The sequence below is a fragment of the Streptomyces sp. NPDC046308 genome, assembly GCF_055588065.1.
Genome location: NZ_JBVJFB010000001.1, coordinates 941,453 through 997,740 on the forward strand (window position 1 = coordinate 941,453; position 56,288 = coordinate 997,740).

49 protein-coding genes (2 of these 49 running past the window's edge) are annotated in these 56,288 nt (G+C 73.1%); 24 read left to right on the forward strand and 25 right to left on the reverse strand.

All coding sequences use genetic code 11. The annotated features are described in order from the left end of the window. The 3 genes from ACZ6JT_RS04220 to ACZ6JT_RS04230 form a co-directional block, all read right to left on the reverse strand. Positions 1-526, reverse strand: the 5' portion of a protein-coding gene (locus tag ACZ6JT_RS04220) for an aldehyde dehydrogenase family protein (RefSeq protein ID WP_469206983.1). 914 nt of this gene lie to the left of the window's left edge; 526 of the gene's 1,440 nt are visible here — the first part of the coding sequence; it begins with the start codon at positions 524-526; its stop codon lies off the left edge, out of view. A gap of 185 nt (positions 527-711) precedes the next feature. After that, positions 712-1,911: a thiolase family protein gene (locus ACZ6JT_RS04225; RefSeq protein ID WP_469206985.1), complete on the reverse strand. Its 1,200-nt coding sequence runs from the start codon at positions 1,909-1,911 to the stop codon at positions 712-714. A gap of 274 nt (positions 1,912-2,185) precedes the next feature. Then, positions 2,186-3,259: a LacI family DNA-binding transcriptional regulator gene (locus tag ACZ6JT_RS04230; RefSeq protein WP_469206987.1), complete on the reverse strand. Its 1,074-nt coding sequence runs from the start codon at positions 3,257-3,259 to the stop codon at positions 2,186-2,188. Between the two features lie 456 nt (positions 3,260-3,715). On the opposite strand from ACZ6JT_RS04230, the gene ACZ6JT_RS04235 reads away from it, so the two are divergent. The 3 genes from ACZ6JT_RS04235 to ACZ6JT_RS04245 all read left to right on the forward strand — a co-directional run bounded on the left by ACZ6JT_RS04235 (position 3,716) and on the right by ACZ6JT_RS04245 (position 6,212). Further along, positions 3,716-5,125 (forward strand): amidase, encoded by a 1,410-nt coding sequence (locus ACZ6JT_RS04235; protein WP_469206989.1) that lies wholly within the window; start codon positions 3,716-3,718, stop codon positions 5,123-5,125. A gap of 130 nt (positions 5,126-5,255) precedes the next feature. Further along, positions 5,256-5,693, forward strand: coding sequence for a DUF7144 family membrane protein (locus ACZ6JT_RS04240; RefSeq protein ID WP_469206991.1), 438 nt, complete (start codon positions 5,256-5,258; stop codon positions 5,691-5,693). 54 nt (positions 5,694-5,747) lie between these two features. Next, complete coding sequence (locus ACZ6JT_RS04245; protein WP_469206993.1) at positions 5,748-6,212, forward strand: type II toxin-antitoxin system PemK/MazF family toxin; 465 nt, start codon at positions 5,748-5,750, stop codon at positions 6,210-6,212. A 97-nt stretch (positions 6,213-6,309) separates the two neighbouring features. On the opposite strand, the gene ACZ6JT_RS04250 is transcribed toward ACZ6JT_RS04245, so the two are convergent. Then, complete coding sequence (locus tag ACZ6JT_RS04250; RefSeq protein ID WP_469206995.1) at positions 6,310-7,161, reverse strand: TIGR02452 family protein; 852 nt, start codon at positions 7,159-7,161, stop codon at positions 6,310-6,312. Positions 7,162-7,267: 106 nt separating this feature from the next. Between ACZ6JT_RS04250 and egtA the strand changes: the two genes are divergently transcribed. Genes egtA through egtD form a run of 4 tightly spaced genes read left to right on the forward strand, consistent with a single transcriptional unit; the run spans position 7,268 to position 11,647 of the window. Continuing rightward, positions 7,268-8,611 (forward strand): ergothioneine biosynthesis glutamate--cysteine ligase EgtA, encoded by a 1,344-nt coding sequence (gene egtA, locus ACZ6JT_RS04255; RefSeq protein WP_469206997.1) that lies wholly within the window; start codon positions 7,268-7,270, stop codon positions 8,609-8,611. Next, on the forward strand, positions 8,608-9,918 hold the full coding sequence (gene egtB, locus ACZ6JT_RS04260; RefSeq protein WP_469206999.1) for an ergothioneine biosynthesis protein EgtB: 1,311 nt from the start codon (positions 8,608-8,610) through the stop codon (positions 9,916-9,918). The genes egtA and egtB overlap by 4 nt, the downstream gene beginning before the upstream one ends. Further along, on the forward strand, positions 9,918-10,676 hold the full coding sequence (egtC, locus tag ACZ6JT_RS04265; RefSeq protein WP_469207002.1) for an ergothioneine biosynthesis protein EgtC: 759 nt from the start codon (positions 9,918-9,920) through the stop codon (positions 10,674-10,676). Before egtB ends, egtC begins: the two co-directional genes overlap by 1 nt. Then, positions 10,673-11,647 (forward strand): L-histidine N(alpha)-methyltransferase, encoded by a 975-nt coding sequence (egtD, locus tag ACZ6JT_RS04270; RefSeq protein ID WP_469207004.1) that lies wholly within the window; start codon positions 10,673-10,675, stop codon positions 11,645-11,647. The genes egtC and egtD overlap by 4 nt, the downstream gene beginning before the upstream one ends. Here egtD and ACZ6JT_RS04275 read toward each other — a convergent pair. The 3 genes from ACZ6JT_RS04275 to ACZ6JT_RS04285 all read right to left on the reverse strand — a co-directional run bounded on the left by ACZ6JT_RS04275 (position 11,530) and on the right by ACZ6JT_RS04285 (position 14,796). Continuing rightward, positions 11,530-12,468 carry a lysophospholipid acyltransferase family protein gene (locus ACZ6JT_RS04275; protein ID WP_469207006.1) on the reverse strand — a complete coding sequence of 313 codons (939 nt, stop codon included), beginning with the start codon at positions 12,466-12,468 and terminating at the stop codon, positions 11,530-11,532. The two genes, egtD and ACZ6JT_RS04275, sit on opposite strands and share 118 nt — an antisense overlap. Further along, positions 12,465-13,322 carry a GNAT family N-acetyltransferase gene (locus tag ACZ6JT_RS04280; RefSeq protein ID WP_469207008.1) on the reverse strand — a complete coding sequence of 286 codons (858 nt, stop codon included), beginning with the start codon at positions 13,320-13,322 and terminating at the stop codon, positions 12,465-12,467. The genes ACZ6JT_RS04275 and ACZ6JT_RS04280 overlap by 4 nt, the downstream gene beginning before the upstream one ends. Before the next feature lie 211 nt (positions 13,323-13,533). Continuing rightward, complete coding sequence (locus ACZ6JT_RS04285; protein ID WP_469207010.1) at positions 13,534-14,796, reverse strand: extracellular solute-binding protein; 1,263 nt, start codon at positions 14,794-14,796, stop codon at positions 13,534-13,536. Between the two features lie 165 nt (positions 14,797-14,961). On the opposite strand from ACZ6JT_RS04285, the gene ACZ6JT_RS04290 reads away from it, so the two are divergent. Continuing rightward, the gene (locus ACZ6JT_RS04290; RefSeq protein ID WP_030663252.1) at positions 14,962-15,177 is read left to right on the forward strand and encodes a dodecin; all 216 of its coding nucleotides are present in this window, start codon (positions 14,962-14,964) and stop codon (positions 15,175-15,177) included. 47 nt (positions 15,178-15,224) lie between these two features. Here ACZ6JT_RS04290 and ACZ6JT_RS04295 read toward each other — a convergent pair whose 3' ends face one another. Continuing rightward, a complete protein-coding gene (locus tag ACZ6JT_RS04295) occupies positions 15,225-15,719 on the reverse strand; it encodes a phosphatase domain-containing protein (protein ID WP_469207012.1) in 495 nt (164 codons plus the stop codon). Between the two features lie 93 nt (positions 15,720-15,812). Here ACZ6JT_RS04295 and ACZ6JT_RS04300 point away from each other — a divergent pair, with 93 nt between their 5' ends. From ACZ6JT_RS04300 to ACZ6JT_RS04315, 4 genes are read left to right on the forward strand one after another with little or no spacing between them, the layout of a single operon-like run. Next, positions 15,813-16,835 carry an MsnO8 family LLM class oxidoreductase gene (locus tag ACZ6JT_RS04300; protein WP_469207014.1) on the forward strand — a complete coding sequence of 341 codons (1,023 nt, stop codon included), beginning with the start codon at positions 15,813-15,815 and terminating at the stop codon, positions 16,833-16,835. A 5-nt stretch (positions 16,836-16,840) separates the two neighbouring features. After that, complete coding sequence (locus ACZ6JT_RS04305) at positions 16,841-20,851, forward strand: P-loop domain-containing protein (RefSeq protein WP_469207016.1); 4,011 nt, start codon at positions 16,841-16,843, stop codon at positions 20,849-20,851. Next, positions 20,848-21,651, forward strand: a complete 804-nt coding sequence (locus ACZ6JT_RS04310; RefSeq protein ID WP_469207018.1) for a hypothetical protein — start codon at positions 20,848-20,850, stop codon at positions 21,649-21,651. Before ACZ6JT_RS04305 ends, ACZ6JT_RS04310 begins: the two co-directional genes overlap by 4 nt. Before the next feature lie 38 nt (positions 21,652-21,689). Continuing rightward, a complete protein-coding gene (locus ACZ6JT_RS04315; protein ID WP_469207020.1) occupies positions 21,690-24,098 on the forward strand; it encodes an excinuclease ABC subunit UvrA in 2,409 nt (802 codons plus the stop codon). A gap of 26 nt (positions 24,099-24,124) precedes the next feature. Here the strand turns inward: ACZ6JT_RS04315 and ACZ6JT_RS04320 are convergent, their stop codons facing one another. The 5 genes from ACZ6JT_RS04320 to ACZ6JT_RS04340 form a co-directional block, all read right to left on the reverse strand. Next, complete coding sequence (locus ACZ6JT_RS04320) at positions 24,125-25,069, reverse strand: endonuclease/exonuclease/phosphatase family protein (RefSeq protein ID WP_469207022.1); 945 nt, start codon at positions 25,067-25,069, stop codon at positions 24,125-24,127. Between the two features lie 115 nt (positions 25,070-25,184). Next, positions 25,185-25,835, reverse strand: coding sequence for a hypothetical protein (locus ACZ6JT_RS04325; RefSeq protein WP_469207024.1), 651 nt, complete (start codon positions 25,833-25,835; stop codon positions 25,185-25,187). Positions 25,836-26,100: 265 nt separating this feature from the next. After that, entirely contained in the window at positions 26,101-26,847 is a 747-nt protein-coding gene (locus ACZ6JT_RS04330) for a succinate dehydrogenase/fumarate reductase iron-sulfur subunit (RefSeq protein WP_376618819.1), read from the reverse strand. Further along, a complete protein-coding gene (locus tag ACZ6JT_RS04335; RefSeq protein WP_469207026.1) occupies positions 26,844-28,796 on the reverse strand; it encodes a fumarate reductase/succinate dehydrogenase flavoprotein subunit in 1,953 nt (650 codons plus the stop codon). The genes ACZ6JT_RS04330 and ACZ6JT_RS04335 overlap by 4 nt, the downstream gene beginning before the upstream one ends. A gap of 2 nt (positions 28,797-28,798) precedes the next feature. Beyond that, a complete protein-coding gene (locus tag ACZ6JT_RS04340) occupies positions 28,799-29,503 on the reverse strand; it encodes a succinate dehydrogenase (RefSeq protein ID WP_469207028.1) in 705 nt (234 codons plus the stop codon). A 95-nt stretch (positions 29,504-29,598) separates the two neighbouring features. Between ACZ6JT_RS04340 and ACZ6JT_RS04345 the strand changes: the two genes are divergently transcribed. Then, the gene (locus ACZ6JT_RS04345) at positions 29,599-30,477 is read left to right on the forward strand and encodes a LysR family transcriptional regulator (protein ID WP_030723146.1); all 879 of its coding nucleotides are present in this window, start codon (positions 29,599-29,601) and stop codon (positions 30,475-30,477) included. A gap of 213 nt (positions 30,478-30,690) precedes the next feature. On the opposite strand, the gene ACZ6JT_RS04350 is transcribed toward ACZ6JT_RS04345, so the two are convergent. Next, entirely contained in the window at positions 30,691-31,335 is a 645-nt protein-coding gene (locus ACZ6JT_RS04350; RefSeq protein WP_469207030.1) for a TetR family transcriptional regulator, read from the reverse strand. A gap of 105 nt (positions 31,336-31,440) precedes the next feature. On the opposite strand from ACZ6JT_RS04350, the gene ACZ6JT_RS04355 reads away from it, so the two are divergent. Then, positions 31,441-32,532 (forward strand): FAD-dependent monooxygenase, encoded by a 1,092-nt coding sequence (locus ACZ6JT_RS04355; protein WP_469207032.1) that lies wholly within the window; start codon positions 31,441-31,443, stop codon positions 32,530-32,532. Between the two features lie 31 nt (positions 32,533-32,563). On the opposite strand, the gene ACZ6JT_RS04360 is transcribed toward ACZ6JT_RS04355, so the two are convergent. Both ACZ6JT_RS04360 and ACZ6JT_RS04365 read right to left on the reverse strand, forming a co-directional pair. After that, complete coding sequence (locus ACZ6JT_RS04360) at positions 32,564-34,783, reverse strand: putative bifunctional diguanylate cyclase/phosphodiesterase (protein WP_469208183.1); 2,220 nt, start codon at positions 34,781-34,783, stop codon at positions 32,564-32,566. 65 nt (positions 34,784-34,848) lie between these two features. Next, entirely contained in the window at positions 34,849-35,679 is an 831-nt protein-coding gene (locus ACZ6JT_RS04365; RefSeq protein ID WP_469208185.1) for an SAM-dependent methyltransferase, read from the reverse strand. Positions 35,680-36,588: 909 nt separating this feature from the next. Between ACZ6JT_RS04365 and ACZ6JT_RS04370 the strand changes: the two genes are divergently transcribed. The 3 genes from ACZ6JT_RS04370 to ACZ6JT_RS04380 all read left to right on the forward strand — a co-directional run bounded on the left by ACZ6JT_RS04370 (position 36,589) and on the right by ACZ6JT_RS04380 (position 38,301). Then, on the forward strand, positions 36,589-36,714 hold the full coding sequence (locus ACZ6JT_RS04370) for a hypothetical protein (protein WP_469207034.1): 126 nt from the start codon (positions 36,589-36,591) through the stop codon (positions 36,712-36,714). A 32-nt stretch (positions 36,715-36,746) separates the two neighbouring features. After that, on the forward strand, positions 36,747-37,517 hold the full coding sequence (locus tag ACZ6JT_RS04375; RefSeq protein ID WP_469207036.1) for a bestrophin-like domain: 771 nt from the start codon (positions 36,747-36,749) through the stop codon (positions 37,515-37,517). Positions 37,518-37,701: 184 nt separating this feature from the next. Next, the gene (locus ACZ6JT_RS04380; RefSeq protein ID WP_469207038.1) at positions 37,702-38,301 is read left to right on the forward strand and encodes a hypothetical protein; all 600 of its coding nucleotides are present in this window, start codon (positions 37,702-37,704) and stop codon (positions 38,299-38,301) included. A gap of 118 nt (positions 38,302-38,419) precedes the next feature. On the opposite strand, the gene ACZ6JT_RS04385 is transcribed toward ACZ6JT_RS04380, so the two are convergent. Further along, positions 38,420-38,932 (reverse strand): hypothetical protein, encoded by a 513-nt coding sequence (locus tag ACZ6JT_RS04385; RefSeq protein ID WP_469207040.1) that lies wholly within the window; start codon positions 38,930-38,932, stop codon positions 38,420-38,422. 366 nt (positions 38,933-39,298) lie between these two features. On the opposite strand from ACZ6JT_RS04385, the gene ACZ6JT_RS04390 reads away from it, so the two are divergent. Beyond that, on the forward strand, positions 39,299-39,961 hold the full coding sequence (locus ACZ6JT_RS04390; RefSeq protein ID WP_469207042.1) for a class F sortase: 663 nt from the start codon (positions 39,299-39,301) through the stop codon (positions 39,959-39,961). A gap of 159 nt (positions 39,962-40,120) precedes the next feature. Here the strand turns inward: ACZ6JT_RS04390 and ACZ6JT_RS04395 are convergent, their stop codons facing one another. After that, positions 40,121-41,041: a polysaccharide deacetylase family protein gene (locus tag ACZ6JT_RS04395; protein WP_469207044.1), complete on the reverse strand. Its 921-nt coding sequence runs from the start codon at positions 41,039-41,041 to the stop codon at positions 40,121-40,123. Positions 41,042-41,132: 91 nt separating this feature from the next. Then, on the reverse strand, positions 41,133-44,438 hold the full coding sequence (lysX, locus tag ACZ6JT_RS04400) for a bifunctional lysylphosphatidylglycerol synthetase/lysine--tRNA ligase LysX (protein WP_469207046.1): 3,306 nt from the start codon (positions 44,436-44,438) through the stop codon (positions 41,133-41,135). 72 nt (positions 44,439-44,510) lie between these two features. On the opposite strand from lysX, the gene ACZ6JT_RS04405 reads away from it, so the two are divergent. Beyond that, the gene (locus ACZ6JT_RS04405; protein WP_469207048.1) at positions 44,511-44,972 is read left to right on the forward strand and encodes a universal stress protein; all 462 of its coding nucleotides are present in this window, start codon (positions 44,511-44,513) and stop codon (positions 44,970-44,972) included. Positions 44,973-44,974: 2 nt separating this feature from the next. Here ACZ6JT_RS04405 and ACZ6JT_RS04410 read toward each other — a convergent pair whose 3' ends face one another. Next, complete coding sequence (locus ACZ6JT_RS04410) at positions 44,975-46,162, reverse strand: CapA family protein (protein ID WP_469207050.1); 1,188 nt, start codon at positions 46,160-46,162, stop codon at positions 44,975-44,977. A gap of 329 nt (positions 46,163-46,491) precedes the next feature. Between ACZ6JT_RS04410 and ACZ6JT_RS04415 the strand changes: the two genes are divergently transcribed. Both ACZ6JT_RS04415 and ACZ6JT_RS04420 read left to right on the forward strand, forming a co-directional pair. After that, positions 46,492-47,031: a sigma-70 family RNA polymerase sigma factor gene (locus ACZ6JT_RS04415; protein ID WP_030717505.1), complete on the forward strand. Its 540-nt coding sequence runs from the start codon at positions 46,492-46,494 to the stop codon at positions 47,029-47,031. Between the two features lie 243 nt (positions 47,032-47,274). After that, positions 47,275-47,739 carry a hypothetical protein gene (locus ACZ6JT_RS04420; protein WP_469208186.1) on the forward strand — a complete coding sequence of 155 codons (465 nt, stop codon included), beginning with the start codon at positions 47,275-47,277 and terminating at the stop codon, positions 47,737-47,739. Between the two features lie 5 nt (positions 47,740-47,744). Here ACZ6JT_RS04420 and ACZ6JT_RS04425 read toward each other — a convergent pair whose 3' ends face one another. The 5 genes from ACZ6JT_RS04425 to ACZ6JT_RS04445 form a co-directional block, all read right to left on the reverse strand. Next, positions 47,745-48,134 carry a DUF485 domain-containing protein gene (locus ACZ6JT_RS04425; protein ID WP_469207052.1) on the reverse strand — a complete coding sequence of 130 codons (390 nt, stop codon included), beginning with the start codon at positions 48,132-48,134 and terminating at the stop codon, positions 47,745-47,747. A 26-nt stretch (positions 48,135-48,160) separates the two neighbouring features. Beyond that, positions 48,161-49,021 carry an Fpg/Nei family DNA glycosylase gene (locus tag ACZ6JT_RS04430; protein ID WP_469207054.1) on the reverse strand — a complete coding sequence of 287 codons (861 nt, stop codon included), beginning with the start codon at positions 49,019-49,021 and terminating at the stop codon, positions 48,161-48,163. Positions 49,022-49,041: 20 nt separating this feature from the next. After that, positions 49,042-50,295: a hypothetical protein gene (locus ACZ6JT_RS04435; protein ID WP_469207056.1), complete on the reverse strand. Its 1,254-nt coding sequence runs from the start codon at positions 50,293-50,295 to the stop codon at positions 49,042-49,044. 80 nt (positions 50,296-50,375) lie between these two features. Beyond that, the gene (locus ACZ6JT_RS04440) at positions 50,376-52,439 is read right to left on the reverse strand and encodes a SpoIIE family protein phosphatase (protein ID WP_469207058.1); all 2,064 of its coding nucleotides are present in this window, start codon (positions 52,437-52,439) and stop codon (positions 50,376-50,378) included. A gap of 7 nt (positions 52,440-52,446) precedes the next feature. Then, positions 52,447-53,679: a DUF6777 domain-containing protein gene (locus ACZ6JT_RS04445; protein ID WP_469207060.1), complete on the reverse strand. Its 1,233-nt coding sequence runs from the start codon at positions 53,677-53,679 to the stop codon at positions 52,447-52,449. Positions 53,680-53,911: 232 nt separating this feature from the next. On the opposite strand from ACZ6JT_RS04445, the gene ACZ6JT_RS04450 reads away from it, so the two are divergent. The 3 genes in view from ACZ6JT_RS04450 to ACZ6JT_RS04460 are tightly spaced (at most 25 nt apart) and all read left to right on the forward strand, a layout consistent with a single transcriptional unit that may run on beyond the window. Beyond that, the gene (locus ACZ6JT_RS04450; protein ID WP_469207062.1) at positions 53,912-54,871 is read left to right on the forward strand and encodes a YndJ family protein; all 960 of its coding nucleotides are present in this window, start codon (positions 53,912-53,914) and stop codon (positions 54,869-54,871) included. Positions 54,872-54,896: 25 nt separating this feature from the next. After that, a complete protein-coding gene (locus ACZ6JT_RS04455; RefSeq protein WP_469207064.1) occupies positions 54,897-55,430 on the forward strand; it encodes a DUF1990 family protein in 534 nt (177 codons plus the stop codon). Between the two features lie 20 nt (positions 55,431-55,450). Next, a protein-coding gene (locus ACZ6JT_RS04460) for a lipase maturation factor family protein (RefSeq protein ID WP_469207066.1) crosses the window boundary here: on the forward strand, positions 55,451-56,288 show its 5' portion. 605 nt of this gene lie beyond the right edge of the window; the window shows 838 of its 1,443 coding nt (coding positions 1-838); the start codon lies at positions 55,451-55,453; the stop codon falls past the right edge of the window.

The window sequence follows — 56,288 nt, forward strand, 5'->3', positions numbered from 1 at the left end:
TCCGCCGGTCCGGCTTGAGCAGCACCGCGTTGCCGAGTGCCAGGGCCGGCGCGACCGAGCGGATCGCCAGGATCAGCGGGGCGTTGAACGGGGCCACCACCCCGACCACCCCGGCCGGGACCCGCCGGGTGAAGGACAGTCGCGGCGCCTCGCTCGGCAGCACCTGCCCGACCGGGCGCGAGGCCAGCGCGGCGGCCTCGTAGCACTCCTGCGCGGCGACGTGCAGCTCGAAGCCGGCCTTGCCGGGTATCGAGCCCGATTCGCGGACCAGCCACTCCCGCAGCTCGTCGGCGTGGGCGGCGAACAGGTCCCCGGCGCGGCGCAGCACTGCGGCCCGCTCCGGGTGGGGAACGCGCGCCCAGTCCTGCTGCGCGGCGCGGGCCCGTACGGCGGCCTCCGCCACGTCGGCGGGAGCGGCGAGGGCGAGGGTGGCGAGGGTGCGGCCGGTGGCGGGTTCGACGACCGGGGCGGCGCCGCCGGTGAGGGTGGGTCCGTCCTGCCAGAGCGTCGGGTCGAGGAGCGGCATGGCGCGGGGCCTCCGGGTGGGGATGGGCGGGGTGCCGGGCGGGGGGGGGCGGCAGCACGCGTCATCGTGCCAGACGGAAGGCTCCAGTTCTGTTCAGTTATTGGGCAGTTGACGGCGGGCTCTGACCGGAAACGGTCGGCGCCCTGGTGGGGCAGGTGCACCACCAGGGCCGTGCCGCGACGGGCTCAGCGCTCCAGCACGAGCGCGATGCCCTGCCCGACGCCGATGCACAGCGCCGCCATGCCGGTGCCGGAGCCCGCCGCCGCCAGCTGGTGGGCGACCGAACCGGCCAGGCGGGCGCCCGAGGCACCGAGCGGGTGGCCGATCGCGATGGCGCCGCCGCGCGGGTTGACCACGGCCGGGTCCAGCTCCGGCCAGGCCGCCAGGCAGCCCAACGCCTGCGCCGCGAAAGCCTCGTTGAGTTCGAGGACGGTGAGGTCGGACAGCCCGCGGCCGGCCTTGCCCAGGGCCTGCTGCACCGCGTCCACCGGGCCCAGCCCGAAGAGCTGGGGCTCGATCCCCGTCACGGCGGAGGCGCTGATCCGGGCGAGCGGCTCCCGGCCGGTGGCGGCCAGGCCCGCCTCGTCGGTCAACAGCAGGGCCGCGGCGCCGTCGTTGAGCGGGGAGGCGTTGCCGGCCGTGACCGTACCCCGCCCGTCCGTCCGGAAGGCCGGCTTCAGCCGGGCCAGCGCCTCGGGGGTGGAACCCTCGCGGATGCACTCGTCCCGTACGAGGTCCACGCCCTCGTAGGGCACGACCTCCCCGTCGTAGAGCCCGGCGGCCCAGGCGGCCGCGGCCTTGCGGTGGCTCTCCAGGGCGAAGGCGTCCTGTGCCTCGCGGGTGACGGCGTACTTGTCGGCGACGAGTTCGGCGCCCTCACCGAGCGAGCCGGTCCACTCCGCGGGCATCCGCGGGTTGGTCATCCGCCAGCCGAGGGTGGTGGACCACATCTGCTGGTGCCCGGCGGGGAAGGCCCGTTCGGGCTTCTGGACCACCCAGGGGGCGCGGCTCATCGACTCGACGCCGCCCGCGATGGCCACGGAGGCGTCACCCAGCGCGATGGCGCGGGCGGCCTGGATCACGGCTTCGAGGCCGGACCCGCACAGCCGGTTGACGGTGACCCCGGGGACGCTCACCGGGAGACCGGCCAGCAGGACGGCCATCCGTGCCACGTCGCGGTTGTCCTCGCCCGCGCCGTTGGCGTCGCCGAAGACGACGTCGTCGATGCGGGCCGGGTCGAGGTCGGGCGTACGGTCCACCAGCGCGCGCACCACGTGCGCGGCCAGGTCGTCCGGGCGGACCCCGGCGAGGGCCCCGCCGAACTTTCCGATCGGGGTGCGGACGGCGTCGACGACGTAGACGTCGCGGACGGTGCGGATGCTCATGGGGTCTCTCCTGGGCGGATCCGTACGGCGGTGGCGCACCGGCGCCGTGTGGGCACCGATGCCGGTGTGGGCACGACGCCGGTGTGGGCATCGCGACACGCCGCCGGGCACGCCCGGTGGGGCGCGCCCGCAGTCTCCGTCCGCACGTCACCGCCTGTCAACGGCCCGCCGGCGACCCATCGGCCCGGCCGGGACGGAACGGGCCACGGGAAGGGGGCGGCGGGCCGGGGCCACGGGCAGGGGCGGCGGGCCGGGGCGCCCGAGCAGCGCGCCGTCAGGTCGACGCGCGGTGCACGGCCTCGGCCGTCATCAGGTCGTGCCGCTCCGTGACCTCCGACGGCTCGCGCACCGCGTGGTCCACCAGCGAGGCCAGGTGGTCCCCGGTCGGCATCTCCAGGCGCACCGTGCTCAGCCGGGGCCGCAGCAGCCGCCCGATGAGCAGGTCGTCGGCGCCCATGACGGCGACGTCCTCGGGGATCCGCAGCCCCTCGTCCTGGAAGGCGCGCATCAGCAGCATCGCGTACTCGTCGTTGTAGGCGAAGACCGAGTCCAGCCCGAGCGTGCGCCAGCGGGCCGCGAGCGCCGCCGCCGAGTCCTCGGAGTACGCCATCGGCACGGGCTCGACCCGTACGTCCTCGGTACCCGCCGCGCCCGCCGCACCCGCCGCGGAGCGGGCGCCCGCCAGCCGGGGCGCGGAGAACAGCTCCAGCCCCTCCTCCTCCGGGACGACCACGCCGATCCGCCGCCGGCCCCGCTCGACGAGATGGGCCGCGGCGCGGGCGCCCACCTCCTGCTGGTCCATGACGAGTGCGTGCGCCCCGGGTACGCCGACCGGGCCCATGGTGATCACCGCGCGGGCCCCGGCCCGCTTGAGGGTGGCGACGTTGCGCGCCGAGAGGCTGATCTCGCCCAGGGATATCACCGCCACCGGACGCAGTTCCGCCCACGCCCGCACGGCCTCGTCCCCGCCGAGGCCGAGGCTGCCGTACTGCACCACGGTGTAGTCGAGCCGGCGCAGGGCCCACTGGAGTTCGTTGAGGAAGGCGCTGTACAGGGGGCCGATCGGCACGTTCGGGGTGGGGAGCAGCACGATCCGGGTGTGCCCGGCGCGCAGACTGCGGGCGGCCGCGTGCGGGACGTAACCGAGTTCCTCGGCGGCCTCGCGGACCTTGCGGCGGGTCGGCTCGCTGATGCGTACGGCTTCCGCGTTGTTCAGCACGTACGAGACCGTCGCGCGCGAGACCCCGGCGAGGCGGGCCACGTCGGCGCTGGTCGGAACGGCGGGTTGTGGCGTGGCCGATCCGGAAGCCGCGTTCGGCGGCTTCGGCGACTTCGATGACTGAGACATTGCCGTGGCATCCTTCCAGACCCATTGCGGCCCGGGGCCGGCGGATGGCCTGAAACGACCCTGAGCCTCGCCCCGCTGCTCGGCGCCGGCCTGATGCCGGGAGCGCCGGTGGTCCCCTCGCTGGTCCGGCTCGCCGATCCGGGCCGGCTGATCTCGCCGGAGCGGGCCCCTGGCGGGCTGGATCCAGGGCCGATGCCAGGGCCTGGCCACCTGGGCCGACGCTCCACGGTTCGAGCCCGCCCACGACTGCGCGGCTGTTACCGCCGGCCCCTCAGACCGCGCGCGGCATGCAGGCCAGCTGATCCCGCGCGTCCCACGACTCGGTGATGACGAAGCCGAGCCGTTCGTGCGGGGCGGTGGTCTCGGTCCGCCAACTCCCCACCGGCACGGGTAGTCGTGCCCGGCTGGTCCCCGTACCGTCTACCTACCGAACGGTAATAGGGGGAGTGGTTCGCGATGTCGGATGTCTCAGCCGGCCTGGTCGAGATGGCCGCGGCGCTCGCAGAAGGCAGTGTGTCCGCACGGCAGTTGACGGAGCAGGCGCTGCGTCGGATCGCGGCGGCGCAGCCGGAGCTGAACGCCTTCCGGACCGTACGCGCCGACGCCGCGCTCGTCGAGGCGGACGCGGCGGACCGGCGGCTGGCCGCGGGCGAGCGGCTGCCCCTGCTGGGCGTACCGCTCGCGGTCAAGGACGACATGGACCTGGCCGGGGAGCCGACCGCGTTCGGCTGCGCCGGGCCCTTCTCCCCCAAGACGGCCGACTGCGAGGCGGTACGGAGGCTGCGCGCGGCCGGTGCGGTCATCGTCGGCAAGACCCAGACGCCGGAGCTCGGGCAGTGGCCCTTCACCGAGGGCGACGCCTTCGGCGCGACCCGCAATCCGTGGAACCGGGCCTATTCGCCCGGCGGTTCCTCGGGCGGCTCGGCGGCGGCCGTGGCGGCGGGCCTGGTTCCGGCGGCGCTCGGTTCGGACGGTGCCGGTTCGGTCCGGATCCCCGCGGCCTGGACCCACCTGATCGGCGTGAAACCGCAGCGCGGGCGCATCTCCACCTGGCCGGAGCCGGAGTCCTTCCACGGGCTCACGGTCAACGGCGTACTGGCCCGTACCGTCGCCGACGCGGCGCTCCTGCTGGACGCCGCGAGCGGCCCGCACCCCGAGGACCTGCACCGCCCGGCCCGCATCTCGGCGGTCGAGGCGGCCCGGCGCACCCCGCGCCGGCTGCGGATCGCCCTCTCCTTCGGGATGCCCTTCACCGCGACGCCCAAATCACTGGACCCGCAGGTGCGTTCCGCGGTGGAGCGGCTGGCCGGGCGGCTGGAGGCACTGGGGCACGAGGTGGTCCCGGAGGACCCGCGGTACGGCCCGATCGGGCTGACCTTCGTGCCCCGCGCGACCAGCGGCGTACGGGACTGGGCGGCGCGGGTGCCGGATCCGGCGCTGCTGGACCCGCGTACGCACGAGGCGGTACGGACCGGCCGGATCCTGGGCGGGCTGGCCCTGCGGGTCTCCCGCCGGGCGGAGGCGGCCCTGGGGCGGCGGGTCGGTGAGATCTTCGGCCGTTTCGACGTGGTGCTGACCCCGACGACCGCCACTGCGCCGCTGCGGATCGGTGCGCTGGCCGGTCTCGGTGCCATGGCCACGGACCGGGCGATGATCGCCGCCTGCCCGTACGCCTGGACGTGGAACGTCCTCGGCTGGCCGGGGGTGAACGTCCCGGCGGGGTTCACTGCCGAGGGGCTGCCGATGGGAGCCCAGTTGCTGGGCCCGGCGGACTCGGAGCCGCTGCTGCTGGCGCTGGCCGCTCAGGTGGAGGCGGCGCACGACTGGGCGGCGCGGTGGCCGGATCCGGTACGGGCCGGCGTATGAGGCGGTGCGTGAGAGCCGGCGCCTGTCGGCCGCGTGGCCGGAGTGCCGAGAGTGATCCTCCGTGACAGGCTGAACGGGGGGATCTCGCCGGTCCGGCCACCGCGCCGGCCCCGCACCCGAGGAGACCGACATGGCCAGTGACGCCGGCAGGACCCAGGCAGGCCAAGGGCAACCGCGCCCCTGGCACGCGCCCACGTCCGGTACCACCCTCCTGGCGGGAGTGCTGATGGTCTTCGGCGGGGCGATGGCGTTCCTCGAAGGGATCGCTGCCGTCGCCAGCGACGACCTGTTCGTCGTGACGCGCCACTACGTGTTCGAGTTCAGCCTGACCGGCTGGGGCTGGATCCACCTCATCCTGGGCATCGCCCTCGTCGTCGCCGGGTGCGCCGTACTCGCCGGAGCCCTGTGGGGGCGCTACTTCGGCATCGTGGTCGCCGGACTGGGCGCGATCGCCAACTTCCTGTGGATCCCGTACTACCCCTGGTGGGCGCTGACCCTGGTCGTCGTCAACCTCTTCATCGTCTGGGCCCTGTGCACGGGCTCGCACCGGGAAGCGGACATGACCTGACCGCCCGACGCGGCCGCGCGGGGGCACGGGCGCGCACCCGGTAACCTCGGCGGGATGACGGCACTTTCGCATCACGGCGGCGGCTACACCGACCAGCCCGGCCGCGACGGGGACACGGCGACCACCGAGGCCGACCCGCGCGCCATCGGCCCCGTACGCACCGAGTACGCTCCCGACCCCGACGGCGACCCCGATCCCGGCGAGATCGTGTGGACCTGGGTCCCGTACGAGGAGAACGACGGCCGCGGCAAGGACCGGCCGGTGCTGGTCGTCGCGCGGGAGGCGGGCGGGCGGACGCTGCTCGCCGTACAGCTGTCCAGCAAGCGGCACGACCACGACCGGGAGTGGGTGCCGATCGGGACCGGACCCTGGGACAGCGCGGGCCGCGAGTCCTGGGTGGACGTCGACCGGGTGCTGCGGGTGCACGAGTCAGGGATGCGGCGCGAGGCCTGTGCGCTGGACCGGGGACGCTTCCGGCTGGTCGTCGACCGGCTGCGCGAGCGCTACGGCTGGACGTAGGGGCCGACCCGAACCGACGCGGGACGGGGTGGGACGGCGCGACCGGGCCCTTGCTCATCCCAGCCCATACCGACCTGTCCCGGCCCCCGTCCCGCCTTCAGGCCCCGAAATCCGCGAAGGCGCGCTCGAAGGCCTGCCGCGTCTCGGGCTTGCGGTCCAGCACCCCGAACACCACTTGTTCGAACACTCCCGCGAACCGGCCGGCCAGGAGTCCCCGGAAGGCCTCCGCCACCTGCGCCGGGTCGTTCTGGAACACCCCGCAGCCCCACGCCCCCAGTACCAGTCGCCGGTAGCCGTGCAGCGCGGCCACTTCCAGCACGAGCTCCGCCCGCCGGGCCAGCGCCGCCGGGATCTCCGCCACCCGCTGCGGCTCCTGCCGCCGGATCGTGCCCGCGTTCGGGGCGGGAGAGGTCAGGAAACCGACCCGGAACGGGGTCTCCAGCAGTTCGCCCCGGTCATCGCGGAAAACGGGCACCCCGGGCGAGTGAATCACCCGGTCGGTGTAGAAGGTGCTGCGCTCCGCCCGGTGGACCTCGTAGTACTCCGGGGCCTCGAGCAGGGTCTCGTAGAGGGCCGAGGCGCGGCACAGCGCCTCCTCCTGGGCCTTGGCCCCGCGGACGTAACCGCCCCCGGGATTGCGGGCCGAGGCGAAGTTCAGGGCCGCCACCGGGGCGGCGTCCGGGCCGGGCGGGCCGGCCTGGCCGCCCGTCGCGAGCCTGCGGGCCGCGACCGTGGTGCTCTCGTCCGTGACCTGGACGGCCGTCGGTTCGCTCCCACGAACGCCCTCTCCGTCTGGAGCGACCCGGTTTGGTCCATATATCCTGGTTCCTGCCTTGGCCTCCGCCAGGGCGGCGGCCAGGGAGACCTGCCGCCCCGACCGCGTCCGGTAGCCACCGGCCGCCAGGATCTCCGCGTTCTCCCGCGCGATCTCGCGCAATCTGCTGCTCACGCCGCCATCCTCTGCATCCCGGCCACCGGCGGCAAAGGAATTTGTGCCCCAGGAAGGGGTAGGCACGGGTGATGTCACGGCCGACCACAGGAGACGAGGACCCGGTATGCCCCAGGACTCACCCACTCCCCCACCCGCGACCGCCCCACCCCCCACCGCCTCCCTGAGCGAGACCCAGGCGGAGGAGCTGATCCACGGCATCTGTTTCAAGACCGGCCCGCCCCGCCTCGTCGGCGCGGAGCTCGAATGGCTGGTCCTGGATGCCGAACGGCCCGAACAGCCCCTGCCCGCCGAGCGGCTGAGGGCCGCGCACGCCGCCGCCCGCGCGCTGCCCCTGAACTCGCGGCTGACCGTCGAACCCGGCGGCCAGCTCGAACTCAGCTCGGCCCCCGCCGCCTCCCTCAGTGGATGCGTGGACGGCCTGCAGGCCGACCTCACGGCCGTCCGCGCCGCCCTGGAAGCCCGCGGACTAATCCTGCGCGGCCTCGGCCGCGATCCGCGCCTCCCGTACCGGCGGCTGCTGAACAGCCCGCGCTACGACGCGATGGAGGCCTACTTCGACCGTACCGGCCCGGCCGGGCGCGTCATGATGTGCGCCTCCGCCTCCGTGCAGGTCTGCGTGGACGCCGGGTACGAGGAGCCGGGCGTGCTCGGTCACGGTCGGCGCTGGCGCCTCGCGCACCTGCTGGGCGCGGTCCTGGTGGCCGCGTTCGCCAACTCCCCCGCGGACGAGGGCCCGTACGCCGGCTGGCGCTGCGCCCGTCAGGGCGTGTGGATCGACATCGACAGCCGGCGCGCCCTCGCGCCGCCGCTGGAGGCCGAGCCGCGGGCCGCGTGGACGCGGCAGGCGCTGGACACCGAGGTGATGTGCGTCCGCTCCTACGAGGGCGAACCGTGGGAGATCCCGCGCGGCACGACCTTCCGCGACTGGCTGCGTACGGCCGGCGACGCCGAGCGGCCGGAGCGCGCCGGTCCCGCGGGCCGCCCCGTGCTGCGGGCGCCCACCGTCGAGGACCTGGAGTACCACCTGACCACGCTGTTCCCGCCGGTGCGGCCGCGCGGCCACCTCGAGCTGCGGATGATCGACGCGCAACCCGGCGACGACGGCTGGCTGGTCCCGCTGGCGGTCGTGCACGCGCTGTTCGACGATCCGGAGGCGGCCGAGACGGCGTACCGCGCGACGAAGGCGCTGTCCGACGCGCACGGCCCGCGACCCTCACCCCGCAATCCGCTGTGGCGATCCGCCGCCCGGCACGGTCTGGCCGATCCGGAGCTGCGGACCGCCGCGACGGCCTGTTTCCTGGCCGCGGCCGAGGCCCTGCCCCGGCTGGGCGCGAGCGAGCACGTCCAGGAGACGGTCGCGGCGTTCACCGAGCGTTTCGTGCTGCGCGGCCGCTGTCCGGCCGACGATCCGTCCCCCCTGCTCACCGGGAAGGAGGCCCGCCGGTGACCACCTCATACCCGTCCCGGGAAGCCCTGCGGGAGCGGGCGGCCGCCGCCCTGACCGCCGCGCGCGTGCGGACCGCCGGGCTCACCGACGCCGTGAGCGACGCGGACCTGACCGCCCAGCACTCGCCGCTGATGTCCCCGCTCGTCTGGGACCTCGCGCACATCGGGAACCAGGAGGAGCTCTGGCTGCTGCGCAACGTCGCCGGCCGCGAGTCCATGCGCCCCGAGATCAACCCGCTCTACGACGCCTTCGAGCATCCCCGCGCCGAGCGGCCCAAGCTGCCGCTGCTCGGGCCCGAGGAGGCCCGCCGGTACGCGGCCGAGGTCCGCGGCCGGGTCTTCGACCTGCTGGAGCGCACCCCACTGGAGGGCAGTGCGCTCCTCGACGACGGCTTCGCCTTCGGGATGATCGCTCAGCACGAACAGCAGCACGACGAAACGATGCTGATCACCCATCAGCTGCGGCGGGGAGCGCCCGTGCTGACCGCTCCGGATCCGGACGCCCCGTACGAACCCCCGCTCGCCGCCGAAGTCCTGGTCCCCGGAGGCCCCTTCACCATGGGAACCTCCGCCGAGCCGTGGTCGCTGGACAACGAGCGGCCCGCCCACGTCCGGGACGTCCCGTCCTTCTGGATCGACACGGTACCGGTGACCAACGCCGCCTACCTGGCCTTCATCGCGGACGGCGGCTACCGCGAGCCCCGCTGGTGGGCGGCGGCGGGCTGGCAGCAGATCCGCGAACACTCCATAGAGGCCCCGCTGTTCTGGCACCGCGAGGCGGGCCAGTGGCTGCGCCGCCGCTTCGGGGTGACCGAGCCGGTGCCCGAGGACGAGCCGGTGCTGCACGTCAGCTGGTACGAGGCGGACGCCTACGCCCGCTGGGCGGGGCGGCGGCTGCCGACGGAGACGGAGTGGGAGAAGGCGGCCCGCTTCGATCCGGTCACCGGCCGCTCGGCCCGCTACCCGTGGGGCGACGCGGACCCGACCCCGGCCCTGGCCAATCTGGGGCAGCGCCACCTGCGCCCGGCGCGTGCGGGCAGCTACCCGGCCGGGGCCTCCCCGCTCGGGGTGCGCCAGCTGATCGGCGACGTGTGGGAGTGGACCGCGTCCGACTTCCTGCCCTACCCCGGGTTCCGGGCGTTCCCCTACCGGGAGTACTCGGAGGTGTTCTTCGGCCCGGAGCACAAGGTGCTGCGGGGCGGTTCCTTCGCGGTGGACCCGGTGGCCTGCCGGGGCACCTTCCGCAACTGGGACCTTCCGGTGCGCCGGCAGATCTTCTCCGGCTTCCGGACCGCGAGGGATGTCTGATGTGCCGTCATATTGCTTATCTGGGACCGGTGGTGGAGCTGCGGCGGCTGCTGAGCGAGCCCGAGCACTCACTGGTGCGCCAGTCCTGGCAGCCGCGCCGGCAGCGCTCCGGCACGGTCAACGCCGACGGCTTCGGCATCGGCTGGTACGCGCAGGACGACCCGGTGCCCGCCCGCTACCGGCGGTCCGGGCCCGTCTGGTCCGACCTGACCTTCGCCGACCTGACCCGGGTGGTGCGCAGCGGGGCCGTACTGGCCGCCGTACGGGACTCCACGCTGCCCGGGGCCGACGGGGAGGCGGCGGCCGCGCCGTTCTCGGACGGGCCGTGGCTGTTCAGCCACAACGGTGCGATTCGCGGCTGGCCGGACGCGGCGGCCCCGCTCGCGGCCGGGCTGCCACCCGAGGAGCTGCTCCGGCTGGCCGCGCGCACGGATTCGGCGCTGGTCTGGGCGCTGGTCCTGCACCGGCTGCGGGCCGGGGACGACCTGGGCACGGCGCTGGCCGAGCCGGTCCGGGAGCTGGCCACGGCGGCTCCCGGCTCCCGGCTGAACCTGCTGGTGACCGACGGCGTCGCCATCGCCGCCACGGCATGGGGGGATTCGCTCTGGTACCTGGCCGACCCGGGCGCCCGGCGCACCGTGGTGGCCTCCGAGCCGTACGACGACGACCCCCGGTGGTGCGAAGTGCCCGACCGGACCCTCCTGACCGCCACCCGCACGCGGGTCGAACTGACCCCGCTCAAGGAGAACTCGCCGTGACCGACTTCCAGTTGACCCGGACCCTCGACGAGCACGCGGCGGAGACCGCGCTGCGCTCGGACGTGCTGCACGGGCTCACGCACTTCCCGAAGGTGCTGCCGCCCAAGTGGTTCTACGACGCGCGGGGCAGTGAGCTCTTCGAGGAGATCACCCGGTTGCCCGAGTACTACCCGACCCGCGCGGAGCGGGAGATCCTGCTGGAGCGGGCCCGGGAGATCGCCTCCGAGAGCGGCGCCCGCACCTTGGTGGAGCTGGGCTCGGGCTCCTCGGAGAAGACCCGGCACCTGATCGAGGCGATGCCCGCGCTGGACACCTACGTACCGGTGGACGTGAGCGAGAGCGCCTTGCGGGGGGCGGCCGAGACGCTGCTCGCGGAGCACCCGGGGCTGCGGGTGCACGCGCTGCTGGCCGACTTCACGCGCGCACTGCGGCTGCCCGACTCCCCCGGGCCCCGGTTGGTGGTGTTCCTGGGCGGCACGATCGGCAACCTGCTGCCGCCGGAGCGCGCGGTGTTCCTGGCGTCGGTGCGGGCGATGCTGTCGCCCGGGGACGCGCTGCTGATGGGGACGGACCTGGTCAAGGACGAGGCCGTGCTGGTGGCGGCGTACGACGACTCGCGGGGGGTGACGGCCGAGTTCAACAAGAACGTGCTGGCGGTCGTCAACCGGGAGCTGGACGCCGACTTCCACACCGCCGACTTCGCGCACGTGGCGGTGTGGAACAAGGAGCAGGAGTGGATCGAGATGAGGCTGCGCGCCCGGGCGGAGCTGGTGGTGAAGATCCGGGCGCTGGATCTCGTGGTGCCGTTCGCGGCGGGCGAGGAGATCCTCACGGAGGTCTCGGCGAAGTTCCGTCAGGAGGGCGTGCGCAAGGAGCTGGCGGCGGCGGGGCTGGAGCTGACCCAGTGGTGGACGGACGCGGCGGGCCGGTTCGCGCTGTCCTTGTCGGTCGCCGACGGCGCGGCCGGCTGAGTCGGCAGGCCGGGGAGCGGGGTTCGGGCTGAGGCTCCGAGCACGGCCTGCTGAGCTGCTGCCGCGAGGTCCCGCCGGTGCGCGTACCGGCCCGGCGGGATCCGCGGCAGCAGCCTGACCTCGGCCCGTACGCCGCGGGCCCGGGCGATCCGCCACAGCGAGGCGGTCAGCGGGTCGTCCCCGACGAAGGCGGGCGCCCCGGCCGGGGTCCCGTCCCAGTGGAGGTAGGCGAGCCGTACCGGCTGTACGGGGACCCGGGCGTCCAGCGCCGACTGGAAGGCGGCCCGGCGGAAGGTCCCCTGGGCGCGGCCGCACCACGTGGATCCCTCGGGGAAGACGGTGACGCGGTCGCCGGCGAGCAGCGCGCCGGTGATGGAGCCGACGGTGGCGGGCAGGGCGCGGATCTTGTCGCGCTCGATGAAGAGGGTCCCGGCGCGCCCGGCGAGGCGGCCGAGGACCGGCCAGGCGCGGATGTCGCTCTTGGCCAGCATCCGGCAGGGCACGGCGGCGGCGACGAGCGGGACGTCCAGCCAGGAGACGTGGTTGGGGACGAGGAGGCGGCCGCCGTCCGGGCCGGGGCTGCCGTGCACGGTGATCCGTATGCCGAAGGCCCTTACCAGCGCGGTCGACCAGGCCCGGACCAGTGTGTGCCGGGGGCCGGCCGGCAGCAGCCGCAGCGGCGGGGAGCCCAGGATCGCCAGCAGGATCAGGGCGACGGCGGCGATGAGCCGGAGCACCGCCCGCGGAACGCTCGCGGTGCCCCCCTCGTGGCCCGCACAGGCCTCGGGGGTGCAGGGCGAGGTGGGGAGCCAGACGCTCATGCGCCCGGGACGAGCGAGCGGAAGTGCTTCAGGTAGCGCGGGTTCGTGCGGCGCAGCGAGAGCAGCACGTACAGGTCGGCGCAGCCGAACTCGGCGTCGAGGGCGGGTTCGCCGCAGACCCAGGCGCCGAGGCGCAGGTATCCGCGCAGCAGCGGGGGCAGCTCCATGCGGTCGGGGAAGGTGACGCCCTCGGGGTTCCAGGGGAGGTGCGGAGTGACCCGGTACTCCTCGGGGGCGCGGCTGCGGGTCAGGGCGGCCTCGCGGGTGGCGGCGGCCAGGACCCCGCCGTCGGCGAGCGGTATCGAGCAGCAGCCGGCGAGCCAGTTGTGCCCGGAGCGGTCCATGTAGTGGGCGAGGCCGGCCCAGATGAGGGCGATGACGGCGCCGTTGCGGTGGTCGGGGTGGACGCAGGAACGGCCGACCTCGACCAGGTCGGGGCGGATGGGGGCGAGGGCGGAGAGGTCGAATTCACCCTCGGAGTAGAGGCGGCCGGCGACGGCGGCGCGCTCCGGGGGCAGCAGCCGGTAGGTGCCGACGACCTGCTCGGTCTCCTCCTCGATGACGAGGAGGTGGTCGCAGTACGCGTCGAAGGCGTCGGAGTCGAGGCCGGGCTCGGGCCCGTCCAGGCGGGCGCCGAGCTCCCCGGCGAAGACCTGGTGGCGCAGGCGCTGGGCGGCGCGCACCTCGGACTCGTCGCGGGCGAGGCGTACGGCGTAGTGGGGGCCGGCGGTCGGCGCGGCGGCCCGGGGCGCGGTGGGAGCGAGGGGGGTGGGGCCGGTGGGGACGGCGAGGGCGGAGGGGGGCGTCAGGGGGGACGGGGACAGGGGGGACGGGGACAGGGGTGCGATGGTCATGGCGGCTCCTGATCCGGGCACGGAGGGCCAGGCCGGCAGGTGCGTGGCCTGGCTCCTTTACTTCTTCCGTGACCGGCTGGATTCGACATGACCGCTCAGCGGCCCTTGGATGTGCGGACGCTGAACTTGACGGTGAACGCGGCGGAGGGCTCGGCGGTGGTGGTGGCCCGGCGGTGGCGGTGGCCCGGCGGCGGCTCGGCGGTGGCCCGGCTCAGCGGTCGGAGCTGAGGACCCTGCCGATCTCCTCGGAGGCCGTCCGGGCAGCCTGCCTGGGGTCCCGGCCGGTGAGGACGGCCGTCATGAAGGGCTTGATCGGGTTCTTGGCCTCGACCTCGGCCCAGCGGGCGGAGGTGGGGGTGGCCCGCCCCTGGGCCGCGCCGGGGGCCATGTTGGTGGCGCCCTCGTTGCCCTCGACCACGTGCGCGAGGGTGGTCTTGTTCGGTACGTAGCTCATCGTGCGGGCGAGTTCCGTCTGCCACTTCTCGCTGACCAGGGCCGTGATCACGTCGACGGCGTGCTTCCGCTGTCCGGTCCGCTCCGGGATGATCAGGTCGGAGCCGCCGGTGAAGACGGCGCCCGGCTTGTCGGAGGTCTTGCCGGGGATCGGGAAGAAGCCCAGCTTGCCCTTCAGGGCGGGGTTGGCCGCCTCGATCTCGGCGGCCTGGCCGGGCGGGGCGATGATCTGCGCGACCTGGCCGCGCGCGAAGACCTGCGACTGCGGCGGCGTCTCCTCGTCGGCGTCCTTGGGGCCGTCGCCGAGGGCCTGGAGCTGCCGGTAGAAGTCCATGCCGACCAGGGCCTTCTCGTCGTCGAGGGTGCCGACCCACCTTCCGCCGGTCTCGATGGCGAGCTCACCGCCCTCGTCCCAGACGAAGCCGGCGAGGACGTACCAGTTCTGGCCCGCGAGGTAGATGCCCTGCTGGTCGCCCTTGTCGAGCTTCTGGGTGGCCTGGATCCATTCCTGGCGGTTCTTGGGCGGGGTCTTGATGCCGGCGTTCGCGAAGAGGTCCTTCTGGTAGATGACCACCCGGTTGGCGGCGTACCAGGGCACGCCGTACTGGGCGCCGTTGACGCTGCCCGGTTCGGCGAGGCCCTTGAGCCAGTCCTTGCTGCCCCACTCGCGCAGGCCTTCGAGGGTGAGCTCGGAGAGTCCGCCCTTCTCGATGTACTGGGCGACCTGGGTGTTGCCGACCTCGATGACGTCGGCGCTCTCCTTGCTCGTGCCGTCGAGCACGGCGTTCACCTTGTCGCCGATCCCCGTCCACTCCTGGATCCTGACGTCCAGGTCGACGCCGGGGTGTTCCTGCTCGAACGACGCGGTGAACTTTCCGATGAAGTCCTCCGAGGCGCTGCCCTTCATCAGCCAGAGCGTCACCTTCTGCGGTCCTGAAGCCGATTCGGTCAGCCGGCTGCAGCCCGTGAGGGCGACCGCGGCCGCGAGGGCGGTGCACAGGGCGGGCAAGCGCATCTTCAAGAGGGTCACCTTCTGGGGGCTCGATCTCAGATGGCTCGAAATTGGCATAGACCAATGGGCCGGTCAAGGGCCTTTCGCTCCGGATTGTTCGCGCAAAGTTCGCGGAGCCGGACTTACTGGGGCACCGTAGAACCAGGCAAAAGCCACCCACTGTCGGGAGACCCCATGTCCAATCACACGTACCGGGTGACCGAGATCGTCGGCACCTCCCACGAGGGCATCGATCAGGCCATCCGCAACGGGATCGCCCGGGCGGGCCAGACCGTGCGCAACCTGGACTGGTTCGAGGTGGTCCAGGTACGCGGCCACATCGAGAACGGGGAGATCGCCCACTACCAGGTGGGCCTCAAGGTCGGCTTCCGCCTCGAGGGCGAGGACTGAGCCCCGGCGGGCGCCTCGGCGGGCCGGGCCGGCCCGCCGGCCGCGGGTCAGGTCCGGCCCTCGACCTCCTGCGCGGATTCGAGCTCCGGCGCCTCCGCCGCCCAGTCGGCCTGCACCACCCGGAAACCGGCGGCCCGGGCCGCCCGGCAGACGAGCTCGTCGTCGTCCACGAGCATGCGCACCACCCGGCCGCGCGCGATCCGGCCCAGCACCTCCAGCTTGGTCGTACGGGCCGGCCGCCGGTCCTGGTTCCCGCGCATCCACAGCCGTCCCTCGGGCAGCCCGTGGCGGGCGAGCCAGTCGAGCGTGTCGGGGCGGCACCGCTCGGGGCGCCCGGTGAGGTACACCACCTCGCAGTCGGCGGCGCTCTCCACCGCGAGCGCCACCCCGCGCGTGAGCGGCGGATCGGCGGGTGCCGCACCGAAGAAGCCGGTCCAGTCACGAGGGCGCCGCTCCAGGAAGTGCTGGCGATGGCCGGTGTCCGCCAGCGTGTTGTCGATGTCGAAGACGGCCAGCGGCCGAGAGGTGCTCTTCTCGCTCATCCGGCCAGCCTAGAGCCGGGCACGGACACGGGCGCCGCCCCGCCAGAGCAGGGGCGGGGGGAATCCTGTCGGCCCCCGGACGTTGACACCTGTGTGATCCGAAGAATCTCGATACTCGACCGGTCCCGCACCCGCGAGGGTCACCCGGCCCCGCAGGCCCTGCGCGACACCGTGGGGCTGGCCCGGACGGCCGAGGAACTCGGCTACCACCGCTTCTGGGTGTCCGAGCACCACAGCGTGCCCGGGGTAGCCGGTTCGGCGCCGGTCGTACTGGCCGCGGCCGTCGCCGGCGCGACGCACCGCATCCGGGTCGGCACGGGCGGGGTGATGCTGCCCAACCACCAGCCGCTGGTGGTCGCCGAGCAGTTCGGGGTGCTGGAGTCGCTGTTCCCCGGTCGGATCGACATGGGGCTCGGCCGCTCGGTCGGCTTCACCAACGGGATCCGGCGCGCGCTGGGCCGGGACACCGGGGACGCCGACCGCTTCGAGGAGCAGCTGGCCGAGCTGCTGGGCTGGCTCGACGGCACCCAGCAGGCGCACCCCGAAGTGCACGCCCGCCCCACCGAGGGCCTGCGCATACCGGCGTACGTCCTGGCGACCGGCGAGGGCGCCGGGATCGCCGCCCGGGCCGGGCTGCCGCTGGTGGTGGGCGACCTGCGGTCCCGCGGCCGGGTGAGCGAGATCGTGGAGGCGTACCGCAAGCAGTTCCGGCCCTCCGCCCGGGGCGCGGAGCCGTACGTGGTCGTCTCCGGAACGGTGGCGGTCGCCGCCACGGCGGAGGAAGCCCGCCGCATCCTGCTCCCGGAGGCCTGGTCCGTCGCGTACTCCCGCACCCGGGGCAGCTTCCCGCCCCTGCGCCCGGCGGAGGAGATCGAGGCACTGGAGATGACCCCGAAGGAGCGGGAACTGTACGAGGCCGCCCTCGCCGGCCACATCCACGGCACCGAGGACCAGGTCGCCGCCCAGCTGTCCGAGGTCGCCGCCCTGACCGGCGCGGACGAACTCCTGGTCACGACCTCCACGTACGACCGCACGGCCCTCCTGGACTCGTACGCCCGCCTGGCCGGCATCGCGGGCCTCCAGGACCCTGCGGTGGGAAGCCCGGGGATCGGGTAGCGTCGGTGAGCGTGCCGTTCGCGGTGGTGGCGCGAGGTCAACCGAACTGTGCGAGGGGCGCGTTGAGCGGGACGACGAAAGGCCGGGGCGCACCCGGCCTCATGGTGCTGTCGATCGGGGTCGGAAGCTTCGCCGAGGGCTCCGAGCTGGAGGACCTCGGTTTCGTGCGCTCGCGGGTCGAGGAAGTACAGCGAGCGTTCAAGGAGTTCGAAGCGACAGGGGTGACCTCCCTGGACCGTTCCGAGGGCGAGATCGACGCCCTGTTGCGGAGGTGGATCCTCGATGAGCGCGGCTCGGCGGGCACACTCATCGTCCATCTGATCGGGCACGGCCGGCCCGATCGCAGCGACAGGCTCTCCCTCGTGGCGCACGACGACCGGGACGTCGACGTCGACCGCTGGATCGAGAAGGCGCAGCAGGAGGCCGAACGGAGCGGAGACCAGCGCCGAGTCGTCTTCCTCGTCGACACCTGCTCGGCGGGCACCGCGACGGGACGGCAGCGGATCAACGAGCTCGACGGCGAGCGCGGCGTGTGGACGCTCGGCGCGTCGGTCAGCAGCTCGCCGACGGAACGTGGCCGCTTCAGCGGATGGATCGCCGCCGCTCTGGACAAGCTCTGCTACGGGGACTTCGCCCCGGGCGTCGAGGCCATCGAATTCACCTGGTTCGTGCGGGAATTGCTCACCCAGGTCAGAACGGACAGCACTTGGCGACGTGTGTCCCTCGGCTTCAGCGTGGAACAGGGCGACACGGAGTGGCCGTTCCTGCCGAACCCCCGCACGCTCGAACGCACGCCGGAACAGCTCCAGTTACAGCGCCGCTCGCTGGGCTACGTCCCCGGCGAGGACCTGGGCGAGCAGATCGCCGCGGGAGAGGCGATCACCGACGGCCTCTACTTCATCGACCGTGCTTCCGGTCGCGGCCTCTTCTCCGCTGATCACAGCACGGGCTTCTTCTCGGGCCGAGCCGCCGAGCTGGAGCACTACCGCACCTGGTTGGACGGCGAAAGCCCGCTGCTGACCGTCACGGGCGCGGCCGGTGCGGGAAAGTCGGGGTTGCTCGGCCTCGTCGTGTGCGCCGCCCATCCGGACCTGAGACGGCGGGTCCGGCCACTCTGGGAGTCCGCCGGACGCGATCTTCCGGAAATCCCGGACGTCGTCGCCGTGCACGCACGACAGCGCTCGGCGGAGCAAGTCATGGCCAACATCGTGAACCAGGCGGGCCTCGTCCTGCCCGAGGACGACGGCCCCGAGGGAGAGGCACCGGAGCAGGAGGACGCCAGTGCCGATTCCCCTCGTTGGACCGGCCGCCTCCTGCGCGAAGCTCTCAAGCGGGAGGGGAAGCACCGGCTCATCGTGGTCGACGCCGTTGACGAGAGCACCGAGCCGCGAGCCGTGCTGAGCCTGATGTCCGGCCTCGTCACTCCCGCCGGGAAGGACACCACCACCTCTTCCGCACCGTGCCGCATCCTGCTCGGCGGCCGACGGGAGGTGGTGGCCGGATGGTCCGCCGCCGCTGAGGCCTCCGGGACCGCTGTGGACCGGATCGACCTGGACACGGCGGAACCGGTCACGCTCGAGGACGACGTGCGTCGCTACGTCGCGCAGCTACTCAGGGCCAGCAAGCCCTACTCCTACGGCCCACCCGCGGAATTCGTCGACTACCTGGCGAAGCACGGCGCGCAGCGCATCGTCCGCAATCTGCGGCCGGACAGTCTGTGGGGGCCGTTCCTGATCGCGGGTCTCTACGTCCACTATCTGGTGACCCTGGACAACCCCCCGCTGACGGAGACCAACGCCCAGGCGTACACGTGGGCGGCGTCGGCCGACTTGCCGCATCTGATGGAAGCCGTCCTCACGGCCCGCAACGAGGCGTTCCCTTCGCTCCGCGCGGTCCTCGCCGTGCTCGCGCGGTCGCGTGGCGACGGCATGCCGAGTACGACTCTCCGGCGGTGCCTGACGGCCCTGGGTGCCGACGACCTCACCGACAAGCAGTTCCTCGCCACGTTGCGGGAGGCCACACCGTTCCTCCGGACCGGGATCGATCCCGAAAGCAACATGGCGCTCTACCGGATCTTCCACCAGGGTCTGGCGGACTACCTGCGCGACCACCCCGTCAGTCCCGATCCGGTGGACGCCGCCCAGAGCCTGGACCTGGAGCGGAAGCTGCTGTCGGAGGTCGTCGGCCCCTTCACCGCGGACGCGTGCCTTCCCGGTGACCGGTGGGACTCCGCGGAGCCGTATGTGCTGCGGCACGCCCTCGGGCACGTGGCGGGAGCCGACTCCTGCGAGTACGCCGAGGCGCTCCTCACCGATCCGTACTTCCTCATCCGCTTCGATCCGCGCCAGGACCACAGGGCGATCGACATGACGCAGTCCGAGAAGGCCGCAGAGTACGTGCGGCTACTGAGCACCTCCTGGTCCTCGCACGGACAACTCAGGAGAGCGTCCGACCGTGCTTCAGTGTTCGCCTTCGACGCCCATCGGCTGGGCCTTCCGGAGCTCGTCGCGCAGTTCTCCCGGATCGCGCGGGACGTTGCCTTCCAGCCGGAGGAGACCCATTCCTTGCTCTGGGCAGAGGGCGGCCGAGTGGATTCCAGCGCCCGCTTCATCGAGTCTGCTGGGTTGATGGTGCGCAGTGTCGCGTTCTCGCCGGACGGAACCCTTCTGGCAGCCGGCACACACTCCGGCGTTCGGGTCATGGACACGGACACCTTGCAGGTGACCGTTCCCCTGTTCGGCGGTCCGGACCATTGGGTCACCAGTGTCTCCTTCTCCCCGGATGGGCGACTCCTGGCTTTTGGAACGAGCGGCCGAAAAGGCAACGTCCGGTTCTGGGACGTACAGAAGCGTGCTCTTCTCGACGAACCATGGCTCATCAGGACCAGAGACATCCAGACCCTGGCCTTTTCCCCCGACAGCAGCCTCCTCGTGGTCGGAGGCGGGGAGACCGATGCTGCCGTCTGGGACGTGGCCGGCGAGTGCCCAGTGGAGAGGGCACTTCTCGCAAACAGCGAGAACACCCGAAGCGCACGGTTCAGCCCTGATGGGCTGCTGCTCGCGGCAGCCGGTAGCGGCGGACTCTCTGTGTGGCGGACGGCGGACTGGCACCACGCATCTCCGGACGCGAACAACGCTACGGCGATCGCTTTCTCGGCCGATGGCCGCCTTCTCGGTGCACTCGACCGCAGCGGAGTAACGCTGTGGTGCAGCGAGACGCTCGAATGCATCCGCAGAGTGGAGCACGAGGATCCGATCCCGGGCGACCTGGCGTTCTCGGTGGACGGATCCCTCATGGCTGTCGGCACCTGGGACTCACTCGACGTGATCGAGGTGAGTTCGGGGCGCACAGTCGACCGTCTCGCCACCAACGGTGCGCGCATCCACTCTGTGATGTTCCACCCCTCTGCCCCGTCGACGCTGGTCAGCGGTGACGGCCGCGGTGGCATCCGCCTGTGGAACACCTTCACACAAGGTGGCGGCGTCCCCCAGTTGACGCAGTTCGACTCGCAGTCCGCCACCTGCTCACCGGACGGCCGCTTGATCGCGCTCCTCAACGATACGACGTCCTGTCTCGAACTCCGTGACCCGGCGACGGGACGCACGGTTTCGTTGGACATGCCTCTGAAGGACGGCGGTTGGCTCGCCTTCTCCCCCGACAGCCAGTTACTTGCCGCCACCACGTACGGCGAGGCCCTCGCACTTGTCCGCACCGGCTCGCTCCCACCCCCGCCGGCAGAATCCTTGCGGATGGGCGGGGTTCCGGTGCTCTCCGCTCCCGTCGCCTTCTCCCCTGACAGCCTGCTGTTCGCGCTCGTGCTGGAGGAAGACCTCTCCGGTACGCACGTGATCAAGGTCTGGGCCGTACACGACCTGCGCCTCGTCCAGCGGATTCCGCTGCCCGGACGACCGGGTGCCTTCGGCTTCGCCGGGCCCGAGAAGCTGTTCGTCACCATCGACGGAGCCGTCGCCGTCTACGGCTGCGACGGCACGCACGCACAGGAGACCCCCGCATGATCCGCGTCCTCGGTATCCACGGCGTCCGCAACTACAAGGCCGCCGACACCGCGCCCCTCCTCGGCAGTGCCCGGCTGCGAGCCGACTGGCTCGCCGCGATCGGTCCCACCGCCTCCGGGCTCGATCTGGAGACGGCCTACTACGCCGACCTGCTGCGCAGCGAGCAGCAGAGCGCGGAGCCGGCCGACGACGAGCTGGCGCTGGTCGAGCAGTGGGCGAGGGTCTGGGGTGTCGACCCCAGTGGGGCGCAGGGCCGGGCCACCGGGTGGCTGCGGTGGATCTGCGGGCAGGTCGCCGAGCGGACCAGGCAGAGCCCCGCCGTGGTGGAGAAGAGCGTCAGGCTGTTCTTCCCCGAGGTGGCGCGGTACTTCGCCGCCGGCCGCGACCCCGTGCGCGAGCGGGTCCGGGCCGCGCTGATCCGGCACCGGCCGGACGTCGTCGTCGCGCATTCGCTGGGCAGCGTGGTCGCCTACGAGGCCCTGCACGACCTGGCGGGCGAACTCGACGTACGGCTCCTGCTGACGCTGGGCTCCCCGCTGGCGCTGCCGAACGCGGTGTTCCACCGTCTCGATCCCGGTCCGCTGGAGGGCCGGGGTGCCCGGCCCCCGGGGGTGCGGCAGTGGGCCGACATCGCCGACGTCGGGGATTTCGTGGCCGTCCCGAAGGGTGAGCTGGCCCGGGTGTTCGACGGGGTGGAGGAGCGGCCGGAGATCAGCATCGCTCCCCTGTGGCCGCACAGTGTGCTCGACTACCTGAGGCATCCGGCGGTGGCCGAGGCCATCACGTCCGTCCGGCACTGACGCCGCCGTACAGCTGGTGAGGCCCTAAACTGGGGCGAATGCACCAGTTCACCGATCTCCAGGCCCCTCGCGACCCCTTCGTACGGGTCCGGGGCGCGCGGGAGCACAATCTGCGGGGCGTCGACGTGGACATCCCGCGCGACGCGCTGACCGTGTTCACCGGGGTGTCCGGGTCCGGCAAGAGCTCGCTCGCCTTCGGCACGCTCTACGCCGAGGCGCAGCGCCGGTACTTCGAGTCGGTGGCCCCGTACGCCCGCCGGCTCATCCACCAGATCGGCGCCCCGAAGGTGGACTCCGTCACCGGGCTGCCGCCGGCCGTGTCGCTGGAGCAGCGCCGCTCCTCCCCCGGCTCCCGCTCCTCCGTGGGCACGGTGACCCTGCTGTCCAACTCCCTGCGGATGCTGTACTCCCGGGCCGGCACCTACCCCCCGGGCGCGCCACGGCTGGACTCCGATGCCTTCTCGCCCAACACCGCTTCGGGCGCCTGCCCTTCGTGCCACGGGCTCGGCCGGATCCACCGCACCAGCGAGCAACTCCTCGTCCCTGAACCAGATCTGTCGATCCGTCAGGGCGCCATCGCCGCCTGGCCCGGCGCGTGGCAGGGCAAGAACCTGCGGGACATCCTGGAGACGCTCGGTCACGACGTGGACCGGCCGTGGCGGGAGCTGCCCGCGAAGGACCGCGAGTGGATCCTCTTCACCGAGGAGCAGCCGGTGGTGACCGTGCACCCGGTGCGGGAGGCCGATCGGATCCAACGGCCGTACCAGGGCACGTACATGAGCGCGCAGCGCTACGTCATGCGGACCTTCGCCGACAGCAGGAGCGAGACGCTGCGGGCGCGCGCCGAGCGGTTCCTCGCCGATTCGCCGTGTCCGGTGTGCGAGGGGCGGCGGCTGCGTCCGGAGGCGCTGGCCGTGACCTTCGCGGGGTACGGCATCGCGGAGCTGGCCGCGATGCCGCTGACCGACCTGGACGGCGTACTCGCCGCCGCCGACCTGGACGGGGAGGCCGCCCGGGTGCTGGCCGAGGACCTGCGTTCCCGGATCGGGCCGGTCACGGAGCTGGGGCTGGGGTATCTGAGCCTGGACCGGACCGCGCCGAGCCTCTCCGCGGGCGAGCTGCAGCGGCTGCGGCTGGCGACGCAGCTGCGGTCGGGGCTGTTCGGGGTGGTGTACGTGCTGGACGAGCCGTCGGCGGGGCTGCACCCGGCCGACACCGAGGCGCTGCTCGGCGTACTGGACCGGCTGAAGGAGGCGGGGAACACCCTTTTCGTCGTGGAGCACCAGCTGGACGTGGTGCGGCACGCGGACTGGCTGGTGGACGTGGGTCCGATGGCCGGGGAGCACGGCGGGCAGGTCCTCCACAGCGGGCCGCCCGCGGCTCTGGAGGGTGTGGCGGGGTCGGCGACGGCCCGGCACCTGTTCGCCGCGCGGGAACCGGCCGGGGTGTCCCGGCCGGTGCGTGCGGAGACCGGTGCGGTGCGGCTGACCGGGGTGGACCGGCACAACCTGCGGGGTCTGGACGCGCGTTTCCCGCTGGGGGTGTTCACGGCCGTGACCGGGGTGTCGGGTTCGGGGAAGTCCACGCTGGTGGGGCAGGCGCTGGCCCGGGAGGTCGGCGAGCGGCTCACGGATCCGGACTTTCCCGTACGGCGGCTCGTGGAGGTGGACCAGAAGCCGATCGGCCGGACCCCGCGGTCCAACCTGGCCACATACACGGGCCTGTTCGACGTGGTGCGGCGGCTCTTCACGGCGGCGCCGGATGCCAAGGCCCGAGGCTGGAAGGCGGGCCGGTTCTCCTTCAACGTGGCGGGCGGCCGGTGCGAGACCTGCCAGGGCGAGGGCTTCGTCTCGGTGGAGCTGCTGTTCCTGCCGAGTACGTACGCCCCGTGCCCCGAGTGCGCCGGCGCGCGGTACAACGCCGAGACCCTGGAGGTCCGCTACGCGGGCCTGAACATCGCGGAGGTGCTCGCGCTGACGGTGGAGTCCGCGTCCGGGTTCTTCGCGCAGGTCCCGGCGGTGGCGCGGAGTCTGCGCGCGCTGGAGGACATCGGGCTGGGCTACCTGCGGCTGGGGCAGCCGGCCACCGAGCTGTCGGGCGGCGAGGCGCAGCGGATCAAGCTGGCCACGGAGTTGCAGCGGCTGCGCCGGGACCACACGCTGTACCTGCTGGACGAGCCGACGACGGGGCTGCACCCGGCCGATGTGAGGGTGCTGCTGCGGCAGTTGCACGGGCTGGTGGACGCCGGGCACTCGGTGGTGGTCGTGGAGCACGACATGGAGGTGGTGGCGGGCGCCGACTGGGTGATCGACATGGGTCCGGGCGGCGGCACGGCGGGCGGCCGGGTCGTCGCGGAGGGCACCCCGGCGCAGGTGGCGGCGGCGGGCGGGGGCCGCACGGCGGCCTACCTGGCACGGGCACTCGGCAGCGGCCCGGACAGGACCTAGTGCGGTGAACCTTGCCGGTCACAGCACTAGGTGTACGGGGTCTGGTCGGCGGTGGCCGAGACGCGCAGCCGGTTGTGGTCCGAGACCGCCGTGTCGAGGGGGAGGGCGTCGGCGCTCGCGGCCCGGAAGTGCGGGGCGCTGAAGAAGAGGTAGTCGAGCTTCTTCGCGCCGAAGGTCGTCTCGCCCGATCGGCACGCGGAGGTGGCGGTGGGCGGGCAGACGGCGGGGTCGAAGAACTCCTGGTCGCTCTCGTCGGCCTCGGTGAAGTCCCCGTGGGCGCCGTCCCCTCGCTCCGGCAGGTAGAAGCGGGACAGCGTGGCGGAGCGCGGGGAGTGGTTGAAGTCCCCGCCGAGGACGACGGCGAATCCGTCGTCCAGCCACCGGCGGGCCTGCTCGGCCAGCCGGTCGGCTTCGGGGACGGCGAGGGTGCCGTCGTCCCAGTAGAGGTGGACCGAGCAGGACCAGGTGGGCCGGTCCGCCAGGGAGGCGAGGGCGCAGGGCACGGTGATCGGTTCGCGTTCCCCGCCGACCGTCAGGTCGAGGTCGGCCGTGTCCGAGATCGGGCCGCGGACGAGGACGGCGTTGCCGTAGGCGTGGCCCTCACAGATGGCCGGGTTTCCGGCGGGCAGGGTGGAGGAGTAGAACCCGGCGTAGCCGAGCGCGCCGAGGCGGTCGAGGAGCGCGTGGTACTGGTGCTCGCACACCTCCTGGAGGAAGAGCTGGTCGGCGCCCCAGCCCCCGGGGTCGGCCTCGGCGGCCACTTGGGCGAGCCGGCGCTCCGCGTCGTACGGGGGGCCGGAGCACATGTTGCCGCAGATGTTGTAGCCGGTCAGCCGGACCGTGCCGGCAAGACCGGTCTCGGTGGCCGCGGCAGCGGCCGCGGCCGCGGTCGGTCCGGGCGCGAGGAGGAGGCAGAAGGCGGCGGCGAGGGTGACGACGAGGACGGCCAGGGCGGCAGGGGTTCGGCGCACATCCGTGATGCTTCCCGCGCACCCCACCGCTACCCCAACACCGGCTGAGCACACGGCGGATGCTTCCCCACCCGATACCCGTGCCGACGACCCGGCGACAAGTACACCCGTGGGACTACGCGTCCCCCGGCAGCAGGTGCTGCGGCAGTTCGCGGAAGCTCCACCGGCCCTGGCGGCGGGTGAACATCCAGACGAGGTCGTACCGGTCGGGCCAGGTCGCGGGGACGCCGCGGACCTGGTGGGCGCCGAGGGCCCGGATCAGGCGGGGGACGCCGGTGTGCTCCCAGCAGACGAGTACGGGCATGGGAGCGGCCAACGCCGCCCGGACGAGGGCCGTTTCGGCGCCGAGGGCGAACTCCCTGCGGACGGGGGTGCGCAGCGCGGTCGCCAGCGCCGCGACGGTCTGCCTGCATCGCGCGGGGGCGCCGTCCTTGCCGCCGGCCGCGAAGACGGCGGCGGGCCGGGGCAGCGAGGAGCCCTTGGCGGGCGGGAAGAGGCGCGGGAGCTGTTCGGCGCGGCGCCAGCCGCGGCCGGCCAGCGAGCCGGGGTCGTCCTCGCCCTCCTCGTCCCAGCCGGAGTCACCGGCGTACGGCTTCTCCGCGTGCCGGATCACCATGATCAGGGCGTCCTTGGGTCCGGCCTGCGGGCCGGGGGCGGGGGTGCGGGGTTCTTCCCCGCCGGAGCAGCCGGCCGCGGTCAGCGGGGCGAGGGCGGCGGCCAGTACGGCTCGGCGGCGCGGTCCGTACCCGGTGGGGGCTTCTGGCATGGGGTCACTGTCCCCCATGGCCCGGGCGCCTGCGGGGTGCGGCGCGGGGTGGGCCGCGCCCGGTCAGCCGATCGGCGCAGGGCCGGACGCCCGGCGCCCCCGCCGCCCTGCAAGGCCGGGCGCGGCGTACGGCCCGTCCGGGCGCCCCGCCGGCGGACCGGGGTGCCGATCAGGACGGACGTACGGCCCGTCCGGGTGCCCCGCCGGCGGACCGGGGTGGCCGATCGGGACGGGACGGGCGCGCACGCTCCTCCCGTACCAGCGGTCAGCGGGGGCCCTTGCGCACCGCCCGCAGCCACTCCTTGTTCATCGCGGCGATCGACGGCAGCGGGATCCCCTTCGGGCAGGCCGTGGCGCACTCCCCGGTGAGGGTGCAGCCGCCGAAGCCCTCCTCGTCCATCCGGGCCACCATGTCCAGCACCCGGGTCTCCCGCTCCGGCGAGCCCTGCGGGAGCACGTTCAGGTGGTTGACCTTGGCGGAGGTGAAGAGCATCGCGGAGCCGTTGGGGCAGGCCGCCACGCACGCGCCGCAGCCGATGCACTCGGCGTGTTCGAAGGCGAAGTCGGCGTCGGCCTTGGGCACGGCGGTGGCGTGCGCGTCGGGCGCGGCGCCGGTGGGGGCGGTGATGTAGCCGCCGGCCTGGATGATGCGGTCGAAGGCGCCGCGGTCGACGACGAGGTCCTTGACCACCGGGAAGGCCGCGGCCCGCCAGGGCTCGACGTCGATGGTGTCGCCGTCGGTGAAGGACCGCATGTGCAGCTGACAGGTGGTGGTGCGCTCGGGGCCGTGGGCGTCGCCGTTGATGACGAGGCTGCACGCGCCGCAGATGCCCTCGCGGCAGTCGTGGTCGAAGGCGACCGGGTCCTCACCGCGCAGGATGAGGTCCTCGTTGAGGGTGTCGAGCATCTCCAGGAAGGACATGTCCTCGGAGATCCCGTCGACCTCGTACGAGGCCATGTGGCCGGGGGCGTCGGCGCCGCGCTGGCGCCAGACGCGCAGGGTGAGCTTCATGCGTAGCTCCGCTGGGTGGGGTGGACGTACTCGAAGACGAGGTCTTCCTTGTGCAGGACGGGGGCGGCGCCGGTGCCCTGGTACTCCCAGGCGGCGGCGTAGGCGAACTCCTCGTCGCGGCGGGCGGCCTCACCGTCCGCGGTCTGGGACTCCTCGCGGAAGTGGCCGCCGCAGGACTCGGCGCGGTGGAGGGCGTCGAGGCACATCAGCTCGGCGAGCTCCAGGTAGTCGACGATGCGGTTGGCCTTCTCCAGCGACTGGTTGAACTCTGCCCCGCTGCCGGGGACCTTGATGCGCTGCCAGAACTCCTCGCGGATCTCCGGGATCCGGGCGAGGGCCTTGCGCAGTCCTTCCTCGGTGCGGGACATGCCGCAGTACTCCCACATGAGCTCGCCGATCTCGCGGTGGAAGGAGTCCGGGGTGCGGTCGCCGTCGACGGCGAGCAGCTTGGCGAGGCAGTCGCGGACCTCCCGTACGGCGGCGGCGGCCTCGGGGTGGGTGTCGTCGACGGCGTCCTGGTGGGGGTGGCGGGCGAGGTAGTCGTTGATGGTGGAGGGAAGCACGAAGTAGCCGTCGCCGAGGCCCTGCATCAGGGCGGAGGCGCCGAGGCGGTTGGCGCCGTGGTCGGAGAAGTTGGCCTCACCGATCGCGAACAGGCCGGGGACGGTGGTCTGGAGGTCGTAGTCGACCCACAGTCCGCCCATCGTGTAGTGCACGGCCGGATAGATCCTCATGGGGACCTCGTACGGGTCCTCCGCGGTGATCCGCTCGTACATCTCGAAGAGGTTGCCGTACTTCTCGGCGACCTTGTCGCGGCCCATGCGGTGGATGGCGTCGGCGAAGTCGAGGTAGACGCCCTGACCGCCGGGGCCGACGCCGCGGCCCTCGTCGCAGACGTTCTTCGCGGCGCGGGAGGCGATGTCGCGGGGGACGAGGTTGCCGAAGGAGGGGTAGATCCGCTCCAGGTAGTAGTCGCGCTCCGCCTCGGGGATCTGGGCGGCGGGGCGGGTGTCGCCCTTGGCCTTGGGGACCCAGATGCGGCCGTCGTTGCGCAGTGACTCGCTCATCAGGGTGAGCTTGGACTGGTGGTCGCCGGTGCGCGGGATGCAGGTGGGGTGGATCTGGGTGAAGCAGGGGTTGGCGAAGTACGCGCCGCGCCGGTGCGCCCGCCAGACGGCGGTCGCGTTGGAGTTCATGGCGTTGGTGGAGAGGTAGAAGACGTTGCCGTAGCCACCGCTCGCCAGGACCACCGCGTCCGCGTAGTGGGTGGAGATCTCGCCGGTGATCAGGTCGCGGGCCACGATGCCGCGGGCCACGCCGTCGACGACGACCAGGTCGAGCATCTCGGTACGGGCGTGCATCTCGACGTTGCCCGCGGCGATCTGCCGGGACAGCGCCTGGTAGGCGCCGAGGAGGAGCTGCTGGCCGGTCTGGCCGCGGGCGTAGAAGGTGCGGGACACCTGGACGCCGCCGAAGGAGCGGGTGTCGAGGAGGCCGCCGTACTCGCGGGCGAAGGGGACTCCCTGGGCCACGCACTGGTCGATGATCTCGACGGAGATCTGGGCGAGGCGGTGGACGTTGGACTCGCGGGCGCGGAAGTCGCCGCCCTTGACGGTGTCGTAGAAGAGGCGGTGCACCGAGTCGCCGTCGTTGCGGTAGTTCTTGGCGGCGTTGATGCCTCCCTGGGCGGCGATGGAGTGGGCCCGGCGCGGGGAGTCGGAAAAGCAGAACTGGACCACGTGGTAGCCCTGTTCGGCAAGGGTGGCGCCGGCCGCTCCGCCCGCGAGGCCGGTGCCGACGACGATGATGCGGTGCTTGCGGCGGTTGGCCGGGTTGACCAGCTTGGCCTCGAAGCGGCGGCGGTCCCAGCGGTCGGCGATCGGACCTTCGGGGGCCTTGGTGTCGGCGACGGGCTCGCCTTCGGTGTAGTGGGCGTAGTCGTTGCTCATGGTCAGCTCACCACTCCGGTCATGACGGCGACGGGCACGGAGACGAAGCCCGCGAAGAGGACGAGGGCCAGGGCGTTGGCCAGGGACTTCAGCGCCCGGTCACGGCGGGCGTTGCCGGCTCCGAGGGTCTGGGCGGCGCTCCAGAACCCGTGCCGGACGTGGAGGCCGAGGGCGGCCATGGCCACGATGTAGACGGTGTTCCCGTACCAGGTGGAGAAGGTCGCGAGGACGTTCTCGTAGGGGTGGCCCGCCCAGGCGCGCTCGTTGACGGTGAGCGTGGTGAGGTCGAGCAGGTGCCAGACGATGAAGAGGCCGAGGATGATGCCGCCCCAGCGCATGGTGCGGGTCGCGTAGCTCGCACGGCGGCGCTTGTGGGCGTACTTCACCGGGCGGGCCTTGATGTCGCGGCGGCTGAGCTGGTACGCGGACACGGCGTGCGCGACGACCGCGGCGAGGAGGGCGACGCGGACGATCCACAGGGCCCACTCGTGGTGGAGGAAGGGCGAGCCGAGGGTGCGCAGCCAGTGGGCGTAGCCGTTGAACTCGTCCGCCCCGAAAAAGATCTTGAGGTTGCCGAGCATGTGCACGACGAGATAGCCGAGCATGATCAGGCCGGAGACGGCCATCACGGACTTCTTGCCGACGGAGGAGTCCCAGAGTGTGCGCGTGGTGGACGGCCGTCGACCCGTCCGCGTTGCCAGAGCCATGCCTCCGACGGTAGGGACCGAGGTCCCGAAAGGTCCAAGACATGAAGGAGCTCAAATCGATAGCGACTGCCTATGTAGGGCGTTACGCTGGGCTTATGCAGTTCCAGCAGCTCCTGTACTTCGTGGCCGTCGCCGAGACCCGGCACTTCACCCGGGCCGCGGAGCGGGTGCATGTCGCCCAGCCCTCGCTCTCCCAGCAGATCAAGGCGCTCGAACGGGAGTTGGGTGCCGAGCTCTTCAGTCGGGCGCGGGGCAACATCGCCCTCACCGACGCGGGCGAGACGCTGCTGCCGCTGGCCCGACGGATCCTGGCGGACGCGGACACCGCACGGCTGGAGGTGCAGGAACTCGCGCAGCTGCGGCGCGGGCGGGTCCGGCTGGGCGCCACCCCGAGCGTGTGCACGGGCCTGCTGCCGGACGTGCTGCGCGCCTTCCACGCCGCGCATCCGGGGATCGAGCTGCTGATCGAGGAGAGCGGTTCGCTGGACCTCGTACGGGAACTGGCGCGGGGGGCCCTGGACCTCGCCCTGATCGCGCTGCCGCTGCCACCCTCGGCTCCGGCACTGACCACGGTGGAACTGCTGACGGAGGACCTGGTGGTGGTCTCGTCGACGGAGCGGCCGGCTCCGGGCGGTGGCGGCGAGCTGACCATTCGGGGCCTGCGCGACGAGCCGATGGTGATGTTCCGGCACGGCTACGACCTGCGGGAGCTGACGGTGACGGCCTGCCGCGCGGAGGGCTTCGAGCCGGTCTTCACCGTGGAGGGCGGGGAGATGGACGCGGTCCTGGGCTTCGTGCGGGCGGGGCTCGGCATCGCGGTGGTCCCGGCGATGGTGGTGGACCGCGCCGGTCCCGGTCTGCGGGCGACCCCGCTGGCCGGGTCCCCGCTGCGCCGCACGGTGGCCCTGGCCCACCGCACGGACGTGGCTCCCCCGCGGGCCGCCCGCGAGCTGAAGCGGATGCTGGTGGGCTGACCTCCCGCGGCCGGGGCCACGGCGGCCCTGGCCCGGCGGGGGTGCGGCGGATCCATGGCGGCCGGGGGCGCGCGGGCCCCGGCTTGGCGCGTGGGCCCGGGCTTGGCGCGCGGGCGCGGGCTTGGCGCGCAGTCGCGGGCTTTGAAGCGCGAGCGTGGGCTCGGCGCGCGGGCGCGGGCTTGGCGCGCGGATCGGGCGCGGGCACGGGCCGGGCTACGGCCGGGGTATGGACAAGGCTTTGTCGAGGCCCTCGGCGAGCATCCCGAAGGCCTGGTCGGCATCGGCCACCGCGGCCGGGTATGCCTCGTCGGCGCTCCGTCCGGCTTCGATCCGCCGCCAGTTCACCCGACCCAGCTCATGGCGGACCGCCACCAGGTGCGTCGCCGCCAGGCGGGCGGCCAGCTCGGGGACCGCCTCCGCCTCGAGCCCGGCGGCGGCCAGCTCCACCTCGCGCTGGGTATAGAGGCCGACTCTGCTCTGCAGACTGGCGGTGCTGTAGACGAGCTGCTGGAAGGCCATCACGTTCGGGTGGTCGCACAGGCCGGTGATCGGATCGCGCTCGGCCAGGGCCGTCAGGAAGTGCGCGTGCACCGCGCCCACCGGCGTCCGGCCGGGGGGCCGCTCGCGCACGATGCGCGCCACCTCGTCCTGATGGTCGGCGAAGCGGTCGAGCAGCAGGTCCTCCTTGCTCGGGAAGTACCGGAAGAGGGTGGGCTTGGAGACCTCGGCCGCCGCGGCGACGTCCGCCACCGACACGGCGTCGAAGCCCCGCTCCAGGAAGAGCTCCAGCGCCGTCGCCGCCAGCCGGTGACGCGTACGGAGCTTCTTGTTCTCGCGCAGACCCGTCGTGTTCTCCATGCGCACAGCGTAGCACGGATTCGTAACCGAGTTATTTTTTTAACCGGGTTGCTTTTTCTGCCGGTAGCCGCTTTCCTTGAGACATCGACGAGGAGGGGACATCTCATGACCGACGTACTGATCACCGGATCCGGTCCCACCGGACTGACGCTCGCCTGCGACCTGGCACTGCGCGGATTCGCCGTGCGCGTCATCGACCGACGCACCGAACCGCACCACGAGTCCCGGGGCAAGGGGCTGCTGCCGGGCAGCCTCGACGTCTTCCGGGAGCTCGGCGTGCTCGACACCCTGGCGGCCACCGGCAGCGGGAGCGTGGTGCTGCGCAAGTACTTCGACGGGGAACACATCAACGACACCCCCACCGACGGCGGCCTGCTGATCGGGCAGTGGCAGATCGAAGCGGCCCTGCGCGATCGGCTCGCCGGGCTGGGGGTGCGGGTCGAGTTCGGATCGGAGCTCGCCGCAATCGCCCAGGACGAGTCCGGAGTGCGTGCCGGGCTGGCGGACGGCACCGTGATCGAGGCTCGCTATCTCGCCGGGTGCGACGGCGGGCGCAGCACCACCCGCAAGCTCCTCGGCATCCCCTTCGAGGGGAACGGCCAGGAGGAGCCCGCGATGGTCATCGGGGACGTCCGGGCGCCCGGGCTCAGCCGGGACGTCTGGCACCAGTGGTTCACCTCGGAGGGCAACGGAATGCTCCTCTGCCCCATGCCGGGGACGGACAGCTTCCAGTTGCAGGCCTCGCCGGAACGGGACGAGCGGGGCGAGCCGCTGCCGCCCTCCCTGGAGAGCTTCCAGCGGCTGTTCGACCAGCATGCCCGGGTGCCGGGCATCCGGCTCGCCGATGCCACCTGGATCTCGGCCTGGCGCGTCAACATCCGGATGGCCGCGCGGCTGAGGGAGGGCCGGGTCTTCCTCGCCGGGGATGCCGCGCACGTGCAGCCCATAGCCGGCGGGCTGGGCATGAACACCGGCATCCAGGACGCGGCCGCCCTGGCCCGGACGCTGGCCGCCGCACTCACCGGGTCCGGCAGTGAGGAGCTGCTCGACACGTACGAGGCGGAGCGGCTGCCGGTGGCGGCCGACGTCCTGGCCGACACGGCGGAGCGGTACGAGCGGGTCATGGAGGCCGTCCGGACCCCAGGGCGCGGGACGGAGGTCGGCCTGAAGCGGAGCCGGCCGCCCGCCGGAGCCTGAGCCGGCCCCGGCCGGGCCCGCGGCGGTGGCGTCAGGGGTGTCCGGGGTGTCCGGGGTGTCCGGAAGGCGTGGGCACCGCGTCCGAGAGGGAGAGGGCGTGGATGCGGTCGGGGGCTCCGGGGCGGGCGTAGTACCAGCCCTGGGCGGTGTCGCAGCCGAGGGCGCGCAGCTGGGCGGCCTGGGCTCCCGTCTCCACGCCCTCGACCGTGACGGCGAGGTCGAGGCTGTGGGCGAGGGCGACGATTCCCTCCACGATCTTGACGTCCACCGGGTTGGCGGGCTGCTGCTGCATCCCCTGGGTGAAGGAGCGGTCGAGTTTGAGGACGCTGACCGGCAGGCGCCGCAGGTTGGCGAGGTTGGAGTAGCCGGTGCCGAAGTCGTCGAGGGCGATGTCCACCCCCAGGGCGGCGAGCCGGCGCAGCGGCTCCAGGAGTTCGTCGTCGGCCCCTATCAGGGCGGATTCGGTGACCTCCAGGCACAGGGCGCCCGGGGCGAGCCCGGACTTCTCCAGCACCGCGACGGTGTCGGCGACGAGTCCCGGGTGGTGCAGCTGGGTCGGCGAGAGGTTGACGTTGACGCGCAGGGCCGAGCCGCCGTTCTGGCACTGCCAGATCCGGGCCTGGCGGACGGACTCCTCCAGCACCCAGCGGCCGAGCGGCACGATCAGCCCGGTGCGTTCGGCGAGCGGGATGAAGCGGTCCGGGCCGAGGACCCCGTACTGCGGGTGCGACCAGCGCACCAGGGCCTCGGCCCCGCGCACGGTGCCGTCGCGCATGTGGACCAGCGGCTGGTACTCGATGAAGAACTCCCCGCGTTCCAGCGCCGCCGGCAGGGCGTTGGTGAGGCCATGGCGGGTGATCGCGCGGGCGTCGGCCTCGGCGTCGGCGAATTCGAAGCGGTTGCCGCCTGCCGCCTTGGCCCGGTACATCGTGATGTCGGCGCTGCGCAGCACCTCCGCCGGGGTGCGTTCCTTGGCCGGCCCCTCGACGATCCCGATGCTGCCCCGGACCGTCAGTTCCCGGCCCTCCAGCCGGATCGGGGTGGACAGGGCGGAGAGGATGCGGACGGCGAGGTCGGTCACCTTCTGCTCGGTGTCGGGTCCGGTGGTCAGGGCGACGAACTCGTCGCCGCCGAGCCTGGCGACGACCTCGCCGGGGCCTGTCGCGCAGCTCTGCAGCCGGTCGGCGACCTCCACCAGCAGCCGGTCCCCCGCCGAGTGTCCGAGGCTGTCGTTGACCGTCTTGAAGCCGTCGAGGTCCAGGTAGCAGAGGCCGTAACGGCTGCCACCGGCGCCGCTCAGGGCCTTTTCGAGCCGCTCGAAGAACAGCGTCCGGTTGGGCAGTCCGGTGAGGGCGTCGTGGGTGGCCTCGTAGCGTAGGCGCAGGTTCAGCAACCGGCGTTCGGTGGTGTCCTCCATCAGCGCCAGCTGGTACTGCGGCTTCCCCTCGGCGTCGCGCAGCAGCGACACCGTCAGGTTGGTCCAGAGGACGGTTCCGTCGTGCCGGTAGTACGGCTTCTCCACGCGGTAGCTCTCGCGCTCCCCGCGCACCAGTTCCCCGTACATCCGCCAGACGTGGGGGGTGTCGTCGGGGTGGCCCCACTCGCTGACGTTGCGGCTGCGGACGTGGCCCTCCAGGCCACCGAACATCTGCAGGAGCGTGTCGTTGACCTCGAGGACGTTCCCGTCGAGGTCGGCGATGCCGATGCCGACGGCCGCGCCCTCGAAGACGGCCCGGAAGCGCTCCTCGCTCGCGTGCAGGGCCTGCTGGGCATCGGTGCGGGCGCTCTGCGCGGAGCGGGCGATGGCCTCCTGCTCCCGGAGGGTGCGCTCGCGCAGGGCGCGCGCGTACCCGGCCGCCATGGCGTGCTGGAGCCGGGCGCAGCGCGAGTGGTACTCGGCGGTGGCCTCCACGCCGGAGCCTTCGAGTCCGTCGGGTCCGCAGTAGAGCACCAGGTACGACTCGATCACGCCGAGCGTGCCGGCCAGGGCCTCGGGGTCGGTGCAGTGCACGGCGACGAGTTCGGCCCCGACGCGGTGCGCGACGGCGGCGTCGAAGGGCCGGGCGTGCAGGGCCTCGGTGAGCGTGCGGGTGAGCGGCACCAAGTGCCGCTCGAACTCGGTGCGGGTGAGCGAGGTCGCCGTGACCGGGAAGATCGCCCGGCCCCAGATGGTCGCGAAGCGGGCGATCCGGTCCTCGATGCCGCCGTGCGGCGTCGCGGCGGCGCCGCCGGCCGCTGCCGGTGCCGCCACTGCGGCCGGTGGGGCGGCGGGCGCCGCGACGGCGTCCGGTGCGCCCGCGGTCTGTGCCGGAAGTCTCACGCCTTGCGTCCCACTCCGCCGAAGCCCGAAAAGGCATAGGGGTCTTCCGGTGTCTCGTCCTCCGCCTGGCCGCCGGATCCGTCCGGCCGCCAGTCGGGCATCGAGACCAGTCCGGGCTCCAGCAGCTCGAAGCCGTCGAAGAACCGGCCGATCTGCTCGCCGGTGCGCATGACGAGGGGGTTGCGGATGTTGCGGTAGACGTCGACGACGCCGCCCGCGACCTCCTCCCTGAGCGGGATCCCCTCGTACGAGGCGTGCGTGAGGATCAGCAGGCTGCCGGGGGCCAGCGCGTCGCGCAGTGCGGCGACGGCGGCGTACGGCTCGTCGGCGTCCTCGAGGAAGTGCAGGACGGCGACGAGCAGGAGGGCGACCGGGCGGTCGAGGTCGATCAGCCGACCGACCTCGGGGGCGGCCAGGATCTCCTTCGGCTTGCGCAGGTCGGCGGCGACGATGTCGGTGCGGTCGTCCTCGCCGAGGACGGCGCGGCTGTGCGCGACGGCCACGGGGTCGTGGTCGACGTAGACCACGCGCGCCTCGGGGCTGGCGGCCTGGGCGACCTCGTGGACATTGCCGAAGGTGGGGATGCCGGAGCCGATGTCGAGGAACTGCGTGACGCCCTCGGCGACGGCGTGCCGGACGGCGCGGCGCATGAATGCCCGGTTCGCCTGCATGATCTTGGGCAGTCCCGGCATGAATTCCATGGCGCGTCGGGCCGCCCGGCGGTCGACCTCGAAATTGTGGGACCCGCCCAGGTAGTAATCGTAGATGCGGGACACGCTCGGCACCGATATGTCGATGCCTGGCGGGGCCCAGGCCGGGCGCTCCATCGAGGTCTCCAAGCGTTGTTCCTGCGGTGGTCGGTCCGAGGTCGGACTCCTGTCCGAGCCGAATGTACTGATCATTTCCCAACAGGGCGAGCAAAAGCGGAAATTGGCGATCCGTTCTTCGTCACACACCAAAGGTGCCCACCGTGCCCCGGGGGTCGAATGACCGGTACCGACAAATCCCTTTTGGGAATTGACCGGTGCGTGATCGGGATCGCCTCGGGACCGGCCACAACTGGCTCAAACCTTTCTGGTCACGGCTCCACCCGTTCAGGCGAACCGGGGGCCGAGCCTCGCGTGCGCGGGCGCGCGCGGGCCCATGCTCCCGGGGTGAACAGAGCCTGTGCCCATCGTCTGCTGGCGGTCCCGGTCCTGCTGTGGGCGGCCTTGTCCGCCACTCCGGCCGTGGCTGATAGCTGCGCCTACGCGACCACCTGTTCCGGGGACGGCGCGAGCGCCACCGCGGTGTTCGCGGTGGCCGGCGGCGGCGGCCGCGGAGGCGGCCCGGGTGGCGGACATCACGGCGACGACCGCGGCTCCGGCCACGGCAGGGGCCGTGGCGGGAACCACGACGGGGGCCGTCACAGCGGCCCTCATTGCCCACCGCCACCGCCCCCTCCACCGTGCCCGCCGAAGCCACCGCCCCCTCCTCCGCCACCTCCGCCACCTCCACCGCCTCCCCCTCCTCCGCCACCACCGCCGCCCCCTCCGCCACCGCCCAAGCCCACGCCCGCCCCGCCCCCGAAGCCCACGCCGCCGCCTCCGCCGCCCAAGCCGGCGCCCCAACCCGTACCCAAGCCCGTCCTGCCCCCGCCGCCCCCGCCGAAACCGGCGCCCCCACCGCCCCGCGCGGTCACGGCGCCCGCACCGCCCCCGCCCGCCCCCGTGGTGACACCGCCACCACCGAAGGCGGTGGCCCGCCCGGCGTACCACGCACCGGCCCGCAAACCGGCCGAGCACCACATCTCGCCGGTGACCTTCACCCTGCTGACCGCGGCTCCCGCGGTGCTCGCGATCGTCGCGCTGCGCCCGCGCTGACCCGCCCCACCTGAAACCGATCGGGAGTCATCTTGTCGGAATGGCTCGTCCTGTCCCTCGCGATGGCCGCGGCGTGTGCCGTGGTGCTGTCCATCGCCTTCTTCAACCACCGCAGGATCGGCGAGGACGACGATCCGAACGAAACCCCGGACGTCATCGAATACATGACGATGATGATCGGCGTGATCTACGCGATCGTGCTGGGCCTGGCGATCGCCGGTGTCTGGGAGGGCCGCGGCGCCGCCCAGGAGTACGTGCGCCAGGAGGCGCAGGCCCTGCACGAGATCAGTGTCCGCTCCGAGGTCTACCCGGCCGAGGTGCGCAAGAAGGTCCGGTCCGACGTCGACGCGTACGTGACGTACGTGGTGGACACCGAGTGGAAGGAGATGGCCGACCACGGCGACCTCACGGACCGCGGCGGGGAGCTGCTGGAACGTATCCGCCGGGACGTCACCGACTACGAGCCGCAGACCGACCACGAGGGGCAGGCGTACCAGCCGCTGGTCGACCAGGTCGCGGTGGTGGACGACGCCCGCAGTGCGCGCGGTCAGAGCGCCGGGGCCACCATGCCGGGGGTCGTGTGGTTCGGGCTGATCGCGGGCGCCCTGGTGACGGTGGGCCTGATCTTCACACTGCAGATCAGGCGGTCGTTCCGGGAGCTGCTGCTGGCCGGCCTGTTCAGTGCGCTGATCGCGTTCCTGCTGTTCCTGATCTGGGACTTCGACGCGCCCTTCGGGCGGGGCATCGCGGCCACCGCCGAGCCCTTCCTCGAGCAGTTCCCGCACCTGGACCTCGGAGGCTGACGGCCGCCCGGCAAACCGGGGACGGGCCTCCCGTCCCCGGTTCGGCCTACGGCCATGCCCCATTCGCCCGTTCCTGATCGCGGGCCACCGCCCCCGGACCTAGCGTGGCGGACATCGAGGCGCACGACCCCCCACGTGCGGAAACCGTTCCGCGGCTGCTCCTCGGGGATCCGGAGACTCAAGCATGGGTGCGATACGCAGCTCCGCCACCATCCTGCTCAGCGCCGGCGCAACGGCCGCCGTACTCGCGCTCGGCGCACTCGGCGCGTCCGCCGCCACCTCGGCCCGGGCCGGGGTCGGGGCGCGCCAGATCACCTCGTTCGGCTTCACGCTCACCCCCTCCACCGTGGCCCCGGGCGGCCAGACGGTGCTCGCGGTCAGCGGCTGCGACTCCGCCTACTCCACCGCTTCCTCCGGGGTCTTCGACACCGTGAGCATCGCGCGCGGGCAGACCGTGCGGGTCACCGTGGACCGGGACGCCCGGCCCGGGGCCGTCTACTCCGTCTCCTTCACCTGCAACGGGGAGACCGGCTCCGCCGACCTGACCATCGCCGGCGGCACGACCCGGCCTACCACCAGTTCCACGCGGACCACCACCGCCACGGCCCCGCGGGCCGCCGCGCCCACGAACGCCACGGTCGCCGGCGGCGTCCGCGGCGGCCTCGGAGGCAGTGTGGCCGGCATGGATCCCGTGGAGTTCGGCGCGGGCGCCGGCCTCTTCCTCACCGCAGCGGGCGGCGCCGCGTACGCGCTGCGCCGCAGGGGCTCCGGCCGCGACCACTGAAGAGCCCGCCCGTGTTCCCCGCCGCCGCCGCTCGCCCCGGGCCCGGGCGAGGGCTGGGGGCGACCGGCGGCCGCGGGGAACACGGGCGGGGCACTCACCCGGCCGGAAGGGCGTCCGGTCAGGCCCGGCTGCGGAGCGGCCGGCGGCGGCGCACCACATGGGCCCCCGCGCCGAGCGCCGCGGCGCCGACGAGTCCCGCGCCGATGGCGGTCTCGGCGGCGGACGGGCCGAAGGACCCGCCGATGCCGCCCTGCGAGGGGTTGCCTTCCAGGATCGTGAAGCGGTGCGTGGCGACCAGGCTGCTGTCGTTGCACCGGACCGACAGCGTGTGGTGGCCGGGCGACGCGTGGTTGAAGATCCGGACGTTCGCGAAGCCGATCGACCCGGCGGACAGGTTGGCCGGCGGAAAGTTCCCCGGCGAGGAGACGGTACCGCCGTGTCCGCAGCCCGAGGCGCTCACCTGCATCGTGGCTCCCTGATGCACGGCGTACGGGTTGACCGAGATGTTGCTGGGACCGCCGTTCCCGCCCTGACCACCACCGGGGTTCTGGTTCGCGGAGGCGAACGGGACACTGAGGCCGATCGCGGCGCAGGCTGCCGCCGTCACGGTAAGAGCGCGCAAGACACGCATGGTGGAACCTCCAGCGGGAAGCGCCCCGGAGCGTCGGCCCCGGATGATCGACGAGAACGCCTCCCACGTCGAACCCTCCGATCGCCCCGCAAGCTCCGCATTTCCGGCTTTGGGCCGCCCGGTTGAGCGACACGCCGAAGCGCGGACGGTGCGGCTGACGGATCCGCAGGTCACGACCCGTCAGGCATTTATGTGACGATTACCTGGATGGACGCACCTCTTCCGGCCCCCTCCGGGGCCGCGGCCACCCGTTCGCACCTCCCCCCCTCGCCGTCCCGCCCGGCCGCCCTTAGCGTGCGTGAAGTAGGGCGTACAGGGGCGGGACAGGAACGCGGGTCGGGACCCCCGCGTCGGGAAGGGAGAACGATGGGCGAGGACGAGACCGGGCAGTCACGCAAACGCTCACCGTGGGGCGTACTCGCCCTGGTCATGCTCACCGGCCTCGCCATGGTGCGGAACGGCGTGGACATCGGCGGGGGACCGCCCCAGCCCGCCGCGGCCGCGGCGGTGGCGGTGACGGCCGACCAGCTGCCGGCGAACCCGCCGGCGCCGGCCGCGGGCATGGAGGTGCTGGACCACTCGTCGGTGCAGCGCATCAAAATCCCCACGATCAACGTGGACGCGCCGGTGATGACGGTCGGGCTGGACGCGGAGGGCTGGATCGACGCCCCGCCGCCGCAGGACCGCAATCTCGCCGGCTGGTACCTCAACGGCATCTCGCCGGGCCAGCGCGGCTCGGCGGTGATCGTGGGGCACGTGGACAACGCGCAGGGCCCGGCGGTCTTCTACGGCCTGGGCTCCCTCAGGCAGGGCAACCGCATCGAGGTGGAGCGCTACGACGGGCGCACGGCCGTGTTCGAGGTCTACGGCGTGGAGGTGTTCTCCAAGGAGGCCTTCCCCGGAGCCCGGGTGTACGGGGACACCGGGCACCCGGAACTCCGGGTGATCACGTGCGGCGGCGGTTACTCGAAGGCCCGCGGCTACGACGGCAACGTGGTCGTCTTCGCCCGCATGGTGGAGACCCGCTGAGCGCTCGTCCGCGCCCATGGCGAAGGCCCGCTGAGCGCTCGTCCGCGCCCATGACGGAGGCCCGCTGCGCGCTCGCCCGCGTGCATGGTGGAGGCCGTTGAGTGCTCGCCCCCATCGTGCACGCCCGCTGCGCCGTCGCCCCGCCGGGCAGCGGGCCGCTCAGCGTGGCGGCAGCTTCGGAAGCGTCATCCGGTAGCCCCGCGCCAGCAGTTGGGGCAGGTAGGAGGAGATCGCCTGGACGCTCTGCGAGCGGTCGCCGCCCGCGTCGTGCGACAGGACGATCACGCCGGGGCCCGCGCCGCCGAGGACCCGCGAGATGATCGTGCCCGTCCCGGGCTCCTTCCAGTCCAGGGTGTCCACGGTCCAGGCGAGCGGCTCCATGCCCAGCTCGGCCCCGATCTCGAAGGCTGCCCGGTTCCATGCCCCGTACGGCGCCCGGAACCACACCGGCGCCTCGCCGACGGTCTGCCGCACGACCTCGCTCGTGCGGCCGATCTCGGAGGCGAGGGCGGGCCGGCTGAGCTTGGGGATGAGCGGATGGGTCCAGGTGTGATTGCCGATGACGTGCCCTTCGGCGACCATCCGGCGCAGCAGGTCGGGGTTCTCCGCGGCCATCTCCCCGCAGACGAAGAACATGGCGCGTACGCCGTACCGGGCGAGGGTGTCGAGGATGCCCGGGGTGTAACGGGGGTCGGGGCCGTCGTCGAAGGTGAGCACCATGGCGCTCGCGGTGCTCGCGTCGGCAGGGAGTTCCAGGATGGGCCGGGTCCGGACGGCCGGCTTCACGGCGGCGGGCCGTGCGGGGGCGTCGGAGGTCATGGGCCGCAGCCGGTAGGCCTTCTCGGGCAGCCCCTGGGGGAAGGCGGCCCCGGGTGCTCCGGCCGCGGGATTCGGCCCGGGCCCGGCGGCGCCCGGCGCACCGCCCGCGCTACCCGCACCACCCGCACCACCCGCCGTGGGGATACCGGGCGTTCCGCCCTCGCCGCCCGAGGAAACCAGTCCGGCGGCGGCCGCGACTCCGAGGAGGACGGCGGTACGCAGGAGCGCGCGCCGCCCTACTGTCGGCTCGTCATTTTTCATTATTACTACGTATCAACGACATCGCCGCAGATGTCGAGAGGCGCGGACGCGCCTCCTCCCGGTCACCCACCCGGACCAGCCGGGCGGCCGGTCAGCCGCGCCGCACGAGGGGGAACGGGAGCGTCTCGCGGATCGTCAGGCCCGTGAGGAACATGACCAGGCGGTCCACGCCGATGCCCAGGCCGCCGGTCGGCGGCATCGCGTACTCCAGCGCGTCCAGGAAGTCGTTGTCGAGCTCCATGGCCTCCGGGTCGCCGCCCGCCGCGAGCAGGGACTGGGCGGTGAGCCGACGTCGCTGCTCGACGGGGTCGGTCAGCTCCGAGTAGGCGGTGCCCAGTTCGGTTCCGAAGGCGACCAGGTCCCAGCGCTCGGCGAGCCGCGGGTCCTTGCGGTGCTGGCGGGTGAGCGGGGACACGTCGGTGGGGAAGTCCTTGTAGAAGGTGGGCAGTGCGGTCTTCTCCTCCACCAGTCGTTCGTACATCTCCAGGACCACGTCGCCGCGGGAGTCCTCGGGGGCGTGCGGCACGCCGGCCCGGTCGCACAGTCTGCGCAGTACGGGTTCCGCGGTGTCGGCGTCGACCTCCTCGCCGAGGGCCTCGCTGATGGCCCCGTACATGGTCTTGACCGGCCAGGTCCCGGAGATGTCGTGGACGACGAGCTTCCCGTCCGGTCCTGCCTTGTGGGCGATCGGGGAGCCGAAGGCGGCGGTGGCGGCGCCCTGGATCAGCTCGCGCGTGAGGTCGAGCATGACGTCGTAGTCGGCGAAGGCCTGGTAGGCCTCCAACATCGTGAACTCGGGATTGTGCTTGTAGGAGACGCCTTCGTTGCGGAAGGTGCGGCCCATCTCGAAGACCTTCTCCATGCCGCCTACGCAGAGCCGCTTGAGGTACAGCTCGGGTGCGATGCGCAGGTACAGGTCGAGGTCGTAGGCGTTGATGTGGGTGCGGAAGGGCCGGGCGTTGGCGCCGCCGTGGATCTGCTGGAGCATCGGGGTCTCGACCTCCAGGTAGCCGCGCTCCAGCAGCCCCTGGCGCAGGGCCTGGACGGCGCTGGACCGGGCCCGTACGACGTCGCGTGCCTCGGGGCTCGCGACGAGGTCGAGGTAGCGGCGCCGGACCCGGGCCTCGGGGTCGGCGAGTCCCTTGCGCTTGTCGGGCAGTGGGCGCAGGCACTTGCCGGTGAGCTGCCAGGAGCGGACGACGAGGGAGGGCTCGCCGGCCTTGCTGGCCCCGGCCTCGCCGCTGACCAGGACGTGGTCGCCGAAGTCGACCTGGGAGGTGAAGGAGTCCAGCACCTCGCTCCCGGACTCGTCGCGGGTGAGCATCAGCTGCATGTCGCCGGACCAGTCGCGCAGGACGGCGAAGACCACGCCGCCGAGGTCGCGTACGACCATCACGCGCCCGGCGAGGGTGGCCTGTTCGCCCGACCGGGCGCCCGGCGCGAGGCCGGGGAGGGCGGCCTTCAGCTGGGCGACGGTGTGGGTGCGCGGGCGGATTCCCACCGGGTAGGGGTCGGTGCCGGCCGCCCGGAGGCGTTCCAGTTTGGCGTGGCGGACGCGGACCTGCTCGGGCAGCCGCTCGGCGGGGGCGAGTCCCTCGCCCCCCTCCCCCACGGCGTCGAGGCCCAGGGAGTCGATGGAGGGCAGCCCCTCGGTGGTGGCGGGGTTGGTGAGTCCCCTGGGGTGGCCGTTGCCCCACAGGGTGCGCAGGCTGGGGACGGAGACGAAGCCCTCGGCGATGCCGGAGGCGAGGCTGACCCGGGCGAGCGAGCCGGCGTCCTGGTAGCAGAGGAAGCGCGGGTACCACTCGGGGCCGTACTTGACGTTCGAGCGGTACAGCGCCTCCAGCTGCCACCAGCGGGAGAAGAACAGCAGCAGCCTGCGCCACAGCTTCAGGACGGGTCCGGCGCCGATCCGGCCGCCCTCCTCGAAGGCGGAGCGGAAGACGGCGAAGTTCAGGGAGATCCGGCGGACGCCCAGGCCGGGGGCCGCGGCGCACAGCTGGGCCACCATGAACTCCATGACGCCGTTCGGGGCGGCGCGGTCGCGGCGCATGAGGTCGAGGGAGATGCCGTCCCTGCCCCAGGGGACGAAGGAGAGCAGGGCGATCAGTTCGCCCTGTGCGTCGAAGGCCTCGACCAGCAGGCAGTCCCCGTCGGCGCGGTCGCCGAGCCGGTCCAGGGCCATGGAGAAGCCGCGTTCGGTCTCGGTGTCCCGCCAGCGGTCGGCCCGGTCGACGATGGTCTGCATCTCGTCCTCGGAGAGGGCCGAGTGGCGGCGGATGAGGGTGGTGGCGCCGGTCCGCCTGACCCGGTTGACGGCCTGCCGGGTGACGCGCATGTCCCGGCCGTCGAGGTCGAAGTGGGCGACGTGCAGGATGGCCTCGTCGCCGAGCTGGAGGGCGCTGAGCCCGGAGCGGGCGTAGGCGGTGGCGCCGTCCTCGGAGGCGCCCATGACGGCGGGCTGCCAGCCGTAGCGGCGGGCCACGCCCAGCCAGGCGTCGACGGCCGGGGTCCAGGCGGCGGGGTCGCCCACCGGGTCCCCGCTGGCGAGGCAGACGCCGGCCTCGACGCGGTAGGTGACGGCGGCCTTGCCGTTGGGGGCGAAGACGACGGCCTTGTCGCGCCGGGTGGCGAAGTAGCCGAGGGAGTCGTTGCGCCCGTAGGCGCCGAGGAGGGCGCGGATGCGGAGCTCCTCGTCCCCGTGCAGGGCGGCGGTCAGCCGCTGCGAGCGGAAGAGGGTGGCGGCCGCGTTCAGCAGGGCGAGGGCGCCGAAGAGGCCGAGCAGGAAGTACAGCGGGCGGGGCGGGCTGCCGTCGAACTGACGGGCCGAGAAGAGGCCGCCGAAGACCTCCTTGGCGGCCCAGTCCAGCCACTGGCCCTTGGGGAGCGTGCCGGGGAAGAGGGCGACGAGTCCCCAGCCGACGAGGACGGCGGCGAGCAGGCCGAGGCCCAGCACGAGCAGGGCGTGCCACAGGGCCCCGGGCCGGGAGGCGGCGTAGAACTCGTGGCGGGCGGCGATCAGCACGGCCGTCGCGGCGACGGCGATGGCCATGGAGGGGACGCCGATCCAGTAGTCGCCGACGGCCATGTCCAGTACGTCGTCGAGCATCAGCAGGGCCAGATAGGTGATGACGATCCACCAGGCGACCTTCTTGCGGGTGCCGAGGGCCGCGGCGAGGAGGAAGAGGAACACGGCGTAGGCGAGGTTCGCGCTGACCGGTACGACGATCAGGTCGAGGAAGCGCACGACGTGGCGCAGGAGCCGCCGCAGCGTCGGGGAGAGCGAGAGCAGCGCGCACAGCAGGCCGAGCGCGCCGAAGAACGCGCCGAACCCGTCGGGCACCCGGTTCAGGAAGCGGTTCCGGGTCCCGCGCGTCTCCTCCACGGTGGCACTCATGGTTCGCACTGTAGGGAGGGCCGGGCGGGTGCGCGCGCCGAGCGGAACGGGGCATCGCCTAACCTCGGCAGGGTGACGGAGCACGTGAACACGGGATTCGAACGCGGTACCGACGGACCGAAGGTGATCCTCGCCGGGGTCGACGGGTCCGACTCCTCGCTGCGGGCGGCGGCCTACGCGGCGGGGCTGGCCCGGCGGCAGAACGCGCTGCTGGCGCTGGTGTACGTCCAGCCGGTGATCCCGGCCGGGGCTGCCCTGGGGGCGCCGGTGGCCGACACCACCGGGGAGATCGCGGAGGGGCTGGTGTCCGAGATCCGCGAGTCCGCGGAGCGGCTCAAGGGCATCTACGAGGTGCGCTGGCAGTTCCACACGTTCCGCGGCGACCCGTACGCGGGGCTGGTGAGCGCGGCGGAGGAGCTGATGGCGGACGCGGTGGTGGTCGGCGCGTCCGAGCAGGCGGGCCACCGCATCGTGGGCTCGGTGGCGATCCGCCTGGTCCGGGCGGGCCGCTGGCCGGTGACCGTCGTCCCGTAGCGCTAGGGGGCGAGGGTGAGGCCGTCCTTGGCGGCGCCGCGGCTGAGGACGGCCTCGATGATCTCGTCCCGGGCGCTCTCGTGGTCCTCGCGGTCGGAGGGCCGTGCGAGGTTGACGACCCGGCCGGCGGACAGGTCCATCATCTGCGGCACGAACTCGGCCTTGGTGACCTGCCAGCGCTGCCCCTCGGCGGCGGGCGGGGCGAAGGTGAAGCGGCCGATGGAACCGTAGTTGCCCCGCATGTCCCGGGCGCCCGTGTAGTTGAACATCTCGCCCGCGACCTGGTCGCCCATGCCGTAGATGATCCAGGTCCCGTTGACCTTCTCGTAGGGCTGCGGGATGTGGGCGTGCGTTCCGAGGATCAGATCGATGTCCGGCCGGCCGCCGGTCTGGGAGGCGGTCAGCGCCTTGCCGAGCGAGAGCTGGGTCTCGTCCGGCTCGGTCTGCCACTCCGTGCCCCAGTGCACGCTCACCAGCACCACGTCCGCGCCCGCCTTCCGGGCGGCCCGGGCATCCGCGATGATCTTGTCCTGCTTCATGAGGTTGACCGCCCAGGGCTGGCCCTCGGGCAGGGGGTAGCCGTTGGTGTCGTACGTGTACGCGAGGTGCGCGACCTTGGCGGAGCCCGCCGTGTACGTGGTCACCGCGGCCGCCTCGGCCGCCGTACGGGCCGAGCCGGCGTGCTTCAGTCCGACCTTGTCGAAGCGGTCCAGGGTGCGGCGCAGCCCCGCGGCCCCGTCGTCGAGGGTGTGGTTCGAGGCCGTCGAGCAGCCGTCGTACCCGGCGTCCTTCAGCCCGTCGGCGACCTCCGGCGGGGACTTGAAGGCCGGGTAGCCGGAGAACGGGCCGCCCTCCTCCCCGTAGATGGTCTCCATGTGGCAGAGGGCCAGGTCGGCTGCGGAGACCACGGGTTTGACGCCGGAGAACATCGGCCTGAAGTCGTACCCGTCGCCGTCCGCGTCGTTCGCCGCGCGCTGGATGACGGAGGTGTGCGGCAGCACGTCTCCGCTCGCGATCAGGGTGAAGCCCTGGCCGGCCGGGGCACCGGGGGCGCTGGAGGGGGCCCGGCCGGCGCTCTCTCCGAGGCGGGCGGGTGGGGGGCCGCCGGTGCCGGAGCATCCGGCGGCGGCCGCGGACAGGAGGAGCGCCGACAGGAGGGCGACCGCCTGGGGCCGGGTGCGCTTGGTCATCTGCCCAGCTCTCATTGATACGACTATCTGATATCTGATCACCTGCAATCCATAGAAGTGGACGCCGCAAGTCAAGGACCGGATCCGTATCCGGACACCGGGCCCACCCCAACGGCGGACACCGGCGGCGCCTGCTGCCGTTCGCCGCGCCGTTCGACCGTTCACCGCCCGGCACGGCCGCCCGGCGGACGACCCGGGTGCTTGGGCGCATCGCCCGGGCGGGACGGTTCCCGGAGGGCTCCCCGCAGGTCAGGGTGGACGAGACGGCTCCGCCACGGACCCGTACGGACCCCCTGTCGGAGCCCCACGCACCTCGGAAGGAGCCCCTCGTGCCGCTCTCCCCCGCCCTCCCGCACACGGACCCCGAGGCGCTGGCCGAACTCCAGCGCGACCACGGGCGGGCCCTGTTCGGTTTCCTGCTCGGTCTCACCGCCGGTGACGCCCAGCGCGCGGAGGACCTCGTACAGGAGACGCTCGTACGGGTCTGGCAGCACCCGGAGGCCCTGGCGAGCGGGCACGAGTCGATGCGGCCGTGGCTGTTCACGGTGGCCCGGCGGCTCGCCATCGACGCCCGCCGGGCCCGGCTGTCACGGCCGCTGGAGGTGGACGCGGAGGGGCTGGAGCAGGCGCCGGCGCCCGAGGACGCGGTGGCCGGCTCGGTCACGGCGATCGACGTCCGGCGGGCCGTGGGGTCCCTGGGGCAGGAGCACCGCGAGGTGCTGATGCAGGTCTACTTCCGGGACCGGTCGGTCGCGGAGGCCGCCGCGGAGCTCGGCATCCCGGCCGGTACCGTCAAGTCCCGTACCCACTACGCCCTTCGCGCCCTCCGCAAGGGACTCCAGGGGTACGGCTACGGCCTCGGAGCCTGAGGCTCCGGCACGCGGGAACATCGGGGCAAGGGAACCGGGAACGCCGTGAAGGGGCGCGGACCGGACAAAAAACGCACGGAATCGGGCATCAGAGCGTCCAAGTTGCGTAAACATCCCCCGCCCGGTGAGCCGCTCGGTGAAGGCTCGGGCCGACGACGACGGGATGCTCGACGCGTGGGAGAAGGTGGAACGGTGCAGCCCGAGGGTACGAACGGCACCAGTGACGGCGGGCTCGCGGTGCCCATGGCCTGGCTCTACGCCGAGTACATCGCGGACGAACTGCTGCGTACCGGCCGGCTGATCCCGGTCAGCACCCTGGAGTTCCGGGCCGGACGCGACACGCTCGCCCTGACGATCTACCTCTCGGACGCCGCCGGCGAGCTCTCCGGGATCCGCGTGGTCTCGCAGCTCGACGAGTGGATGTCACTGACGGCGTACGGACACCCCTGGCGCGACTGGGTCCACACGCGCTTCCTCGCGCTGGGCGAGGAGGCCCGGGAGCGCGGCCGCGGCGAGGACCCCGACCTGGAGCTGGCCCGGGCGGCCTGGCGCTGGCTGGACCGGACCGAGCTCTTCGCCACCAACCTCGACCCGGGGCGCCACGGCCACGCCGACACCCCGCCGGGACTGGACGAGAACGCGCGGGTGTGGACCCCCGCCTGGCAGCTCGGACTGCCGCTGGGCAACCTGGCGATGCACCTGTTCTGACGCCCCTACGAGGACCGTTCGCCCGGGTCGGTCACCAGGCCGGTGAAATCGGCCTCGTTGCGCTCCGCCCGGGTGACGTACCACCGGGCGATGAGCCACATCACCGGATACACCAGCACTCCGAGCGCCACCCACACCAGCGGCCCCGACGCGGCCCTCGGCAGCGCGAACAACAGCGGCAGCGTCCCGACCAGCACCACGAGCGCGGCCAGCGCCCCCAGCCCGGCGCGCAGCTGACTGCGCATCAGTGCCCGTACGTAGGTGGCCCCGAGGGTGGTGTGCTCGGAGATCTCCGAACGGGCCGGGGCGTGCGCGGGCGGCCGGCGGCGGGCGCCCCGGGACACCCCGGTGACGATCTCGCGCCGGGGCGGCGACTGCGGCTGCTCCTCGGCCATGGCGTGGGAGTCTACGCAGCGCCCGGCTATTTGAGGAGCCGCGAAAGCCGCCGGTCGGCCAGCGGCTTGCCGCCGGTCTGGCAGGTGGGGCAGTACTGCAGCGAGGAGTCCGCGAAGGACACCGAGCGGACGGTGTCCCCGCACACCGGGCACGGCTCCCCGTCCCGGCCGTGCACGCGCAGCCCGGACTTCTTCTCGGCCTTGAGCGCACCGGCGGCCACGCCGTGCGCCCGGGCGACGGCCTCGCCCAGGGTGGCGCGCACGGCCTCGTAGAGGTGGGTCACCTGGTCGTCGTCGAACGAGGCGGCCAGCTTGAAGGGGGAGACCTTCGCCGCGTGCAGGATCTCGTCGCTGTACGCGTTGCCGATGCCCGCGATGACGCTCTGGTCGCGCAGCACGCCCTTGATCTGCCGCCGCTCCCCGGCGAGGAGCGCGGCGAAGGCGTCCCGGTCGAAGTCCGCGGCCAGCGGGTCGGGCCCGAGGCGGGCGATGCCGGGGACCTCCTGGGGGTCGTGGACCACGTAGACGGCGAGGCGCTTCTGGGTCCCGGCCTCGGTGAGGTCGAAGCCGCCGCCGCCCTCCAGTACGACCCGCAGCGCGAGCGGCCCCTTGCCGGGGCGCGGCGGCTGCGGGGGCAGGGTGTCCTGCCAGCGCAGCCAGCCGGCCCGGGCCAGGTGGGTGACGAGGTGGAGCTCGCCGATCCGCAGGGCCAGGAACTTGCCGTACCGGGCGGTGGCACCGGCCGGCTGCCCTTCGAGAGCGGACAGCGGCGGATCGTACGTCTTGAGCACGCTGACGGCGAGCGGGAGGACGCGCTCGACCACCCGCCCGGTGAGGTGCTCGTCGAGGTACTCCCGCAGGGCCTCGACCTCCGGCAGCTCCGGCATGGGTCCAGCCTGCCGCCGCCTCAGGCGAAACGCGAGCTGGACACGGGGCCCGGGGACGCGACCCGGTCGCGGGGCGCCGAGAGCCAGCCGGTGCGGACCGCCGTCACGAACGCCCGGAAGGCCTCGTCCGGGTCGGCCGGGGTCGCGCCGTCGCCGCCGTCCGGGGCCGGGTCGGCCCTCGCGATCTCGCCGGCGATCTCCTCCTCGGGCCGGTCGTCGTCCTGCCACGGCGGGGCGACGTACTGGCAGAGCAGCGCGCTGGAGTCGGCGCTCACCGCGGGCGGGTCGGTCCAGCAGGTGGCGTGCTCGTGGAGGATCTGGCCGTCGGCGCGCTCGCGCAGGGTGGCGACGAGTTCCTGGTCGGACGCGTTCAGGTCGTAGGCGACGACGAGGGTGTCGGCACGGTTCGGTTCGTACGGGACGGCGGGCAGCCCGAGCAGCCGGGCGGCGGCGAGCCCGAGGATCCGGTCGGACCGGCCGGGAAGCAGCGAGACGGTCGCGGGGGCGCGCTCGGCGGCCTCCAGCGCGAGCGCGAGCCGGGCCAGGCCGCGGCGGCACTGTTCGGGGCTGTCGCCGAGGTAGGCGTACCGGCCCGTCATCCCCGCGTCCCAGCCGTACGGGGAGAGGGTGCCGAGGAGGCCGCCGGTCAGGCCGTAGTGCCAGCCGCGCAGGTCGGCAGGGCCGAGGGGGTCGGGGTGTCCCGCCGTGGCCTGGGCCCTGCGGGACTGGCCGCTGCGCAGCACCTGGCGCGCCTGGCGCTTGCGCGCGCCCGACCACTGCGGGTCCTCGGGCGCGGGGAGGCCGAGCAGCAGCCCCTCCGCGGTGTCCAGGTCCCCGGCGAGCAGGGTGTGGTGGACCAGCAGGTACGTCTCGGGCCAGGCGGGCAGCCGGTCGCCGCGGCCGGAGAGCAGCGCGGCGGCCTCCGCGTGCCGGTGCTCGTCCTCCAGGGCGGAGACCAGCTCGGCGAGGAGCGGCCGCGAGTCGGGGAGCAGCCGGAGCGCCTCGCGCAGGGGCGCGACGGCGAGGAAGGCGACGCCCCGCTCCACGCAGGCGTAGCCGAAGTCGTAGAGGGCCTGCGGTTCGTCGGCCCGCTCGGCGGCGGACCCGGCGGCCTCGGCGAGGTCGTCGAAGCCGGCGGTCTCGGCCAGGGCCATGACGGCTTCGGCGAGTTCGGCGAGGGGAAGGGTCTCCGCACGGGGGCGAAGCGAACGTACGGCTCCGGGCAGATCCCCTGCCGTCAGGAGCCGGCGGACGTCATCCATGGCGATAGTCATCGACGCTGATCCTCACGGACCGGGCGCCGCCCCGCAACGCACTTTCCCCGCCCGGCGCCCCCACCCGCCCCGCCGGGAACTCAGCCCATGACGAACTCGCACCACACGCACTTGCCGCCGCCGCGCGGTTCCACGCCCCAGACGTCCGCCAGCCGGTCCACCAGCATCAGGCCCCGTCCCGAGACCCCCGCCTCCCCCGCCTCGCGCCGCCGGGGCAGCGCGCTGGAGCGGTCCTCGACCTCCACCCGCAGGCGGCGCTCGTGTCCCGCCAGGACCCGCAGGGTGACGATCGCCGGGCCGTCGGTGTGCATCAGGGCGTTCACGATCAGCTCGTCCGCGACCAGCTCGATCTCGTCGGACCGCTCCCGCGCGCCCCACGCCCGTACCGCCGCCCCGATCATGTGGCGGGCCGCCACCAGGGCCTCGGGGTCGCCCGGTGCCACGTGCTGCTGCAGGCGGCTGCCGGCCTGCGGGGCGGCCGCCACCTCGCGGCGCAGCAGGAGCAGCGCCATGTCGTCGTTCCCACCCCGGTCGTCGGCGACCTCGCAGAGCCGGTCCGCCAGGAACTGCAGGTCCGACGGGCCGCTGCGGATCTGGGAGGCCAGCAGCCGGATGCCGTCGTCGAGGTCGGCGCCGGGCTGTTCCACCAGGCCGTCGGTGCAGAGCAGGAGCGTTTCTCCCGGGTCCAGTTCCACCGTGGTCACCGGGTACTCGAGCCGGCCGAACTCGGCCGAGAGGCCGAGTGGCATCCCGCCCTCCACCGGGAGCCGGCGGCTGTCCCCGTCGCGGGTGCGCAGCAGGGGGTCGATGTGGCCCGCCCGTACCAGCTGGAGGACGCCTGTCGAGAGGTCGGCCTCCACGTAGGTGCAGGTGGCGAAGCGGTCCGTGTCCAGCTCGTGCAGGAAGACGGAGGCCCGTGCCATGACCGTGCCGGGCGAGTGCCCTTCGGCCGCGTAGGCGCGCAGGACGATCCGCAGCTGGCCCATGACCGCGGCCGCGTGCGTGTCGTGGCCCTGTACGTCGCCGATGACGGCGCCGACCCGGCCGCCCGGCAGCGGGATGACGTCGTACCAGTCGCCGCCGATGTCCCGGCCCATCCGGGCGGATCGGTACCGTACGGCGATCTCCCCGCCGGGCACCGACGGGATCCGCCTCGGCAGCATGGCCTGCTGCAGGCCCTCGGCGAGGTCGTGCTCCTGCTCCAGCAGCATGGCCCGCTGGAGGCTCTGCGCGATGCTGCTGCCGAGTGCGACGAGGAGGTTGCGTTCCTCCTGGGTGAAGCCGTCCTTGTCCTGGTAGAGCAGTCCGATCGCGCCGATGGGGCGGGCCTGGGCGATGAGCGGCAGGTAGGCGGCCGCCGAGATCCGCATGTACGAGATCTTCGCCCAGAGCTCGGGATAACCCTCGGCGAACTCCTCCGCCGAGTCGAGGAAGCGCGGCTGGAGCGAGCGGACGACCTCGCTCATCGGGTACTGCTCGTCGACGCGGGTGTAGCGGGTGCCGGGGACGAAACTGTCCTGGGGGCCCTCGGCCACGAGGTGGATGCGCCCGGCCTCGACGAGGCCCATCACCATGCCCATGGAGCCGAGCCGCTCCAGGCCGTGGGCGTCGCCGATGACGTCGATGACGTCCCGTACGGTCCTGGCGTGTGCGAGGGCGGCGGTGGTGGACTCGACGACGGACGTCTGGCGGCGCCGTTCCTCGTCCAGGCCCAGGCGCTCCGCCGAGTGGCTGAGCTCGTCGGTCGCGTCGCGGACGATGCCGATGATCCGGTACGGCCGCCCGTCCGGGCCGCGCATGACGCGGCCCTGGGTGTGCGTCCAGCGCAGCCGCCCGTCGTGACAGCGGATGCGGAAGTAGGCCCCGTAGCTGTCCTCCTTGCTCTTGAGCGCGGAGGAGACGAGGGCGTCGAGGCGCGTCGACTCGGTGGCCGGGACGCGCGGGGAGAGGGACTCGGGCCGGCCGTCGTACTCGTCGGGGGTCGTGTCGAAGACGTCCAGGGCCGCTTCGTCCATGTGCATGAGACCGGTCACGAGGTCCCAGTCGAAACTGCCCATGCGGTTCAGCGAGAGCGACCGGTCCGGGTGTGCGGGCCAGTCGTCCGGCAGCGATACGGTGGTCGGCACCGATCCACCATGACACACCGGCCGGTCAGGCGCTCTCCAGCGAATGGCTCGGGTCCGAGCTCCCCTCCGAGGGCTCCGGCTGCAGGTCCGGACGGGTGTGGGGGTCCGTGTACGGGTCGGTGTACGGGTCCCCGTACGGCTCGGTGTACGGGTCCAGCGGGGGCGGCATCGACCCGTCGGGCTCGGGCACGAGACCCGGGTCGTCCGGGTTCGGCTGCGTCAGGTCGAACGGGAGGTCCGAGGGGAGGTCCGAGGGCACGCCGCCGCCCGGCAGGTCGGAGGGGACGTCCGAGGGAGCGTCCGGGCGCGGCTGCTGCGGCCGGGGGACGCCGTCCGAGGGCGAGCCCGGGTTCTGCGGCACGCCGGGACTCCGCGGCGGGTTCTCGCCCTGGGGGTTCTGCGGCGTCTGCGGGGCCGATCCGGTCGGCTGGCAGTCCTGCGCGCCACCGGCCTGGTCGCTCGGGCACGCCTGGGACGAGGCGGGCCCGGACGGGGTGAGGGGGCCCGTCGGAATCCCGTCGGCGGGGTCGAAGCGGGGCAGCGCGCGCGGGGGCCGGTCCTGGGCCCCGTCGTCGCCCCGCTTGCGTTCGATCCAGGTGTTGTCGGCGACGTTGACGATCACCAGGTTGTCGATCACGTGGGTGGTGGGTTCCACGACGATGACCTGGTTCGGCTGGTAGCCGCTCCACGGGTCGCCCTTGTGCACCGGGGACCCCTTGGCGGCGAGCGGGGAGGCCAGCGGGTTCCCGCAGCCGCAGCGCACCCGGGGCATGCCGTGCTCGTCGACGAGGACGGCGGTGCCCGCCTGCAGGACGGACTGGAAGCCGTCGGCCCGGCCGTCGCGGAAGGCGTGGTTGGTGACCCTGGTGTCGGCGCGCAGCACGACGGGGGTCAGGCCGCGCAGGAACTCGGGGATGCTCGCCTGTTCGATGTCCGCGGCCTGGGCGAAGGCGCGGGCCTTGGCGTTGTCGGTGGTCAGGAAGCGGACCTGCTGTTCCACGTCGCAGCTGCCGAGCCGCTGGGTGCCGCCGTACAGGCCGGGAGTGGCCGCGTTGACCGTGCGGATGCCCTGTCCGGTCGGGTTGGCCAGCGGGGGCTGGACGGGGGCGGACTCGGCGGTGGCCGAGGAGGCGGTGAAGGGGTCGGGGCCGGCGGAGGCCACGGGCTGGAGGTAGACCTCCTGGCTCTCGGGGCCGGGGGCGCTCTTGGGTTCCTCGGCGCCGCCGCAGCCCGCGGCGAACAGCCCGAGGAGGGCCAAGAGGGCGGCGCCGGCCGGTAGGTGACGGCCCGACGTCTGACGAGGTGTCGGAACTGACGGTGCGTGCACGTGGATCTCCCTTTTCGCCCCGGTTGCTCCCTCCTGTCTGCCGCATGTGCGCGAGAGCCGCAACCGGAGGCCGTCTTGAACATGTTCAAGGAAGGTCGTAAGGTCATCACCATGAGTTGAACGCGTTCAAGGCGTTCGGCCGCGGCATTGGGGGGAGTCCAGGGTGGCGGTACTGGTGAACGTGATCGTCACCCTGGGCATGCTCTACGTCGTCCCGGCGGGCCTGCGCCTGATCGACCCGGCCGGGCTCCGCCGGACCGCCCGCCTCTGGCCGCTGCTCGCCGCCCCCGGGGCACTCTGCCTCTGGCTGCCGCGCGGACTGCCCGCCACGGCGCTCGCCGCACTCTACGCCGCCGCCTGCCTGGCCCTCGCGGCACGGGCCCCGGCCCGGCTGCTGCTCGGCCGCCACCCGGGCCGGGCACCGATCCGTGTCCCGGATCCGTCCGGGATCGCCGTCGCCACCGCGCTGGCCTCGCCCTCGATCGCCGGGACCGCGCTGGTCGCCGAGCGCGCCGGGTACCGGCTCTTCGGCTTCGACCTCGACATCCTGGCGCTCACCGTGCCGCACTTCCACTTCGCCGGGTTCGCTGCCGCGCTGGTCGCGGGGCTCGTGTGCCGGGTCGTCCGGGACCGGCCCGCGACGGGCCTCTCGCGCTGGGCGGCGTACAGCGTCCCGGCCGGCACCCTGCTCGTGCTCCTCGGCTACTTCGTCGACGACTGGGCGGAGCTGGTGGGCGCGGTGGTGCTGACCGGCGGGATGTGGGCCGTGGCCCTGCTGACCTGGCGGGAGATCCGGCCCGCGGCCCGGGACCGCGGCACGCGGACACTGCTCGCGACCTCGGCGGCCGTGCTGGTGGCCACCATGCTGCTCGCCCTGTGGTGGGCGGTGGGCGAGGCCACCGGGATCGTGCACCCCACGCTGACCTGGATGGCCGCGACCCACGGCCTCGGGAACGCCCTCGGGTTCGCCCTCTGCTCGGTGCTGGCCTGGCGCCGGCTCACCACCGACCGCTCCCCACGCGCCGACGGCGGCCGGCGGCTCACGACCACCGCGCCGTCGCCCGGCGGCCGGCGACCGCTGACACCCGTGTCTGGCCGTCCACCGATGACCACCCACCGCTGACCACCCACCGACTGGAGACCTCGCCATGACCCGCCTCATCAGCGCCGGCCGGGACACCGTCAACTACCCCGACAAGGGCGCGACGGCCCACCGGCCCCTGCCCGCCGGCTACCACCACCTCCACCACCGCACCCGCCTCGGGCACGGCCGGGCCGTCTTCGAGGCCGCCGGCGCCGCCGTGACCACCTTCCACGCGCACCGGACCTCCGGGATGCGGGTCCGCGCCGATGCCGGGGCGGTCCGGCCCGGCAGCCGCGTGGTCGTCGGGATCGGCCTCGGGCCGCTGCGCATCGACGCACCGTGCCAGGTGATCTGGACGGCGTACGAGCCCGCCCGCATCGGCTTCGCCTACGGGACCCGGCCCGGTCACCCCGAGTGCGGGGAGGAGTCCTTCATCGTGGAGATGGACCCCGACGGCACCGTGTGGTTCACCGTGACCGCCTTCAGCCGCCCGAACACCTGGTACACCCGCCTCGCCGGCCCGGTGGTCCCCTTCCTCCAGCTGCGCTACGCCCGCCGGCTGGGCCACCGCCTGCGCGGGCTGGCCACCGCCGCCTGACCGGTCGGATACTGGAGGCGATGGACTGGTTCACGGCGCCCGGATACTGGCTCGCCCGGCTGGTCTTCCAGCGGGCCCTGGCCGGGATCTACCTCGTCGCCTTCGTCGGGGCCGCCCTGCAGTTCCGGGCCCTGATCGGGGCGCACGGCATGCTGCCCGTGCCGCACTACGTGCGGTACGTGCCCTTCCGGAGCGCCCCGAGCCTGTTCCAACTGCACTACTCCGACCGCTTCTTCGCCGGCTGCGCCTGGACCGGCGCGGCACTCGCCGCGGCGCTGGCCGCCGGGGCCGGGGACGAGGTGCCGCTGGGCGCCGCCATGGCGATGTGGGCCCTGCTGTGGCTGCTCTACCTCTCCGTCGTGAACGTGGGGCAGACCTGGTACTCCTTCGGCTGGGAGTCGCTGCTGCTGGAGGTGGGCTTCCTCGCCGTGTTCCTCGGCAACGCCCGGGCCGGGCCGCCGGTGCTGGTGCTGTGGCTGCTGCGCTGGGTGCTCTTCCGCGTGGAGTTCGGGGCCGGGCTGATCAAGATGCGCGGGGACTCATGCTGGCGCGAGCTGACCTGTCTCTACTACCACCACGAGACGCAGCCGATGGCCGGGCCGCTGAGCTGGTTCTTCCACCATCTGCCGAAACCGCTGCACCGGGTGGAGTGCGCCGCCAACCACGTGACCCAACTGGTCGTCCCGGTGCTGCTGTTCACCCCGCAGCCGGTGGCCTCGTACGCCGCCGGGATCATCGTCGCGACGCAGCTGTGGCTGGTGCTGTCCGGCAACTTCGCCTGGCTGAACTGGCTGACGATCACACTGGCCCTCTCGGCCGTGGACTTCACGGGGCTCGCGGGCGCTCCGCCCGCCGCCG

Bases quoted from the DNA above. Each gene is read 5' to 3' on its own strand.
- ACZ6JT_RS04225 (WP_469206985.1), bottom strand. From the start codon at position 1,911: ATGAGCATCCGCACCGTCCGCGACGTCTACGTCGTCGACGCCGTCCGC.
- ACZ6JT_RS04230 (WP_469206987.1), bottom strand. From the start codon at position 3,259: ATGTCTCAGTCATCGAAGTCGCCGAAGCCGCCGAACGCGGCTTCCGGA.
- ACZ6JT_RS04235 (WP_469206989.1), top strand. From the start codon at position 3,716: ATGTCGGATGTCTCAGCCGGCCTGGTCGAGATGGCCGCGGCGCTCGCA.
- ACZ6JT_RS04240 (WP_469206991.1), top strand. From the start codon at position 5,256: ATGGCCAGTGACGCCGGCAGGACCCAGGCAGGCCAAGGGCAACCGCGC.
- ACZ6JT_RS04245 (WP_469206993.1), top strand. From the start codon at position 5,748: ATGACGGCACTTTCGCATCACGGCGGCGGCTACACCGACCAGCCCGGC.
- egtA (WP_469206997.1), top strand. From the start codon at position 7,268: ATGCCCCAGGACTCACCCACTCCCCCACCCGCGACCGCCCCACCCCCC.
- egtC (WP_469207002.1), top strand. From the start codon at position 9,918: ATGTGCCGTCATATTGCTTATCTGGGACCGGTGGTGGAGCTGCGGCGG.
- ACZ6JT_RS04275 (WP_469207006.1), bottom strand. From the start codon at position 12,468: ATGAGCGTCTGGCTCCCCACCTCGCCCTGCACCCCCGAGGCCTGTGCG.
- ACZ6JT_RS04280 (WP_469207008.1), bottom strand. From the start codon at position 13,322: ATGACCATCGCACCCCTGTCCCCGTCCCCCCTGTCCCCGTCCCCCCTG.
- ACZ6JT_RS04290 (WP_030663252.1), top strand. From the start codon at position 14,962: ATGTCCAATCACACGTACCGGGTGACCGAGATCGTCGGCACCTCCCAC.
- ACZ6JT_RS04295 (WP_469207012.1), bottom strand. From the start codon at position 15,719: ATGAGCGAGAAGAGCACCTCTCGGCCGCTGGCCGTCTTCGACATCGAC.
- ACZ6JT_RS04310 (WP_469207018.1), top strand. From the start codon at position 20,848: ATGATCCGCGTCCTCGGTATCCACGGCGTCCGCAACTACAAGGCCGCC.
- ACZ6JT_RS04315 (WP_469207020.1), top strand. From the start codon at position 21,690: ATGCACCAGTTCACCGATCTCCAGGCCCCTCGCGACCCCTTCGTACGG.
- ACZ6JT_RS04325 (WP_469207024.1), bottom strand. From the start codon at position 25,835: ATGCCAGAAGCCCCCACCGGGTACGGACCGCGCCGCCGAGCCGTACTG.
- ACZ6JT_RS04330 (WP_376618819.1), bottom strand. From the start codon at position 26,847: ATGAAGCTCACCCTGCGCGTCTGGCGCCAGCGCGGCGCCGACGCCCCC.
- ACZ6JT_RS04335 (WP_469207026.1), bottom strand. From the start codon at position 28,796: ATGAGCAACGACTACGCCCACTACACCGAAGGCGAGCCCGTCGCCGAC.
- ACZ6JT_RS04340 (WP_469207028.1), bottom strand. From the start codon at position 29,503: ATGGCTCTGGCAACGCGGACGGGTCGACGGCCGTCCACCACGCGCACA.
- ACZ6JT_RS04345 (WP_030723146.1), top strand. From the start codon at position 29,599: ATGCAGTTCCAGCAGCTCCTGTACTTCGTGGCCGTCGCCGAGACCCGG.
- ACZ6JT_RS04350 (WP_469207030.1), bottom strand. From the start codon at position 31,335: ATGGAGAACACGACGGGTCTGCGCGAGAACAAGAAGCTCCGTACGCGT.
- ACZ6JT_RS04355 (WP_469207032.1), top strand. From the start codon at position 31,441: ATGACCGACGTACTGATCACCGGATCCGGTCCCACCGGACTGACGCTC.
- ACZ6JT_RS04365 (WP_469208185.1), bottom strand. From the start codon at position 35,679: ATGGAGCGCCCGGCCTGGGCCCCGCCAGGCATCGACATATCGGTGCCG.
- ACZ6JT_RS04380 (WP_469207038.1), top strand. From the start codon at position 37,702: ATGGGTGCGATACGCAGCTCCGCCACCATCCTGCTCAGCGCCGGCGCA.
- ACZ6JT_RS04385 (WP_469207040.1), bottom strand. From the start codon at position 38,932: ATGCGTGTCTTGCGCGCTCTTACCGTGACGGCGGCAGCCTGCGCCGCG.
- ACZ6JT_RS04390 (WP_469207042.1), top strand. From the start codon at position 39,299: ATGGGCGAGGACGAGACCGGGCAGTCACGCAAACGCTCACCGTGGGGC.
- ACZ6JT_RS04395 (WP_469207044.1), bottom strand. From the start codon at position 41,041: ATGAAAAATGACGAGCCGACAGTAGGGCGGCGCGCGCTCCTGCGTACC.
- lysX (WP_469207046.1), bottom strand. From the start codon at position 44,438: ATGAGTGCCACCGTGGAGGAGACGCGCGGGACCCGGAACCGCTTCCTG.
- ACZ6JT_RS04410 (WP_469207050.1), bottom strand. From the start codon at position 46,162: ATGACCAAGCGCACCCGGCCCCAGGCGGTCGCCCTCCTGTCGGCGCTC.
- ACZ6JT_RS04420 (WP_469208186.1), top strand. From the start codon at position 47,275: ATGGCCTGGCTCTACGCCGAGTACATCGCGGACGAACTGCTGCGTACC.
- ACZ6JT_RS04425 (WP_469207052.1), bottom strand. From the start codon at position 48,134: ATGGCCGAGGAGCAGCCGCAGTCGCCGCCCCGGCGCGAGATCGTCACC.
- ACZ6JT_RS04430 (WP_469207054.1), bottom strand. From the start codon at position 49,021: ATGCCGGAGCTGCCGGAGGTCGAGGCCCTGCGGGAGTACCTCGACGAG.
- ACZ6JT_RS04435 (WP_469207056.1), bottom strand. From the start codon at position 50,295: ATGACTATCGCCATGGATGACGTCCGCCGGCTCCTGACGGCAGGGGAT.
- ACZ6JT_RS04455 (WP_469207064.1), top strand. From the start codon at position 54,897: ATGACCCGCCTCATCAGCGCCGGCCGGGACACCGTCAACTACCCCGAC.